This window comes from Streptomyces sp. TLI_146, assembly GCF_002846415.1.
Taxonomy (GTDB): domain Bacteria; phylum Actinomycetota; class Actinomycetes; order Streptomycetales; family Streptomycetaceae; genus Streptomyces.
The window spans coordinates 1085983-1143653 of record NZ_PJMX01000001.1; the positions used below are offsets into that span (position 1 = coordinate 1085983).

53 protein-coding genes (2 of these 53 only partly in view) are annotated in these 57671 nt (G+C 72.2%); 28 read left to right on the forward strand and 25 right to left on the reverse strand.

The genetic code is table 11. The features are described from left to right. Positions 1 to 378, reverse strand: the start of a protein-coding gene (locus tag BX283_RS04965) for a LysR family transcriptional regulator (protein WP_101392136.1). It extends 558 nt beyond the left edge of the window; the window shows 378 of its 936 coding nt (coding positions 1–378); its start codon is at positions 376 to 378; the stop codon falls past the left edge of the window. A gap of 89 nt (positions 379 to 467) precedes the next feature. Between BX283_RS04965 and BX283_RS04970 the strand changes: the two genes are divergently transcribed. The 3 genes from BX283_RS04970 (at position 468) to BX283_RS42400 (ending at position 2819) form a co-directional block, all read left to right on the forward strand. Further along, complete coding sequence (locus BX283_RS04970; RefSeq protein ID WP_101392137.1) at positions 468 to 1388, forward strand: zinc-binding dehydrogenase; 921 nt, start codon at positions 468 to 470, stop codon at positions 1386 to 1388. Next, complete coding sequence (locus BX283_RS04975; RefSeq protein WP_101386439.1) at positions 1385 to 2428, forward strand: S9 family peptidase; 1044 nt, start codon at positions 1385 to 1387, stop codon at positions 2426 to 2428. The genes BX283_RS04970 and BX283_RS04975 overlap by 4 nt, the downstream gene beginning before the upstream one ends. 73 nt (positions 2429 to 2501) lie before the next feature. Then, complete coding sequence (locus BX283_RS42400; protein ID WP_373979539.1) at positions 2502 to 2819, forward strand: DUF3592 domain-containing protein; 318 nt, start codon at positions 2502 to 2504, stop codon at positions 2817 to 2819. Here the strand turns inward: BX283_RS42400 and BX283_RS04980 are convergent. Beyond that, complete coding sequence (locus tag BX283_RS04980) at positions 2776 to 3369, reverse strand: TetR/AcrR family transcriptional regulator (protein WP_101386440.1); 594 nt, start codon at positions 3367 to 3369, stop codon at positions 2776 to 2778. The genes BX283_RS42400 and BX283_RS04980 overlap by 44 nt on opposite strands. A gap of 206 nt (positions 3370 to 3575) precedes the next feature. Between BX283_RS04980 and BX283_RS04985 the strand changes: the two genes are divergently transcribed. The 7 genes from BX283_RS04985 to ccrA all read left to right on the forward strand — a co-directional run bounded on the left by BX283_RS04985 (position 3576) and on the right by ccrA (position 14874). Continuing rightward, complete coding sequence (locus BX283_RS04985; protein ID WP_101386441.1) at positions 3576 to 4613, forward strand: fumarylacetoacetate hydrolase family protein; 1038 nt, start codon at positions 3576 to 3578, stop codon at positions 4611 to 4613. Next, positions 4610 to 5854, forward strand: a complete 1245-nt coding sequence (locus BX283_RS04990) for a thiolase family protein (RefSeq protein ID WP_101386442.1) — start codon at positions 4610 to 4612, stop codon at positions 5852 to 5854. The genes BX283_RS04985 and BX283_RS04990 overlap by 4 nt, the downstream gene beginning before the upstream one ends. Then, complete coding sequence (locus tag BX283_RS04995; protein WP_218976511.1) at positions 5851 to 7428, forward strand: AMP-binding protein; 1578 nt, start codon at positions 5851 to 5853, stop codon at positions 7426 to 7428. The genes BX283_RS04990 and BX283_RS04995 overlap by 4 nt, the downstream gene beginning before the upstream one ends. Positions 7429 to 7434: 6 nt before the next feature. Beyond that, positions 7435 to 8235, forward strand: a complete 801-nt coding sequence (locus BX283_RS05000) for a cyclase family protein (RefSeq protein WP_101386443.1) — start codon at positions 7435 to 7437, stop codon at positions 8233 to 8235. Between the two features lie 282 nt (positions 8236 to 8517). Next, entirely contained in the window at positions 8518 to 9384 is an 867-nt protein-coding gene (locus tag BX283_RS40000; protein ID WP_143676383.1) for a helix-turn-helix transcriptional regulator, read from the forward strand. Positions 9385 to 9571: 187 nt separating this feature from the next. Further along, a complete protein-coding gene (locus BX283_RS05010) occupies positions 9572 to 13588 on the forward strand; it encodes a type I polyketide synthase (RefSeq protein WP_101386445.1) in 4017 nt (1338 codons plus the stop codon). Positions 13589 to 13647: 59 nt separating this feature from the next. Next, positions 13648 to 14874 carry a crotonyl-CoA carboxylase/reductase gene (gene ccrA / locus BX283_RS05015; protein WP_101386446.1) on the forward strand — a complete coding sequence of 409 codons (1227 nt, stop codon included), beginning with the start codon at positions 13648 to 13650 and terminating at the stop codon, positions 14872 to 14874. Between the two features lie 106 nt (positions 14875 to 14980). On the opposite strand, the gene BX283_RS05020 is transcribed toward ccrA, so the two are convergent. Together BX283_RS05020 and BX283_RS05025 are read right to left on the reverse strand one after the other, a co-directional pair. After that, a complete protein-coding gene (locus BX283_RS05020) occupies positions 14981 to 15367 on the reverse strand; it encodes a VOC family protein (RefSeq protein ID WP_101386447.1) in 387 nt (128 codons plus the stop codon). A 154-nt stretch (positions 15368 to 15521) separates the two neighbouring features. Next, positions 15522 to 15764, reverse strand: coding sequence for a chaplin (locus BX283_RS05025; RefSeq protein ID WP_101386448.1), 243 nt, complete (start codon positions 15762 to 15764; stop codon positions 15522 to 15524). Positions 15765 to 15978: 214 nt separating this feature from the next. Between BX283_RS05025 and BX283_RS05030 the strand changes: the two genes are divergently transcribed. Beyond that, entirely contained in the window at positions 15979 to 16596 is a 618-nt protein-coding gene (locus BX283_RS05030) for a GNAT family N-acetyltransferase (RefSeq protein ID WP_101386449.1), read from the forward strand. A gap of 4 nt (positions 16597 to 16600) precedes the next feature. Continuing rightward, positions 16601 to 17038: a GNAT family N-acetyltransferase gene (locus tag BX283_RS05035; RefSeq protein WP_101386450.1), complete on the forward strand. Its 438-nt coding sequence runs from the start codon at positions 16601 to 16603 to the stop codon at positions 17036 to 17038. 141 nt (positions 17039 to 17179) lie between these two features. On the opposite strand, the gene BX283_RS05040 is transcribed toward BX283_RS05035, so the two are convergent. After that, on the reverse strand, positions 17180 to 17782 hold the full coding sequence (locus BX283_RS05040) for a TetR/AcrR family transcriptional regulator (protein ID WP_101392139.1): 603 nt from the start codon (positions 17780 to 17782) through the stop codon (positions 17180 to 17182). Positions 17783 to 17831: 49 nt separating this feature from the next. On the opposite strand from BX283_RS05040, the gene BX283_RS05045 reads away from it, so the two are divergent. Continuing rightward, positions 17832 to 18383 (forward strand): GNAT family N-acetyltransferase, encoded by a 552-nt coding sequence (locus BX283_RS05045; RefSeq protein WP_101386451.1) that lies wholly within the window; start codon positions 17832 to 17834, stop codon positions 18381 to 18383. 7 nt (positions 18384 to 18390) lie between these two features. Here the strand turns inward: BX283_RS05045 and BX283_RS05050 are convergent, their stop codons facing one another. Further along, positions 18391 to 19560 carry a low temperature requirement protein A gene (locus tag BX283_RS05050; RefSeq protein ID WP_101386452.1) on the reverse strand — a complete coding sequence of 390 codons (1170 nt, stop codon included), beginning with the start codon at positions 19558 to 19560 and terminating at the stop codon, positions 18391 to 18393. Between the two features lie 208 nt (positions 19561 to 19768). On the opposite strand from BX283_RS05050, the gene BX283_RS05055 reads away from it, so the two are divergent. The 5 genes from BX283_RS05055 to BX283_RS05075 all read left to right on the forward strand — a co-directional run bounded on the left by BX283_RS05055 (position 19769) and on the right by BX283_RS05075 (position 25028). Further along, the gene (locus tag BX283_RS05055) at positions 19769 to 20323 is read left to right on the forward strand and encodes a hypothetical protein (protein ID WP_101386453.1); all 555 of its coding nucleotides are present in this window, start codon (positions 19769 to 19771) and stop codon (positions 20321 to 20323) included. Between the two features lie 312 nt (positions 20324 to 20635). Next, positions 20636 to 22714, forward strand: coding sequence for a PEP/pyruvate-binding domain-containing protein (locus tag BX283_RS05060; protein ID WP_101386454.1), 2079 nt, complete (start codon positions 20636 to 20638; stop codon positions 22712 to 22714). Next, complete coding sequence (locus tag BX283_RS05065) at positions 22711 to 23601, forward strand: hypothetical protein (RefSeq protein WP_101386455.1); 891 nt, start codon at positions 22711 to 22713, stop codon at positions 23599 to 23601. Before BX283_RS05060 ends, BX283_RS05065 begins: the two co-directional genes overlap by 4 nt. Before the next feature lie 108 nt (positions 23602 to 23709). Beyond that, positions 23710 to 24225, forward strand: a complete 516-nt coding sequence (locus BX283_RS05070) for a DUF2243 domain-containing protein (protein WP_101386456.1) — start codon at positions 23710 to 23712, stop codon at positions 24223 to 24225. Further along, positions 24225 to 25028, forward strand: coding sequence for a cytochrome c oxidase assembly protein (locus BX283_RS05075; protein WP_101386457.1), 804 nt, complete (start codon positions 24225 to 24227; stop codon positions 25026 to 25028). Before BX283_RS05070 ends, BX283_RS05075 begins: the two co-directional genes overlap by 1 nt. A gap of 18 nt (positions 25029 to 25046) precedes the next feature. On the opposite strand, the gene BX283_RS05080 is transcribed toward BX283_RS05075, so the two are convergent. After that, positions 25047 to 26054 carry an ETX/MTX2 family pore-forming toxin gene (locus BX283_RS05080; protein WP_257581981.1) on the reverse strand — a complete coding sequence of 336 codons (1008 nt, stop codon included), beginning with the start codon at positions 26052 to 26054 and terminating at the stop codon, positions 25047 to 25049. 201 nt (positions 26055 to 26255) lie between these two features. Here BX283_RS05080 and BX283_RS05085 point away from each other — a divergent pair, with 201 nt between their 5' ends. Beyond that, on the forward strand, positions 26256 to 26984 hold the full coding sequence (locus tag BX283_RS05085) for a hypothetical protein (protein WP_257581983.1): 729 nt from the start codon (positions 26256 to 26258) through the stop codon (positions 26982 to 26984). A gap of 16 nt (positions 26985 to 27000) precedes the next feature. On the opposite strand, the gene BX283_RS05090 is transcribed toward BX283_RS05085, so the two are convergent. From BX283_RS05090 to BX283_RS05135, 11 genes are all read right to left on the reverse strand, one after another. After that, positions 27001 to 28608 carry a carboxylesterase/lipase family protein gene (locus BX283_RS05090; RefSeq protein WP_101386458.1) on the reverse strand — a complete coding sequence of 536 codons (1608 nt, stop codon included), beginning with the start codon at positions 28606 to 28608 and terminating at the stop codon, positions 27001 to 27003. Positions 28609 to 28733: 125 nt separating this feature from the next. Next, positions 28734 to 30752, reverse strand: a complete 2019-nt coding sequence (locus tag BX283_RS05095) for a GAF domain-containing sensor histidine kinase (RefSeq protein ID WP_101386459.1) — start codon at positions 30750 to 30752, stop codon at positions 28734 to 28736. A gap of 14 nt (positions 30753 to 30766) precedes the next feature. After that, entirely contained in the window at positions 30767 to 31441 is a 675-nt protein-coding gene (locus BX283_RS05100) for a response regulator transcription factor (protein WP_257581987.1), read from the reverse strand. Positions 31442 to 31528: 87 nt separating this feature from the next. Beyond that, a complete protein-coding gene (locus tag BX283_RS05105) occupies positions 31529 to 32452 on the reverse strand; it encodes a VOC family protein (RefSeq protein ID WP_101386460.1) in 924 nt (307 codons plus the stop codon). Between the two features lie 68 nt (positions 32453 to 32520). After that, on the reverse strand, positions 32521 to 34077 hold the full coding sequence (locus BX283_RS05110; RefSeq protein ID WP_101386461.1) for an FAD-dependent oxidoreductase: 1557 nt from the start codon (positions 34075 to 34077) through the stop codon (positions 32521 to 32523). Then, positions 34074 to 34646, reverse strand: a complete 573-nt coding sequence (locus BX283_RS05115; RefSeq protein WP_101386462.1) for a VOC family protein — start codon at positions 34644 to 34646, stop codon at positions 34074 to 34076. The genes BX283_RS05110 and BX283_RS05115 overlap by 4 nt, the downstream gene beginning before the upstream one ends. After that, positions 34643 to 35044: a cupin domain-containing protein gene (locus tag BX283_RS05120; RefSeq protein WP_101386463.1), complete on the reverse strand. Its 402-nt coding sequence runs from the start codon at positions 35042 to 35044 to the stop codon at positions 34643 to 34645. Before BX283_RS05120 ends, BX283_RS05115 begins: the two co-directional genes overlap by 4 nt. Continuing rightward, on the reverse strand, positions 35041 to 35772 hold the full coding sequence (locus tag BX283_RS05125) for a cupin domain-containing protein (RefSeq protein WP_101386464.1): 732 nt from the start codon (positions 35770 to 35772) through the stop codon (positions 35041 to 35043). Before BX283_RS05125 ends, BX283_RS05120 begins: the two co-directional genes overlap by 4 nt. Further along, positions 35765 to 36802, reverse strand: coding sequence for a sedoheptulose 7-phosphate cyclase (locus BX283_RS05130; RefSeq protein ID WP_257581989.1), 1038 nt, complete (start codon positions 36800 to 36802; stop codon positions 35765 to 35767). Before BX283_RS05130 ends, BX283_RS05125 begins: the two co-directional genes overlap by 8 nt. Further along, positions 36697 to 36999, reverse strand: a complete 303-nt coding sequence (locus BX283_RS41405) for a hypothetical protein (protein WP_257581990.1) — start codon at positions 36997 to 36999, stop codon at positions 36697 to 36699. The genes BX283_RS05130 and BX283_RS41405 overlap by 106 nt, the downstream gene beginning before the upstream one ends. A 62-nt stretch (positions 37000 to 37061) precedes the next feature. After that, a complete protein-coding gene (locus BX283_RS05135) occupies positions 37062 to 38219 on the reverse strand; it encodes a hypothetical protein (protein WP_101386465.1) in 1158 nt (385 codons plus the stop codon). A gap of 231 nt (positions 38220 to 38450) precedes the next feature. Between BX283_RS05135 and BX283_RS05140 the strand changes: the two genes are divergently transcribed. Further along, positions 38451 to 39677, forward strand: a complete 1227-nt coding sequence (locus BX283_RS05140) for an MFS transporter (protein ID WP_257581991.1) — start codon at positions 38451 to 38453, stop codon at positions 39675 to 39677. Positions 39678 to 39716: 39 nt separating this feature from the next. Here the strand turns inward: BX283_RS05140 and BX283_RS05145 are convergent, their stop codons facing one another. Next, entirely contained in the window at positions 39717 to 40277 is a 561-nt protein-coding gene (locus BX283_RS05145; RefSeq protein WP_101386466.1) for a DUF6817 domain-containing protein, read from the reverse strand. A 61-nt stretch (positions 40278 to 40338) separates the two neighbouring features. Further along, positions 40339 to 40764 (reverse strand): nuclear transport factor 2 family protein, encoded by a 426-nt coding sequence (locus BX283_RS05150; RefSeq protein ID WP_101392144.1) that lies wholly within the window; start codon positions 40762 to 40764, stop codon positions 40339 to 40341. Between the two features lie 260 nt (positions 40765 to 41024). On the opposite strand from BX283_RS05150, the gene BX283_RS05155 reads away from it, so the two are divergent. Beyond that, positions 41025 to 41624, forward strand: coding sequence for a cupin domain-containing protein (locus BX283_RS05155; protein WP_101386467.1), 600 nt, complete (start codon positions 41025 to 41027; stop codon positions 41622 to 41624). Between the two features lie 183 nt (positions 41625 to 41807). On the opposite strand, the gene BX283_RS05160 is transcribed toward BX283_RS05155, so the two are convergent. From BX283_RS05160 to BX283_RS05180, 5 genes are all read right to left on the reverse strand, one after another. Beyond that, positions 41808 to 43019 (reverse strand): MFS transporter, encoded by a 1212-nt coding sequence (locus tag BX283_RS05160; RefSeq protein WP_101386468.1) that lies wholly within the window; start codon positions 43017 to 43019, stop codon positions 41808 to 41810. 116 nt (positions 43020 to 43135) lie between these two features. Beyond that, entirely contained in the window at positions 43136 to 43735 is a 600-nt protein-coding gene (locus BX283_RS05165) for a TetR/AcrR family transcriptional regulator (RefSeq protein ID WP_101386469.1), read from the reverse strand. A gap of 110 nt (positions 43736 to 43845) precedes the next feature. Continuing rightward, positions 43846 to 45606: an NlpC/P60 family protein gene (locus tag BX283_RS05170; protein WP_101386470.1), complete on the reverse strand. Its 1761-nt coding sequence runs from the start codon at positions 45604 to 45606 to the stop codon at positions 43846 to 43848. Between the two features lie 115 nt (positions 45607 to 45721). Next, positions 45722 to 46669 carry a DUF4232 domain-containing protein gene (locus BX283_RS05175; protein WP_101386471.1) on the reverse strand — a complete coding sequence of 316 codons (948 nt, stop codon included), beginning with the start codon at positions 46667 to 46669 and terminating at the stop codon, positions 45722 to 45724. Between the two features lie 210 nt (positions 46670 to 46879). Beyond that, positions 46880 to 49474 (reverse strand): alpha-L-arabinofuranosidase C-terminal domain-containing protein, encoded by a 2595-nt coding sequence (locus tag BX283_RS05180; RefSeq protein ID WP_101386472.1) that lies wholly within the window; start codon positions 49472 to 49474, stop codon positions 46880 to 46882. A gap of 280 nt (positions 49475 to 49754) precedes the next feature. On the opposite strand from BX283_RS05180, the gene BX283_RS05185 reads away from it, so the two are divergent. The 7 genes from BX283_RS05185 to BX283_RS05215 all read left to right on the forward strand — a co-directional run. Further along, on the forward strand, positions 49755 to 50921 hold the full coding sequence (locus BX283_RS05185; RefSeq protein ID WP_101386473.1) for a mandelate racemase/muconate lactonizing enzyme family protein: 1167 nt from the start codon (positions 49755 to 49757) through the stop codon (positions 50919 to 50921). Positions 50922 to 51034: 113 nt separating this feature from the next. Continuing rightward, entirely contained in the window at positions 51035 to 52087 is a 1053-nt protein-coding gene (locus BX283_RS05190; RefSeq protein ID WP_101392145.1) for a zinc-binding dehydrogenase, read from the forward strand. Positions 52088 to 52196: 109 nt separating this feature from the next. After that, entirely contained in the window at positions 52197 to 53192 is a 996-nt protein-coding gene (locus BX283_RS05195; protein ID WP_101386474.1) for a hypothetical protein, read from the forward strand. Beyond that, positions 53192 to 54304, forward strand: a complete 1113-nt coding sequence (gene chvE, locus BX283_RS05200; RefSeq protein WP_101386475.1) for a multiple monosaccharide ABC transporter substrate-binding protein — start codon at positions 53192 to 53194, stop codon at positions 54302 to 54304. The genes BX283_RS05195 and chvE overlap by 1 nt, the downstream gene beginning before the upstream one ends. Positions 54305 to 54315: 11 nt before the next feature. Further along, positions 54316 to 55872: a multiple monosaccharide ABC transporter ATP-binding protein gene (gene mmsA, locus BX283_RS05205; RefSeq protein WP_101386476.1), complete on the forward strand. Its 1557-nt coding sequence runs from the start codon at positions 54316 to 54318 to the stop codon at positions 55870 to 55872. A 5-nt stretch (positions 55873 to 55877) separates the two neighbouring features. Continuing rightward, positions 55878 to 57113, forward strand: a complete 1236-nt coding sequence (mmsB, locus tag BX283_RS05210) for a multiple monosaccharide ABC transporter permease (protein WP_180357057.1) — start codon at positions 55878 to 55880, stop codon at positions 57111 to 57113. Between the two features lie 32 nt (positions 57114 to 57145). Next, positions 57146 to 57671 carry the start of an aldose epimerase family protein gene (locus BX283_RS05215; protein WP_101386477.1) on the forward strand. It continues 635 nt past the right edge of the window, so only the first 526 of its 1161 coding nucleotides appear in the window; the start codon lies at positions 57146 to 57148; the stop codon falls past the right edge of the window.

A 57671-nucleotide genomic window follows, 5' to 3' on the forward strand; every position in this document is an offset into this window, starting at 1 on the left:
CGACGGCAGATCGCGGCCGTGCCCGAGCACCAACTCCCCGGCCCGTCCGGCGACTTGGGCCAGCGTCCGCATCGGCGCGTAGAGGTGCCCCCAGACATCCACCCGCAGCGGGCGGTCCTTCCCGACCGCCGTCGCCACTGCCGCGTCGGCGGCGGCCAGCGCCTGCCTGGCCGGTGAAAGGAAACGCTGTCCGGCCTCGGTGAGGCGTACGCCGTTGCCGTCGCGCCGGAACAGCTCGGTGCCGAGCAGGGACTCCAGCCGCGCGATCCTCTTGGAGAGCGCCTGCTGCGAGAGGGCGAGCGTCGCGGCCGCCCGTCCGAAGTGCATTTCCTCGGCGGCGCGTACAAAGGCACGTACCTGCGCCATGTCGAGATCCACGGCTCCCACCATAGGTGACAACCAAAGGTTGTCGGTCTTGCCTGTTCGTTGTTGGATCACGGGGTGGCCGCCGAGGTTGCATGCTCGGCATGCAGAGACTGATTCCCACCGGGGAAGCCGCGCGCCCGGTCGCCTTCGCCGAAGTCCCCCAGCCCGTACCGGCGCCCGATGAGGTTCTGATCAAGGTCGAGGCGTTCGCGCCGAACCGGGGCGAGACGTTCCTCCTCGAACACCCCCGGCCGGGGCTGCTGCCCGGCAAGGACGTCGCGGGGCTCGTCGTGCAGGCCGCGGCCGACGGCTCCGGCCCCGGTATCGGCGCCCGGGTGGTCGGGCATCCGGCGCTGGGCGGCTGGGCCGAGTACGCCGCCGTGCCCACCCACTCCCTCGCGGTCCTCCCCGACAGCGTCGACAGCGTACGGGCGGCGGCCCTGCCCCTGGCCGGGATCACCGCCCTGCGGCTGCTGCGCACGGCGGGTTCCCTGGCCGGGCGACGGGTGCTGCTGACCGGCGCCTCGGGCGGCGTCGGCCACTACGTCACCGAACTGGCCGTGGGCGCCGGGGCCGAGCTGACCGCCGTGACGGCCACGCCGGTGCGCGGCGAGCGCCTCGCGGAGCTGGGCGCGCGGGTGGTGCACGAGGTCGCGGCGGCCCAGGGGCCGTTCGACGTCGTGCTGGAGTCGACGGGCGGGCCGGATCTGCCGATCGCCCTGTCGAAGGTGCGCCCGGGCGGCCTGCTCGTCTGGTTCGGGCAGGCGAGCCGGAGCCCGGTGACCCTCGACTTCTTCGAGCTCTTCAAGGGGCCCGAGCGTGTCACCATCCAGCACTTCCACTACGCGGGCGCCCCTTACGGCTCCGACCTCGCGGCCCTGGTGCGCCTGGTGGAACAGGGCCTGCTGCACCCGGAGATCGGCCGGATCGCCGACTGGACGAAGACGGCCGACACCTTGGTCGACCTGCGCGAACGCCGGATACGCGGCAAGGCCGTCCTGGTGACGGGCGGAGCACGATGAGCGCCACGCGCCCCCTCGCCACGCGATCCCCCGCCGCACAATCCCCCACCTCGGAGACCGCCGCCTTCGCCGCCGCCCAGTGGACGCGCGCCACCGGCGCGGGCGTCGACCCCCACGAGTACCGGCGCGTCACCGAGGCCCTCGCCTCCGTCGCCGACTGGGGCCCGTCCTTCGTGCGCACCGCACAGGCCCATCTGGACCGCGCGGAACGCGCGGCATCGTCCGTGTCGGCGGGCGAGTTCCTGCTGACGGCGGCCCGATGGTTCCACCTCGCCACACTGGCGCCGTACGCGGAGGCCGACCGTGCGGCCGCCGAGGCGGACCACGCCTTGGGCCGGGCGCTGACGGTGCTGGAGCCCGGCGCCCGGCGCGTGAGCGGCGAGGGGTTCACCGGCTGGCTGCGCGGCCCGCTCGACGCGCCGGGCACCGTGGTCGTCGTCCCCGGCCTGGACTCGGCCAAGGAGGAGTTCCTCGGTCTGGTGTCGGCGCTGCTGGCCCGGGGGCTGGCCGTGTTCGCGATGGACGGCCCGGGACAGGGCGCGCTCGCGGCCACGACGACCCTCACGCCGGAGTACGAGCAGGTGGTGGGCCGGGTCGTCGACGCCCTGGGCGTCGCCCGCATCGGGCTCGTCGGCATGAGCCTGGGCGGCTACTTCGCGGCCCGGACCGCGGCGCTGGAGCCGCGCGTGGCGGTCGCCGCGACCGTCAGCGGCCCCTTCCGCCTCGACTGGGACCAACTTCCGACGCCCGTACGGGACATCATGGCCCGCCGCACCGGCGGACCCGACGCGGCCCGTGCGTTCGCCCGCCAGGTGGACCTCGCCCCTCTGGCGCCCCGTATCGCGGCCCCGCTCCTGGTCGTGGACGGCGGCCAGGACGTCATCCCCGGGGTGGCGAACGGCGAGTCACTGGCCCGACTGGCGCCACGCGGGAGCTACTTGTCCGTCCCCCACGGCGACCATCTCCTTGGCAATGCCCGGCCCGACTGGCTGCCCCGCCTTGGCGACCACATCGGGCGCGCGCTGACGGAAGCCGGATAGGCCGGCCCGCCGTACCGCTTCACGCCGCGTGCAACGCCACCGTCGGATGCAGGCGCGAGGCGCGGATCGCCGGATAGAGGCCCGCGAGCACGCCGATCAGGAGGGTGGCGGCCAGCGCGTCCGAGGGCCGGGAGACCTTGATGCCCGCCTGGCTGCCGAAGTTGATACTGCGGGCGAGCACCGCCCGTACGTCCTCCACGTGGCGGGGGACGCCGTGCCGGTGCGGTATCTGCCGGAGCGTCCCGACCGGGCGATGGCGGCGGAGGCCACGCCCGGATTGGGTGTCGTCTCCTGCCTCTTCGGCGGGGTGATGGTGATCCTGACGTGCGTCCCGCCACCCACGCGCCTCACCGTTGCCGGATCCCCGCAGCCAACCCGAACAACTGCTTGAGCGCCGTGAACGCCGCCTCCCGGTCCACCAGGCCGTCGAGGTTGTGCAGGGTGTGCAGACCGATGCCGGTGCCGAAGACGATCGACGCCAGGCTCTTCGCGTCGGGGAGGCCGGGGGTGTCCTGGATGATGCGTTCCAGGTAGCCGATCCATACCTGCCGCGTGCGTTCGTACCCCTCGATGTAGGCGTCCCGCAGCGGGCCCTCGTCCCGTAGGACCTCCGGCAGGACGGTCGCGAACACCCGCCCGCAGGGGGCGTCGACCACGGCCAGGTGCGCGTCCACGAGGGCGTCGAACGACAGGGGGCCGGAGTGCGGCAGCCGTCGGCCGTACTCCTCCTCGGCCGTGCGGAAGGCGAGTTCGATCACCTCGACGATCAGGCCGTCCTTCGAGCCGAAGTGCCAGGCGACCGAACCCCGGCTGATTCCCGCCCGGTCGGCGACCGCCTGCACGGACGCGGCCCTCGGGCCGGCCTCGGCCACCAGTTCCGTCGCCGCCCGCAGCAGACGGCGGCGGCTCTCCCGCGCGGACTCCTCCCGACGACCGGTCATGCGGCGGATTGTTCCACAAGGGGCGCGGCCTCCCCAGGCCCTCTGCCCGACGCCCTCGCCGGACACCGATCATGTGAGGAGTCTTGACGGCCTGTGTCGGGCGTTCAACGATTGGACGGCTGTCCAGTATGCGCGGGTGAGCCGCCCCGCCGATCGCGTTCTCGCCGTACTCGTTCCGAACCACCGACCGCACGATGGGAGACGTCATGCGCCTGGTCACGTTCGTGAAGAAGAACCAGAGGAAGAACCAGACGGAACAGCCGCAACCGAAGGAGCAACCGGGCCCGGGGTCCGTCGGGGTGCTGCTGGACGGGGACACGACCGTCCTCGACCTCGCCGCCGCCGCTCCCGGAGAGGCGGCCTTCGCCTCCATGCTCGCCCTGATCGAGTCCGGTGACGAAGGGCTCCGAAGGGCGCGGGAGCTCTGCCAACTCCGTCACGGGCCCGCCGTGTTGGCCATGGAGGACATCGCGCTGCGGGCACCCTTGCCGCGCCCGGCCCGGCTGCGCGACTGCGGCCTTTTCATCGCCCATCTGGAGTCGGGGCTCAGGGAGTTGGCCCGGCGCCAGTCGGCCCGCGCCGAGGACCCCGACGCCGAGTTCCAACGGCTCATGGCCAGTGGCCGGTTCGACCTCAATCCGCTCTTCCGCGAGCGGGTCATGTACTACACCGCCGACCATCTGTCGGTGAGCGGGCCCGAGGACGTGATCACCGCGCCCACCGGGGCGAAAGAGCTCGACTTCGAGCTGGAGTTCGCCGCCGTGGTGGGCCGGACCGGCCGCGAGGTGAAGCCCGGCGCGGCCCACGAGCACATCTTCGGCTACACCGTGTTCAACGACTGGAGCGCCCGCGACCTCCAGATGCAGCTGATGCCGGCGGGCGTGGGCCCCTGCGAGGGCAAGGACTTCGCCGGGTCCAACACGCTCGGGCCCTGCATCGTCACCCGCGACGAGCTCACCGACCCGTACGCGCTCACCATGACCGCCCGGGTCAACGGCCAGGAGTGGTCGCGCGGCGGCACCGACGGCATGCACCACACCTTCGAGGACGCGATCGTCCACCTCAGCCGGGACCGGGCGGTGCACCCCGGCGACGTCATCGGCTCCGGCACGGTCCCCACCGGCACCGGGTTCGACCTGGCGCGGTCGCTCAAGGACGGGGACGTGGTCGAGCTGGAGGTCGAGGGGATCGGCGTCCTGCGCAACACCGTCCATGTGCCCGCGCTCCCCGCGACCGGCTCATGACCGACGCGTACGTCCTCGCCGTGGGCCGCACCCCGTACGGCAGGTTCCCCGAGCTCAGTGTCGGCGCGCTGGCCCGCGAGGCTGTCGCCCTGTGCCTCGCCGACGCCGCGGCCGGATCCTCGGTGGTCGACGGGGTGTTCTTCTCCAATGCCACTCAAGGAGCCTTGGAACAGCAGCATTTGATACGGGGTCAGGTCGCGCTGCGCGGCTCCGCCCTCGAAGGTGTACCGGTCTTCAACATCGAGAACGCCTGCGCCAGTGGAGCCACGGCCTTCCACCTCGCCGCCACCGCCGTACGGGCCGGCGAGATGGACGTCGCCCTCGCGCTCGGCGCCGAGAAGATGTACGGGGCCGACGAGACGCGCACCACCGAGGCCTTCCACGGCGGACTGGACGTCGCCCGCTGGGAGGCCGAGCTCAAGGCGCTGCGGGAGGCCGCCGGGGCCGAGACCGCGCCGCCCGGTCGGCGTTCGGTGTTCATGGACGTCTACGCAGCGCTCGCCGCCCACTACCGGCGCCGCTTCCCCGACTGCACACCCCGTCGGCTCGCCGCCGTCACCGCCAAGAACCGGCGGCACGGCTCACTCAACCGCGACGCCGCCCACCGCACCCCGCTCACCGTCGACGACGTACTGGCCGCACGCGAGATCGCGGCGCCGCTGACACTCCCCATGTGCGCGCCCATCGGCGACGGCGCGGCGGCCGCCCTGGTCTGCTCACCTGCGGCGGCGCGCCGGATCGGCGTCCGGCGTGCCGCGCGGATCCGGGCGAGCGTGGTCGCCTCCGGCTCGGGCCGGGCCCTGGACGACGAGGAACGGCAGATCACCCGCCGCGCCTGCGCCACCGCCTACGAGCGCGCGGGGATCGCTCCCGCCGACGTGTCGCTCGCGGAGGTCCACGACGCGACGGCGATCGGTGAGGTGCTCCAGCTCGAAGCCCTCCGGCTGGTCGGTCCCGGTGAGGGCGCGCTCGCGGCCGAGCGCGGCGAGACGGCGCTCGGCGGGCGCCTCCCGGTCAACACCTCGGGCGGTCTGGAGTGCAACGGCCATCCCGTCGGGGCCACCGGGATCGGGCAGATCGCCGAACTGACCACGCAGTTGCGCGGCGAGGCCGGTGCGCGCCAGGTGCCCGGCGCGCGGATCGGGCTCGCCGAGAACGGCGGCGGGTTCCTGGGCTTCGAGGAGGCGGCCGCGGCGGTCGTCGTCCTGGAAGCGCCGTTACGGGTGGGGAGGCTGCCGTGAACCAGGCCCTGGAACCGACGTCCACTGCCCCGGCGAACATCGCGGATCTGCTGCACCGGGCGGCCGCCGCGACCCCGGACGCGCCCGCGGTGTGCGAGGGCGCGACCGTACTGCGCAACTACCGTCGGCTGGCCGAGCGGGCGCGGGCGATCGGGGCCGCGCTGGTGGGCGACTACGGTCTGCTTCCCGGCGACCGGGTCGCACTGGCGATGCGCAACACTCCGTACTATCCGGAGATCCTGTTCGGTATCTGGTGGGCCGGGCTGGTGGCGACGCCCATGAACGCGCGGCTGCACCCCAAGGAGTTCGCCCAGCAGATCGAGGACTGCGCGGCCCGGCTGTGCGTCGCCACGGACGAGCTGGCCGGTGCGCTGCGCGAACACGGCCTGGGGAGGACGGTGTTGGCCGAGGCCGGTGAGCTGGCGCGTACGGCGCCGCCTGACGGGTCCGGGCCTCCGGCGTCCGTGCGCCCCGACGATCCGGCGTGGCTGTTCTACACGAGCGGCACGACCGGCCAGCCCAAGGGCGCGACGCTCACCCACCGCAATGTGCTGGCGGCGACCGAGAGCGCGCTCGTCGACATCGGCCCGGGCCTGGACGCGGCCCTGCTCCACCTGGCGCCGCTGTCGCACGCGGGCGGTCTCTTCGGTCTGGCCGCCGTCGCCCGCTCCCGTCCGCAGGTGTTCCTGCGGGGCAGTGGGGTGGACGCGCCGGGCCTGGGCGAGTCGCTGCGCGCCTTCGGGCCCGCGGTGTTCTTCGCGGTGCCGACCATCCTGCGCCGGCTGCTGGACCCGGCGCTGCTGCCGGACGAGCTGGTCGGCCAGGTCCACCACATCCTCTACGGCGGCGCCCCGATGTACGCCGAGGACCTTCGGCGGGTCATCGCCCGCTTCGGGCCCGAACGGCTGTGGCAGGGGTACGGCCAGGGCGAGTCCCCCGCCACGATCACCCATCTGCGGCCCGGGGACCACCGGGGCGACGACGCCGAGGCGCTCGGGCGCCGGCTGGCGAGCGTCGGCCGCGCGCGCACCGGCGTCGAGGTACGGGTGGTGGACGCGGCGGGGCGGGAGGTGCCGCCCGGGACCAACGGCGAGGTGGCCGTCCGGGGCGAGACCGTGATGGCGGGCTACTGGAACAACCCCGAGGCCACCGCCCGTACGCTGCGCGGCGGCTGGCTGCACACCGGCGACCTCGGGCGGTTCGACGCGGACGGCTTCCTCACCCTCGTCGACCGGGCCAAGGACCTGATCATCGCCGGGGGTTCCAACATCTATCCGCGCGAGGTGGAGGAGGCACTCCTGCGCCATCCCGCGGTCGCCGAGACGGCCGTGGTGGGGGCGCCGGACCCGGAGTGGGGCGAACTGCCCGTCGCCTTCGTCGTCCTCGCCCCCGGCCGTACGGCGACGGCCGACGAGCTCGACCGCCACTGCCTCGCGCACATCGCGCGGTTCAAGCGGCCGCGCGGTTTCCGCTTCGTGGCCGCCCTGCCCAAGAACTCCTACGGAAAGGTCCTCAAGACCGAACTCAGGGGACTGATCGCCGGATCCCCGGACGCCGAACACGGAAGAGGCTGAGCTGAGATGAGCCGCATCGTCGACCTGACCTCCCCGCTCGACCCCCACGACCTCGATCTCGTCCCCCCCGACATGCCCGATCTGGCGCTGGTGATCGCACCCAAGATCGACTATCACACCCATGACGCCTGGGGCCGTGAGTTCATGGTCGCGTCCTTCGGCTGCGACCCCGACGACCTCCCCGCCCGCGAGGGACCGGCGGGCGAGGTCATGCACGAGATCAGCACGCACTGCGGTACGCACGTGGACGCGCCCCTGCACAGCGGGCGCCTGTGCGAGGGCCGCCCCTCGCGCACCATCAGCGACATCGCGCTCGACGAGCTGTACCGCCCGGGCATGGTGCTCGATGTGCGCCCCTGGGCCAGGCCGGGCGAGGCCATCCCCGTCGAGGCGCTGGAGCAGGCCGTCAAGGCCAACGGGCGGGACATCCAGGACGGCGACGCCATCCTGATCCGCACCGGCCAGGAGCGCTACCGCCTGGGCGAGCCGGAGTACTTCGACTACCCCGGCATGTCGGGCGCCGGCACCCGCTATCTCACCGGCAGGGGAGCGACGATCCTGGGCACGGACGCGATCGGCTGGGACCGTCCGATCCCGAGGATGCGCCAGGCGTTCCAGGAGACCGGTGACGCCGGGCACATCTGGGACGGGCACTACGCGATCCAGGACAAGGAAGCGCTGATCGTCCAGCAGCTGGTGAACCTGGGCGCGCTCCCGCCGACCGGTTTCATGGTCGGCTTCTTCCCGCTCAAACTCACCGGTACCAGCGCCTCGCCCACCCGGGCCGTCGCGTTCCTCCCCGAATAGCGCGACCGCGGCCGTGCGGACCACATCCGCACGGCCGCTTTTCCATACCGGTTGACCCGCCGGATTTTCGGACCACGCAAAAAGCGTCACATCCGAACCCTCTCGCATGACCCCACGAGTGCCCGCCGCTCACCGGCAGCCGGGAATTACCGGGCCCGCGGGGCCGAATGTGGTCCCGGTCACCTGGCCGGATGTCAACTCTCCCGCCCCGGTGACGCGTTGACTGTGTTCCGCTACGAACTGTAGCGTTACTTATCGGTAGGGTAGTGAACGCAGAAAGGCGTGAGTTTCCAGGGCACGAAAGAGTGGGCTCCGCGCATCACTGCCCGGCTTTTCTGTCACACCCTCGACGGTTGCGCGCAGCTGCCTTTCCACAGGAATCAGCAACTCGATGAGGCGTGCATGAGCAATCCCAACTCCCTTTGCGACGAAGTGCTGTCGCAGATTCGGCCGCTGATCGAATCCGCCGTCAGCGACGTCCGGATCCGCGCGCTGGAGGATTCGACTCTCGCCGTCATACGCGACAGAAATGTCGCGGCCACCACACTCGACACCCTGGTGGAACGCGCGGAGTTGTCGGTGAACATGCTCGTGCCGCATTCCCCCGACGCGTTGCCGGTGGCGGACACGGCGTTACGGGGCCTGGCCGCACGGCGCCCGGGCGGGGCCCGGGTGCAGATCCTCGCGGCGCCGGAAGTGGCCGCGGACCAGCGGCTGGCGCGGCTCGGCGGCCTCACCGAGCGCGTCGAGGTCCGGCTGGCCGCCGATGTGCGGCACGCCGCCGTGGTGGTGGACGGGCAGGTGGCGCTGGTGCGCTCGCCCGGTGCGGTCACGGCCGGCGCCGAGGCCTCCGTCGTCCGGGCGCCCGGCGTGGTGAAGGCCCTCGACGACATCATGATGACCGCGTGGCACCGGGCCGCCCCGCTGGTGAAGTACCAACAGCTCCAGGAATACCTCAGCGGGGACTGCGGGGCGCGAATCCTGCACCTGCTCGGCGACGGCTGCACGGACGAGGCGGCGGCCCGCGAACTCGACATGTCCGTACGGACCTATCGCAGAAGAGTCGCCGACATCATGCGACTCCTCGGCGCGCGCTCACGATTCCAGGCCGGGGTCCATGCATCCAGCATGGGGTTGTTACAGCCGTAAGTCACAGACGTATCAGGAAGTGCCTGTGCAGGCAGCAACATGTCAGGCCGAACAGGAAATCGCCGCAGCGAATGGCAATTTGCTGACCTGCCGTTGAACAGAGCCGCCCTTTCTGGCGAGACTCGAAGTCGAGCCCGCGCAGCCGACTGCCGCGCGGCCTTCCCGAATTAAGGAAGTCACGTACACCATGGGTGAAGAAACCCCGGTGCGGCCCGCACCGATCGCGATCGTCGGAATGGCCTGCCGGGTTCCCGGCGCCGACGGGCCGGACGCTTTCTGGCAGCTCCTGATGGACGAGGTCTGCTCGGTCGAGGACGTCCCGCCGACCCGGTTCGGGCGGCCGTACGAGATTCCCGGGGCGCGCGTGCGGTCGGGGCTCCTGGAGGACGTGGACCGCTTCGACGCGGAGCACTTCGGGATCTCCCCGAGGGAGGCGGCGGGCATGGACCCGCAGCAGCGCCTCTTCATGGAGACCGTCTGGGAGGCCCTGGAGGACGCGGGCCAGGACCCCGCGCGGCTCGCGGGGACCCGCACCGGTGTCTACGTGGGCACCACCAACGTCCACTACTGGGACCTCCAGCAGAGCGTCGACTTCCCCGACATCCACGCCTCGCTCGGCGCGGGCTCGCGCTCCACCACGACCGGCCGGGTCTCCTTCGCCCTCGGTATCACCGGGCCCGGGCTCTCCGTGGACACCGCCTGCTCCTCCTCGCTGACCGCCATCGCGCTCGCCTGCCAGAGCCTGCGGGCGGGCGAGTCCACGCTGGCCATCGCGGGCGGTTCGCAGCTGCTGCTCGCCAACACCGAGAACCACGGCTTCGTCGACGCGGGCGTGTTCGGGACCGACTGCCGCTTCGGCGACGCCTCCGCCGACGGCTTCGTCTTCAGCGAGGGCGTCGGCGTGGTCCTGCTCAAGCCGCTCGACCGGGCCGTCGCCGACGGTGACCCGATCCGGGCCGTCATCCGCGGCTGGGGCATGAACAACGACGGCGCGGGCAGCGACACGATGATCAACCCCGCGCTGAGCGGCCAGCGGCAGATGCTCCAGCTCGCCTACGAGCACGCTGGGATCCCCGTGTCCGACGTCGACTACATCGAGACCCACGGCACCGGCACCCGCGCGGGCGACCCGGTCGAACTCGGCGCCATCGCCGCCGTCCTGGGCGGGCGCGACAAGGACCGGCCGCCGCTGCTCGTCGGCTCCGTGAAGAGCAACATCGGCCACACCGGCTCCGCCGCGGGCGTGCTCGGGCTGATCAAGACCGTACTGGCCCTCCAGCACCGCACCGCCCCGCGCAGCCTCCACGTCACCGAGCGCACCCCGGCGATCGACTGGGACGCCACGGGCCTGGACATCCCGCACCGCTCGGCCGTACCGCTCGAAGCGGAGGGGCGGCCGCTCACCGCCGGTGTGAGCGGGTTCGGCGTCTCCGGCACCAACGTGCACCTCGTGGTCACCGAAGCCGATGCCGAAACCTCGTCCCACCGCACCGGGAACCGCCCGCCCGCGTCCCCCGAGAGCGGCACCACGCACATCCTTCCCCTCTCGGCCGCCTCACCCCAGGCCCTGCGCCAGCGGCTCCAGGACATGGTCCACCACCTCTCCCCCGGTGGCGCCGGACGCGGCGCCGCGATCGCGGACATCTGCCACACCGCCGCGACCCGCCGCGCCCACTACGACTGCCGCGTCACCGTCGTCGGCGACAGCCACGACGCCCTGGCCGAGCGGCTGCGGGACGTACTGGCCGAGGACGGCGTCAGGCCCTATGCGGGCCGCCCGCAGGTCGCGTTCGTATTCTCCGGCCACGGCTCGCAGTGGATCGGGATGGCGCGTGAACTGATGGACACCTCAACGGCGTTCAGCGCGGCGCTGATCCGCTGCGACGACGTCGTACGCAACGAGACCGGCTGGTCCGTCATCGACCGGCTCACCGACGGCAGCGACCTGGTGGGCGAGACCGTCGCCGTCGTACATCCGGTGCTCTGGGCGGTCCAGGTCTCCCTCGCCGAGACCTGGCGGGCCTGGGGCGTCGAGCCGGACGTGGTCATCGGGCACAGCATGGGCGAATCGGCGGCCGCCTGCGTGGCAGGCGCCCTGAGCCTGGCCGACGCGGCGGCCGTGGTCTGCCGTCGCGCCCGGCTGATCCGCGACCGCGTCGCCGGTCGCGGCACCATGTCGGTGGCCGCGCTGCCCGCCGCCGACGCGGAAGCGCTCATCGCGGAGCTCGCGGTGAACGTGTCGGTCGCGGCCAGCAACGGCCCGCGCACCACGGTGCTCGCCGGCGAGATCGAGGGCATCGAGAAGATCAAGGCCGAACTGGACGCCCGCGACGTGTTCTGCCGCGTCATGAAGGCCGAAGCCGCTTCTCACTGCGCCCAGATGGACCCGCTGCTCGACGAACTCGGCGCGGAACTACGGGAGATAGCCCCCAGGGCCGGCCGCATACCGATGCGCTCCACCGTCACCGGCGAGCTGGAGGACGGCAGCGGGCTCGACGCCTCGTACTGGACCCGCAACATCCGCGGCCGCGTCCACTTCCACGAGGCCGTGCTCAGCACCGCCCTGGCCGCCGAGACCGTGTTCATCGAGATCAGCCCGCACCCGATCCTGTCGAGCGCCGTACAGGACTCCCTCCAGGACGCGGCCCTTCCCGGCACCGCCGTCGGCTCCCTCATCCGCGACGAGCCGGACCGCCAGACCCTGCTGACACAGCTCGGCAGGGTGTACGAGAGCGGCGCCCGCGTCGACTGGGACGGCCTCTACGGCGGCGGCCGCCTCGTCCCGCTGCCTACCTACCCCTGGCAGCGCGAGAGCTACTGGGTGGAGGACCTCGAAGCCCTCCCCCAGTCCCACACGTTCCCCCTGGCCGCGTCGGACTCACCGTTCCTCGCGGACGCCCCGGCACACGGCCCCGCCCTGCTGCACGGCCCGGCGTTCGCCGAAGCCGCCCGGGTCGCGGCCGCCAGGACCGCCCGGACCGACGCGGTGCTGCTCACCGACGTGACCGTCGAGGACGCCCTCGCGGTGCACCCCGGGTCCGCCCCCGCGCTGCGCGTCACCCTCACCCCCGGGGAGACGGACGGCAGTTGGGGCTTCTCGGTCACCGGGGGGCGGGACGGCCGGGAGAACGAGCACGCCCGCGGCACGGCGACCGTGGCACCCGGCCTCGCCGCCGCCGTGCACGAGCCCCTCGCCCGCACGCTGGAGCGCTGCCCGCAGCGCCTGGACGGCGCGGCCTTCTACGCCCGGATGGCCGGGACCAAGGAGCTCTTCCAGGTCGTGGACGAGCTCTGGCTCGGGCAGGGCGAGGCCGTCGGCCGACTGCGCCGCCCCGCCGGGTTGGCACCGCATCCCGACCACCCGGTGCACCCGGCCCTGCTGGCCGCGGCCGCCCAGCCCGCGCTCGCCCTCCTGCCGGACATGGCGTACCTCACCGAGCACGTCGGCCGCGTCACCGTGCTCGGGCCCCAGACGGACGTGATGTGGAGCAAGTGCTGGATCTCGGAAGTCACCCCCGACGGGTTGCTCTTCCTGGACATGGCCCTCCTGGACGAGGCCGAGAACGTGGTGGTCGAGGCCACCCGGATGCGGATGCGCAGGCAGGGCGGCGGTACGGAAGCCGGCACCGGTGCCGAGGCGAGCGCGGAGGACGAGATCATGAGCACCGAGCCCGAACCCGTCCACGAACGGGGAGCGGTCACCGGTCAGAGCGTGGACGGCGGGATCGAGCTGACCGGCGAGCTGCGGCTGACCGACCCGTCCAGCGGCTTCGTCGTCGAACTCCGCGGCAGCCTGCGGATCTCGCAGGCCGGTGCGGCGAGCCCTTCCCCCGCGGGCACCGCACCCGCTCGTACGACCGCGCCCGTCGCACAGCCCACAACCGCCCCGGCACCCGTCGTCGCGGTGAGCCCCGCGGCCGTGGCGAGGCCCACCGCGGACCGGCCCGCCGAGGACGCCCCGGCCGCCGACCGCCCGGTCGTCGACCGGGTGGCGGCGCACGTCGCCGCGGTGCTCAAGATGCGCGTCGCCCGGCTCGACGTGAACAAGCGCTTCAACCAGCTCGGCATGGACTCGCTCATGGCGACCGAGCTGCGCAAGCGGCTGGAGAAGGAGCTGGGCGTCGACCTGCCCCTGACCCGGCTGGTGCGCGAGACCACGACCGCCTCCCTGGCCCGGGAGCTGGAGGCGGAGATCACCGGCTGACCGGCGCGCGGCCGGACCGGACCACAAGGCACCAGCAGCACCACAAGGTGGAGGAAGAGTTGAGCAAGGACCTGTACGACATCGGCCAGCTGCCCCCGTTGGGCGAGGTACCCGCGCGTATGCACGCGTCGGTCATCCGCCCGGAGCGCTACGGTCCGCCGGAGCAGGGCTTCGCCATGGAGGTCGTGGACGTACCGCGCGTCGGGCGCGGCCAGGTCCTCGTCTACGTCATGGCGGCGGGCATCAACTACAACAACGTCTGGGCCTCGCTCGGCTACCCGTACGACGTCATCGCCGGACGGCAGAAGCGCGGCGAGCCCGAGGACTTCCACATCGGCGGCTCCGAGGGGTCCGGCATCGTCTGGGCGGTGGGCGACGGCGTCACCTCCGTCAAGGTGGGCGACGAGGTGATGCTCTCGGGCTGCACCTGGGACGAGACCGCCCACGACATCCGCCTGGGCGCCGACCCGATGACCTCGGTCACCCAGAACGCCTGGGGCTATGAGACCAACTACGGCTCCTTCGCGCAGTACGCGCTCGTCGACGACTACCAGTGCCACCCCAAGCCGGCCAACCTCTCCTGGGAGGAGGCGGCCTGCTTCCTGCTGACGGGCGCGACCGCCTACCGGCAGCTGTGCGGCTGGGCCCCGCACACGGTGGAGCCCGGGGACCCGGTGCTGATCTGGGGCGGCGCGGGCGGCCTCGGCTCGATGGCGATCCAGATCACCCGCATCCGTGGCGGTATCCCCATCGCCGTGGTCTCGGACGAGGAGCGCGGCAAGCACTGCCTCGACCTCGGTGCGGAGGGGTTCATCAACCGCAACGAGTTCGACCACTGGGGGCGGCTGCCGGACACCACGGACGAGGCGGCCATGGCCAAGTGGGTCAAGGGCGCGCGTGCCTTCGGCACCAAGTTCTGGGACATCCTCGGCGAGCGCCGGGCACCCAAGATCGTACTGGAGCACAGCGGCCAGAACACCATCCCCACCTCGATGTACGTGTGCGACACGGCGGGCATGGTGGTGATCTGCGGCGGCACCAGCGGCTACAACGGCGATGTGGACCTGCGCTTCCTGTGGATGCGTCAGAAGCGGCTCCAGGGCTCGCACTTCGCGAACATCCGCCAGTGCCGCCAGGTCATCGAGCTCGCGGCGAGCAAGAAGCTCGACCCGTGTCTGTCCTGGACCGGTGACTTCGAGGAGACCGGTCTCGCCCACCAGTTGATGTACGAGAACAAGCACCCGTCCGGCAACATGGCCGTCCGCGTCAACGCGGTGAGCGGCTGACCGTACGGCGAACGCGTCGGGCGGACCGCGTGGGCCGACTGTGCGGCGGTGGCGGCTGAAGAAGCCGTCGCCGCCGCACGGCGGTTCACCGGTTCACGGGATGTGCTCAGACCAGCGCGGTGATGCAGAACGGGTGGCCAGCGGGGTCCAGCAGGACCCGCCAGCGGTCGGGTTGCGGCTGGGCCTCGGGCTTGACGGCGCCGAGGGCGAGCAGTTCGGCTTCGGCCGCGTCCAGGTCGTCGACGCCCACTTCTATGTGGGCCTGCTTCTCCTGGGCACCGTCCGGCCAAGTCGGACGGCGGTAGTCGGCCAGCCGGTTGAACCCCAGACCCGCGGCGCCGTCCTGACCGAGCAGGACGAAGTCGTCGGTGGAGTGGACGATGGGCAGGCCGAAGACCTCGCCGTAGAATCGGGCCAGCTCGGCGGGGTCGGGGCAGTCGAAGGTGACGGCGGCGAAGCGGAACGGCCGCGCGGAGGCGTGTGCGGAACTCATGACCCGGACGATAGACGGGAATGAGGACAGATCCGGTCCTACTTCGGAAGTGGATGACCGGTCACCTGCCGGCCCGCGTACCGCCCCCGGCACAGCGAAGTCCGTGGCGCACCAGACGTCGTCGGATGCGCCACGGACTCGTCTCAGCGGCTGGTCACTTGTTGATGCACTTGCTGCCGCCGGCCGGGTTGAGCAGGCCGATGATGTTGATGGAGTTGCCGCAGACGTTCACCGGAATGTGGATGGGCACCTGGATCACGTTGCCCGAGAGGAAGCCCGGAGAATGGCTGGCGTGCCCCTCGGCGTGGGCGTCGGCGACGGCGACGCCGGCGCCCGCGAAGGCTGCCACCACGGCCAGGCTGGTGGCGGCGAAAGCTGTCCGGATACAAATACGCATGTCTCTCCCCAGATCGACTGAGCGTCGTGATGTGCCACAACGGCGAGCCGCAGCACATCACATCGACGGGCATATCCGGACGAAATGGTCGTTCCTTCCGATGAAAGGCCACCCGGTCGGGTCAAGATGTCACTCAGTTGGGTGCGTTGGCTCGCCGGGCGCCCCGCCTCCCGCCCCGCCCCCGCCTCGATGCTCAAGATCATCGAGAGGCAGAATGACCCGTATGTCGATAGCGAACATGCCGCAGGCAGCAACGATCGACGACGCTGCCTTCATCAGCCGCACCATGGCGCGCGCCTTCGAGGACGACCCGATGATGCGCTGGTTCTTCCCCGACGACGCCCGGCGCGAGGCGGGGCTGAGCCGCTACTACACCACGCTCTTCACCCGGCAGTACGTCCACCACGGCGTGTGCGAGCGCACCGGCGCCGCGGCCGCCTTCTGGGTGGCGCCGGAGGCGCAGGCCAAGGCGGTTCCCGACGCGGAGACCATCGGCGAGCTGGAGGACATCCTCGGCGACCGGGCCGGGTTGTTCCGGAAGGCCGTCGAGGCGGTCGCCGGGCACGGGCCCCAGGAACCGCACTGGTACCTGGCGGCGATCGGCGCCGACCCGGCCGGTCGGGGCCAGGGGCACGGGTCCGCTCTGCTGCGCTCGGGCCTGGCGAAGGCCGACGCGGCGGGTCTGCCCGTCCACCTGGAGTCCTCCAAGCCGTCCAACCTGCCCGTCTACGAGCACTTCGGCTTCACCGTCCTCGAAGAGGTACGACTGCCGGGGAACGGGCCGACGCTGTGGACGATGCGGCGCGCACCGCGCAAACACCCCTGCCGGTGACTTCGTGCCGCGCGACTTCGCCGCCCCCCAGGGCCTGTCCGGCGACGGCTTCCGTCTGGAGCCGCTGGGGGCGCGGCACAACGAGGCCGATCACGCCGCCTGGATGTCGAGCATCGAGCACATCCGGTCCACGCCCGGCTTCCTGGGTTCCTGGTCGCCGTCATCCGGCATGAGCCTGGAGGAGAACCTCCGGGACCTGACCCGGCACGCGGACGACTTCGCCGAGCGGAAGGGCTTCACCTACTCCGTCCTCGACGGCGAGGACCAGGTGATCGGCTGCGTGTACATCTACCCGCCGCGCGCGAACCCCGAAGTCACCCAGGTGAGTTCATGGGTGCGGGCCGACCGCGCGGAGCTGGACGGGCCGCTGCGCGACGCGGTGCCCCAGTGGCTCTCCTCGGCGTGGCCCTTCCAACGGATCGACTACCGCTCGGGGACGTAACCGCACCGGGCCTCGGCTCGTACGACGAGAAGGGCCCAACTCCCGTAAGAGTTGGACCCTTCGGTCAACCGCTACTGCCTACGGGCTGCCGACTGCCGCTCAGAACAGGATGCGGTACGTGTTCCAGCCGCCCTTTACGCGTCAACGACTTTCCGGCCATGGGTGGACCAATGCCGCCAGGTAGTCGTCGAGCAGCTCGGCCTGGCGAAGGGGTGGGAACGCCTCGGGAGCGAAGAGGGCCTGTACCACCAGGCCGAGGACGAATGACTGGGCGCCGGCCGCGATGCGCGCCGGGTCGCCGGGCGGCAGTTCGCCGAGGTCCTGGGCCGCGGCGACCAGGTCGCGCAACTTGTCGCGGCTCCGTCCGTACTTGCGGGCGTACTCGCCGCTCAGCTCGGGGTCGGCGAGGGCCGCGTCCCAGGAGGACACCCAGATCCGGTTGGTGGCGGTGGCCTCGGGGGTCAGGGGCAGGACGTCGAGCAGGGCGGCCCGCACGGCGGCCAGGCCCGGGCCGGCGGCGCGCCGGGGGCGGGCGGCGGTGTGCTGGTCGAGCAGTTCGAGGGCGTGCGCCACCAGGTCGCGCTTGGCGGGGAAGTAGTGGGTCAGCAGGCCGGTGGTCGCCCCGAGCTCGGTGGCGACGGCGCGCAGGGTCAGGCCGCCGAAGCCCTGCGCGGCGAGCACCCGCCAGACCGCTTCGGAGACATCGCGACGACGGGCTTCATGGTCGCCCTTGGTACGTGGCATGCTGCTACCGTACATAACCGTAACGCTTGTTATGTGAATGGGGTCATCCATGTTCTCCCTTCCGCTGCGGGACAACGCCCACCTGCGTCCGCTGGAGCTGTGGCACGCCGAGGAGTTCGCCGCCCATATGGACCGGGCCCGCGAGCACATCCGGCCCTGGGTCGGGGCCGGGTTCGTCACCGAGGACGTCGACGGAGCACGCGGCACCCTGCGCCGCTACGCCGAGCGCCAGGCCGCGGACGGCGCCCGCCTCTACGGCATATGGCTCGACGGCACGCTGGTCGGCGGCGTGATGTTCACCGACTTCAGCACCGCGTCGGGCTCCTGCGAGGTCGGCTGCTGGCTGGAGCCGGCCGCCGAGGGCCACGGTGTGGTCACCGAGGCCTGCCAGACGTTGCTGGACTGGGCGTTCGTCACGCGCGGGCTGCACCGGGCGGAGTGGCACTGCCGGGCCGACAACGAGCGGAGCGCGGCCGTGGCCAAGCGGCTCGGTATGACCCTGGAGGGTGTGCGGCGCGAGTACTGGCCCTACGGCGGCACCCGCTACGACAAGCAGATCTGGGCGGTCCTGGCGCCCGAGTGGCACGCACGCCGCCGGTGACGGCCGCTCACCCCGCCTCGGCCCGGCTCCGGGTGTGCCACTTGGACAGTTTGGCCAGCAGGAACACCAAGGCGGCCGCGCAGGCCACCGCGCCCCACGCGGGCAGCAGCAGGGCGGCGGGCAGCAGTATGCCCGGGGTGAGGACCAGACAGGGCACGTACCAGCGCAGCACGTTGCGCAGCCCGTCGCCGTACCGCGTGGAGATGGCCGCGTTCGCGCTGTAGAAGGCGAGGACACCCCCGCACAGGGCCCATCGGGCGCCGGTGGGCAGTACGTGGTGGGGCTCGGCGACCGCGGTGCCGAGCGCGGCCGCGATCACCGTGATGCCGCAGACAAGCACGAACGGCAGATACATCACGGTGTCCCGCATGACCTGCGTGGCCCGGCCCGACTGGGCCCGGCTCAGGCCCCGCTCGGCGTTGCCCGTCCCCCACACGAAGAAGATCATGGCGAGTTCGGCGGCGACCACGAAGGAGAACAGCGCGGTCACACCGGAGGCGGCGGTGAAGTGCTCCTCGAAGGTGGCGACCACCGTGAAGACGCTCTCGCCGAGCACGATCACCACGAACAGGCCGATCCGTTCGACCACGTGCTCCACCGACATCCGCTCGTACGGCGCGGTGCCGAGGCCCGCCCGGATCGCGAGCAGCGCCATCTCCAGGGCGATCGCCACCCCCCACACCACGAACCGCCAGGCTCCCGGCAGCGCGGCCGACACCGCCCACAGGGCCGCGGGCACCAGGCAGTACAGCAGGGGCCGCCACAGCGGCAGCGGGCTGTCCGGGCGGCGGGCGTGCCGGAACCAGATCAGGAACAGCGCCAGCCGCACCCAGGCCGCCCCGAGCGCGTACGCCCAGGCCCGCTCCGCCGTGCCCGCCGGGGACGCCGCCGCCATCAGCCCGAGCGCGGGCATCGCGGCGAGCAGCATCCCCTGGACGCGCGCCGAGGCCGAGCCGAAGAGGTTGACGGTGAGCGTCAGGTTCACCCAGGCCCACCAGGCCGGGAAGAACAGCACCAGGAACTTTCCGAAGTCGGCCGGGCCGGGGTTCCCGTGCAACCCGTGCGCGAGCACGCTGACCGTCACCACGAAGACCAGGTCGAAGAACAGCTCGAACCAGCCCGCGCGGTGTTCCTCGGCCCCGCTGCCCGTGCCGTCGGCCGCCCCGGCGTCTGTCATGTCGCTCACCCGCCCACTGTGGAAGCGACACCCGGCGGCCGGAGCCGGGCGCGCCGGGGCGGGCGGGTGAGCCGCCCGGGCGGGCCAGTGCCCGGCCGTGTCCCCACCCTCGGAAAGACGAGTCCCGGACAAGATCAGGTCCTCGCGGGCCGGGGATATGACACCCCCTTATGGCTCTCACACAGCTCCGTTCGCCATACTTCGCGCCGTGGACCAGCAAACAGATGACCAGCACGCCGCCCTCAACGCCGCCGCGCTCAACCCGGCGCACATCCCCGGGCTGATGCCCGCCCCTGCGCTCGCGCCCGATACGTCGGCGCGGGGGCGGAAGGCAGACGAGCGGAAGGAGGCCGAGCCCGGGCCGGAGGCCGAGGCGGATGACGTGACGGCCGATGAGCCCGAACCCGCCGTCGCGCCGACGGCGGACGCCGAGGACGCGGCCGACGAACCCGTCCTCGAACGCCCCGCGCCCGGCGCGGCCGAGGACGGGCCCACCCTCTCCGCGTCCGACCGGCGGGGATCCATCACCGCCGACCACGCGGGCATCCGGCTGTGCCTCGACGGCGAAGAGGCCGACTTCGGTTGGGACGAGCTCAGCGCCGTCGAGTACGCGACCTCCCGCTGGAACCGGCGGTTCGCGGTCACGGTGCATCTGCCCCGGCCCCGCTGGTTCCGCATGGACGTCCAGGCCGAGGACCGGGCGAGCCTCGCCCAGTGGTCCGAGCAGCTCGAAGAAGTGCTGAACGCCTACTTCGAGGAGTAGGCCCAACCGCCCGACAGACGGACGACGGCGCCCGCACCGCGCCGGGTCACAGCCCCGTGACCTCGGCGCGGACGTCGTCGTACCCCCGTGGCTGGTTCCGCACTGCTCTGCCGTCATCTCCCCCGCAGGGCAAGGCAAACTCAAGCGGAAACTGACATGAACAACACCGATGCGAAGGATCGGTCGAATCCCGGAACCGGGGCCGAGGGGGAGAAACATGCTCGCACTGTCGTGGCTCAGGCCGACGTTCCCACCAGCCTCCCCAGCCACCGTGCGCACGTGCGCGTCGGCGGTCGCTGCGGACGGTGCTCGATGACCACCCTCGATGAACGCGGCCCGGAACAAGGCGAAGAACACAGCGAGGAACACGGCATCCAACCCGACGCGGCCATCGCCCTGGACCGGCCCGCCGCCCAACTGCCGCTGTCCGCGGGCTCCAAAGCCGCCAACCTGGCCCGTGCGGCGGCCGCCGGGCTGCCGGTCCTGCCCGGCTTCGTCATCCCGCACGGCGCCGGTGCCGACGCCCGGGCCCTGCGGCGGGCCTGGCGCGAGCTCTCCCAGGACGGCGCGGTCCCACTGGTCGTACGCTCCTCGTCCCCGCAGGAGGACACCGAGGAGTCCTCCCTGGCAGGGCAGTTCGCCTCCGTGCTCGACGTACGCGACTGGCCCGGCTTCCGCGCGGCGGTGCGCACGGTCCTCGACTCCGCACACCGGCCCGACGGCACCCGCGCCCCGATGGCCGTCCTCGTCCAGCCCATGCTCGCCGCGCGCGTGGGCGGGGTGCTCTTCGGCGCCGACCCCGTCGAAGGCCGGCTGGACCGGATGCTGGTCAGCGCCGTGCGCGGCGGGCCCGACACCCTGGTCAGCGGTGAACAGGACGGCACCAGCTACCACTTGACCCGCTCGGGCCGACGGCTGCGCCCCACCACCCCGTACACCGACGGCGAGCAGCTGCTGACCCGTGCCGAGCTCCACCGCCTCGCCCGGCTGGCCCGGCGGGTGGAGAAGATCTTCGGCGGGCCGCAGGACATGGAGTTCGGCTTCGACGGGACAGGACACCTGTGGCTGTTCCAGGCCCGTCCCATCACGGCCATGACCGCGCGGCCCGCCCGCGGCGCACGGCTGCTCGGCCCCGGCCCGGTCGCGGAAACCCTTCCCGGCACACTGCAACCGCTGGAGGAGGACCTGTGGGTGGCGCCGATGGCCCGGGGTATCTGCTCCGCGCTCGACATCGGCGGCAGCGCCCCGCGCCGTCTGCTGCGCGCCCACCCCGTGGTGACCACGGTCGCCGGACGTGCCGCGGCGGACCTGCGTCTGCTGGGCATCGCACCACCCCGCCACCGACTGCTGGCCAGGCTCAACCCCCTGCCGGGCGCCCGGCGTCTGGCGGCCGCGTGGCGCACCGGTCGGCTGACCCGCGCCCTGCCCGACCTCGCCCTCGACCTCACGGCCGACATCGACCGACGGCTGGCCGAGACCCCGGCACCGGCCGAGCTCTCCCGCGCCGACCTGGCCGATCTGCTGCGCTGGACCCGCTCCGCCCTGGCGGCCCTGCACGCGCAGGAGGCGCTGGCGGGCGCGCTGCTGCGTGAGAGCAGCACCCGTACGGCCGCGAGCGCGGCGCTCGCCGCACTGGCCGAAGGCCGAGGCCAGGGGCGCACCGACACCGAGATAGTGGCGGGCACACCGGTGGTCCTGGCGCTCACCCCGCCGAGTCTCACCGCTGCCCTGCGACTGCCTCCGACCGAAGACGACGGTCACACACCTACGGTCACGTCGACGGATCCACGTCACCTCACCCTGCCGACCCGCGAGTCACTGCGGCTGCGTATCCGCTGGATCCACCAACTCCAGGTACACCTCGTCCACGACGCCGCCCGCCGTATCACCCTCTCGCACCGGGCCGTCGCGCAGTTGCGGTGGCACGAGTTACTGAGCACGGTGGACGGCGCCCCCTTACCGGCCGATGTGGCACAGCGCCTCCCCCGTCCCGACAGCCCACCGCTGCCCGACACCTTCCGGCTGGCGGACGACTCGGTGGTGGTCGCCGAACGCCCGCGCGACGGCGCCGCCCAGGGTGTCTCCGGCGGCCGCGCCACCGGAACCGCCTGGGACGGCCGGGGTGAGCGCCCCCAGGACGCCGTACTGGTCGTGCGCACCCTCGACCCGGCCCTCGCGCCTCTGCTGCCGCAAGTGACCGCTCTGGTCGCCCAGACCGGCAGCCCGCTGTCCCATCTGGCCGTGCTGGCAAGGGAGTTCAAGGTGCCCGCAGTGGTCGGCGCCGCCGATGCCGTACAACGCTTCACTCCGGGGACCCGCCTGGCCGTCGACGGCACGAGCGGCGACGTACGCCTGGAAGACACCCGTACGCGAGAGGCGGCCGACCGGTGAAGCGACTGGCACACCTCTTCGCGGGCGCGGCCGGGCTCGGCGCGGGCTCGTACGTCGTCATCTACCTCTACCGCTGGCAGTGGCAGCGCGCGATCATGTGCGGGGTTCTGCTGCTCGTCGCCGAAGTGCTGCTGCTCGGCCTGATCCTGCTGGGCCGCCTCAGCCGTATCGAGCAGCGCATCAGCGAGGGCGACCGGCGCCACGCCGACGTCCTGGCCCGGCTGGAACAACCCCGCGCGGAGGATCCCGCCACGCGCTTCCGGTGGCTGGACGACATCCGGGTGGAGCGCACCCACGTCTTCGTTCCCGTCCTGATGGCCGCGGGTGCCGTGCTCTCGGGACTCGCGCGGCTCGTCCAGAAGATCGCCCAGAGCACGGTCCGCCCCGCCGCCGAGCGCCGGGTCGCGGGCCGTCTCGCGGTTCTCGCCGCCCCACCGCTCGGCGCCGACCTCGACGCCCTGCCCGCGACCGGCCCGGACCGGCGCCGCAGACGACACCAGATCACCAGTGCCGTCGCCGGAACCACCGCACTGGCCGCACTCGTCCTCGGCCTCGGCGAACTGACCGAAACCCGCCCCGAACAGCGCGCCCCGGACACCGTCGCGACCTCCGTGGTGGTCCGCCTCGCCACCCGGGGCGTATCCGGCCAGGAGTACCAGGCGCTGCTGGCCCACGAGATCTGGAACCGCTGCCGCCACTCCACCGCGGTCCCGCTGTATGACGCCCCGCTCGGCAGCCTCGGCGACGGCCTCTACGCGGGCGTCGTCCACCCCGCCCTCGCCGACCACGACCGGATGCGGCTGCGCGGCTGTCTGGAGGACACCGCGACCGACCGCGCGTACTTCAAGGTCGTCGGCATGGACCAGACCAGGAGGGAGAACCACTGACACAGGGGTGGAAGTGAGCCGCAATACGACGCGAGGCGGTTGGCCCGGGCCGGGAGGGTATCCGCAGGGGGAGGAAGTACGGTCCCACCTCCCGTCAGGAGGCCGCCTGTGGCTACCACTTCGACGCCCCGTCGCTCGCCGCCCCCGGATTACGGGACGGTCCGTCCCCGGCGCTCCGCGTGGTCGGGGGTGCTCATCGGGGTCGGGATCGCCGCGTTCGTCGACGAGACGGTGTTCCACCAGCTCCTGCACTGGCACCACTTCTACGACAAGTCCACTCCGGGCGTGGGACTGGTGTCCGACGGTCTCTTCCACGCCTTCGGCTGGTTCGCCGTGGTCATCGGCCTGGTCCTGGTGGCGGACCTGCGGAGGCGCGCCGCGCTGAGCGGCCGGGGCCTGACCGGCGGAATCCTGCTGGGCGCGGGCTTCTTCCAGCTCTACGACGGAACGATCCAGCACAAGCTCCTGAAGCTGCACCAGATCCGCTACCACGTCGACCTGGTCCCCTACGACTGGACGTGGAACGTGCTGGCGGTGATCTTCCTGATCGTCGGTGCGGTGCTGGTCAGGCGTTCCCTCGCAACGCGCCGGACCGACACGGCGGTGGGCCGGGAGCCGGGCTGATGGCGCCGATGCCCATGCCCACCGGTCAGGCCACCGGCGTCCCGGCGGGGGTGGCCGCCGTACTCGCCCTCAGTGCCGCGGTCGGCTATCTGCTGGCGGCGCGACGGCTGCGGCGCCGCGGGGACGCATGGCCACGGTTGCGGGATGCCTCCTTCACTGCCGGGCAGGTGTGCCTGGCCGTGGTGGCCCTTGCGCCCCTGCCGGGCGGGGAGTTCACCGCCCATATGCTCCAGCACCTGGTCATCGGCATGGCCGCCCCGCTGCTGCTGGTCCTGGGCCGCCCGGTGACGCTGGCCCTGCGCGCCCTCCCTGCCGGACCCGCCCGGCGCGGCCTGCGGGCCACCCTCCGCTCCCGCCCGGTCGGTTGGCTGCTCCTGCCTCCGGTGGCCGCGGTGCTCGACGTGGGCGGTCTGTGGGTGCTCTATCGCACCCGGCTGTTCGCCCACCTCCACGACCAACCCTGGCTGCACGCCGCCGTCTACACCCATGTCCTGGCAGCCGGTCTGCTGTTCGCCTTCGCCCTCTGCCAGCTCGAACCCGTACGCCACCGCTACGGCCTGCCGCTGCGTGCCGCCACCCTGGTCGCCGCCGCCACCGCCCACTCGGTGCTGGCCAAGTCCCTCTACAGCGCCTCCCCGCCCGGCACCGCTTTCACCGGCCACGACCTGGCCCGGGCCGCGGAGGCGATGTACTACGGCGGTGATCTGGTGGAGATCGCCCTTGCCGCCGTCCTGGCCCGGCAGTGGTACACCGTCACGGGCCGCCGCCTCTCCCCCGCCCGGCGCGGCCTCCAGGCAGGGTGAGAGCCTACGCGTCCCGGCTCAGCGGCCCGCGACCACGGAACGCCTGCCGTCCGGTGTCAGCGGCACGGTGAGCGGCTGGGCGCCCACACCGCGTGCGGCGCGGCCGTCCAACGACTTCTGCACGGTGTTGATGCTCAGCGAGACACCCTGGCCGCCGCTGAACGTGCCGGTCGCGAACGCGTTCACCGTCGCGTCGGCCGTCACCTCGTAACCGGTGGTGTCCACGATGCCGTGGGCCCGGCAGTCGCGGAAGACGTCCTCGATGGGGACGAACCACAGCCAGTGCAGGTCCGAGCCGCCGTTGAGGTCGACCTTCTCGTTGAACCAGACGGCCACCATCCCGGACATCGACACCGTGGCCGTCCAGTCGACGACGTACCGCTGTGTCCCCACCACCAACGACGCCTCGACGGCGGACTTCGGCGGGATCCGCAGCGGCAGGTCGACGCTCCAGGTCTGCGTCTCCTTGTGCGCGAACTCCTGGGTCGAGGAGAGGCTCGCTTCGATGGAGGTGGTCTCGCTCACCTTGGCGACGGCCGGGATCTCCGCCGACACCTCCATCGTCACACCGATCTTCAGCGACTCGGTCACCGAGATCCGCAGATCCTGCTCCGTCGTCTTGCTCTGCTTGTACGTGACGGTCTGCTCGACCGACGTGCCGTTGCGGTAGTTCGTGGTGACCGAGCTGACCTGGCCGGGGACCGGCGAGGGCGCGTTCGGGTCGTAGGTGATGCCCGAGTACTTCGTGCGGACCTGATGGCGGTGGTAGTCGGCGAGGAGACTCTGCTTCCCGTAGTCCGTGGAGGCGGTGAACCGGCAGCCCCGGGAGGAGGGATGACGCTCACGGGCCATCCACCCGCCCCAGGCGTCGGTGATCTCCTGAAGGGAGCGACTGGCCCCCTTCTTGGGCGGTGCGGCCTGCGCGGGCGTCGCGGCGGCGAGGGTGACCGGAATCGTGGCGGCGACTCCGGCGGCGGGCGCGAGGGCCAGAAGGCGCCGTCGGGAGACACCGGGTATCTGGGACATGGAGGATCCAAGACCTTTCTGCGGCACGGGCGTACGGGACGGAATTCCTGGTACGCCATGCAAGCCCCGATCCCGGTGGCGGCCCAGGGACTTAAGTCCTTGCCGGTCCGCCCCGGCCAACCTTGGCCGAAAACCTCACAGGAAACATCGGCGGCCCGGCGCCACTACCCGTGTCGCGCCGCAACGGGACAGACTGTGCGCGTGGACCACTACCGCCCGGCGCACCACGAGCGCGCGCCCGAATCGTACGGACGCCTGCGCGTGTGCGGCACCGGTCTCGAAGCCGCCCACTGGCTCACCGAACGCGCCCCAGGACACGGGGAGTTCGGCACCGCGGCGGGCGTCGCCGCGCCCGGATTCGCCGCGTACGCCCGGGTGCTGCATCCGGCGTCCCTGGAGGAACAACCGGTGCGGTGGGCGGCGGTGGCTGCCGCGTACGGACGCGAAGTGGCGCCGAACACCCCCTGGCACGAGCTGATCGGGGCGGACCGAGACTACCAGAACGCCGATGTGTACGGTCTGGCCGGTGTCTGGAACGAGCACCCGGCCGAGGGGCCGACCCCGCCCGGCGTCGCCGAGGCGCTCATCCCGGTACTGGCCCGGCACACCCGGACCGTGGAGCACTGCTGGTTCGGCCTGTGGCACGGCTACGGCCGATGGGACTTCGACCACGTTCCCACCTTCGAAACCCCCCACCGCGAGGAGGTGCTGCTCGCCGGGACCCTGGCCGACGCGGTCTCGCCCGCGTCGCTCGACGAGTTCGCCGAGCTGCCCGATCTGTGGTGGCCCCAGGACCGCGCCTGGTGCCTGGGCGGTGACGTGGACCTGGTCAGTACATACGTCGGCGGGTCGCCCGCGCTGATCGCCGAACTGCTGGCCGCGCCGGAACTGGAGGCACACCCGGTGGCACCGGGCGACGCGGTGAGCTGACCCCCTACTGCATGCCCTAAGCCACCGGCCCCTGCGAGGTCGGCCGTGCGACGGTGGCCCAGAAGGCGCACTGGTGGGCCGTGTCGAAGTCGGTCCGGAGGGTGACCGCGTCCGGGGCCAGGGAGAGCTGGCGGTAGGGGGCCGGGACGGTGGCCGGCCACATCGCGGGGTCCGGGGCGGACGTTGCGGCGAAACGCGACCAGAGCGAGGTCATGGTCTGGGACAGCCGCCTCTGGGCCGGGGTCAGCCGGACGTCCGCCGCCGGGAGGTAGGTGAACAGGTACGGGATCTCGGCGCCGTGGTAGGCGCCCAGCGGGAAACTCGCGGGCGAGTGGTAGAGGTTGGGCGCGGAGCGGTCGGCGAACTCGTAGGCGAAGACACGGCCCGGGGTCGCGGTCGCGAGCTGCCGTGCCGCCTCCCGGGTGGGGCAGGCGACGAGGTAGTCGCCGAACGCGGCCCCGAAGGCCAGGCGGTAGTCGTTGCCGTAGCGCGAGGCCGGGTAGTGCGCGGCGACGCGCGGGCCGTCGAGTTTGAAGAGGCCGGTCAGCACGACGGGGTAGGTCACCGCGTTGAGGCGCGTCCCGCCGGACTCGACGATGAGGGCGCCAATGCTGCCCTCGTCCAGCGTGTTGCCGATCAGCACCGGCACCCTCGCGTGGTTCCCCGCCTCGATGGCCTGCCCGGGCGGTACGGGCAGGACGGGCGTCCCCGACACCGGCCACCACGGGGCCGCGCCGCTCGTCGGCGCCTTCAGCAGCGCGGCGGCCGTCTTACCGCGCAGGCACTCCACGACCACGGCCGGGGCTCTGCCCAGGCACCCCGCGCCCGCGGCGAAGGCCGAACCCGCCGAGGTGGCCTCGGCCAGCGGCCGGGACGCCACACCGCACGGCGCGCTCTGGATGACGGCCCGCGCGAACAGGCCGCGCGAGCCGGGCGCCGCCAGGTGCCCGCACACGCTCAGGCCGCCCGACGACTGCCCGGCCGCCGTGACCTGGGCGGGATCGCCGCCGAAGGCCGCCGCGTTCGCCCGGGTCCAGCGGAGCACGGCCTGCTGGTCCATGAGGCCGTAGTTGCCGGATCCGGAGTCCGGGGCCTCGGCCGTCAGCCCCCGGTGGGCCAGGAACCCGAAGGCGCCGAGCCGGTAGTTGGCCGTGACCACGACCAGGTCCCCCGTACGGGCGAGGGCGGACGGGTCGTAGTGGGCGGCGGTCCCGGAGACGAACGAGCCGCCGTGGAACCACACCAGGACGGGTTTGCCTCCCCCGCCGCCCGGTGGGGTGAAGACGTTGAGGTAGAGGCAGTCCTCGTTGGTGACCTCGGAGGTGCCCAGAACCGGCCGGGCCTGCTGGGCACACGCGTCGGCGAAGTGGGTGGCGTCCCGGACGCCGGACCACGCGGCGACGGGCTGGGGCGGCCGCCACCGGCGCTCCCCCACCGGCGGCGCGGCGAACGGCACGCCGAGGAAGGCACGGCCGCCGTCGGTGACCACACCGCGCACGCTCCCCGCGTCCGTGGCGACCACGGCAGGATCTTCCGGTGCCGCCGCGCCCGCCCGTGCCGGGGCCGCGGCGGCCAGGCAGACGAGAGCGAGGAAGGAGACGAACAGGCTGCGTGTGGTGGCCATGAGGGGTGTCTACCCGTGGGCGGCAAGGGTTTCCTTCGCCCGAAAGGGGCACACCTGAACGAACATGCACCCTGGCCCGTCATCGCATGCACCCCGGCGCCGTCATCACGTCCGCCCGGCCGCCCTCATACCGGAAACGGGCCCGCCACCGGCGGGAACGACGCCCTGACGACCGTGCCGCGGTCCGGGCCCCGGGCGAGGGTGAACTGCCCGCCCAGCTCGGTCGCCCGCTCCCGCATGGACCGGATGCCCACCCCGTCGCCCGAACGGTGTCCGGCGAGCCCGTGCCCGTCGTCGCTGACCTCGATCGTCACCTCGTCCGGCACCACGTGCACGCGCAGCACGGCCCCGGTGGCCCCCGAGTGCCGTACGACGTTGTTCAGCGCCTCGCCGCCGATGAGGTAGACGGCCACCTCCACGGCGGCCGGCAGCCCCGGCAGCGGGTCGGGCGTGAAGCACACGTCCACCAGGAGCCGCTGGCCGAACCGGTCGGCGAGTTGCCGCAGCGCGCCGTCGAGCCCGTTGCGGTCCAGAGCGGCCGGTGCGAGCCCGGCGGAGATCTGGCGGAGCTCGGCGATGGCCTGCCCGATGCCCTCGGAGGCGGTCTCCAGCGGCCGGGCGGCCGCCGAGCCGTCCGGTACAGCGAAGCGTGCGGTGTCGATCTGCAGTCGCGCCCCCGAGAGGGCGGGCCCCAGACTGTCGTGCAGGTCGTGCCGCAGGGCGCGGCGGGCCTCCTCCCGCGTCACCACCATGCGTTCGCGGGCCGCCCGCAGGTCCTCGTAGAGCCGTACGGAGGCGAGCGCGGGGGACGCCTGGTCGGCGAGGGAGCGCAGGACCTCCTGGTCCTGGCGGTCGAGGGCCCGTTGGCCCGCCCTCGGGGCAACGTGCAGATGGCCGACCACATTGCCCTCGTACGTCAGGGGGAAGCCGTAGGAGTCGGGCACCGGCTCCCCGGCGGCGGCCAGGGTACGCGGGCCGCCACGGGTGTCGACCACCACTTCGGCCCCGGGCAGGTTCAGGGTGCTCACGACCGTGTCGCACAGCAGGCGTGGGGCCTGCGCGGGCGCGGCGGCCTGGCTGAGCCGCCGTGAGAGGGCGCGGACGACCTGGTACGGGCGGGCGCGGTCGCCGTAGTAGATGCGGTCCACCACCCGTACGGCCAGACGTGCGCAGGGATAGAGCAGGGCCCCGGAAGCCAGGCCCACCGCGCCCGACACGAGGGCCTGCGTGCTCAGACCGCCGGGCAGGGCGCGCAGGACCAGCAGCGAGACGACGGTGTACACGGCGATCAGGGCGGCCGTGAGCAGGAGGGAGGCCAGGATCTTGCGGGTGGCCCGGTCGAGTTGGCCCGAGCGGTCGCGGCTGATGCCGTAGATCGCGCAGAACGGCCAGAGGAAGGCCACCGCGTACGCGTAGGACCAGAAGGCGCCCGTCGGCGGGGCGATGCGGTTGACGTAGAGGAACGCCAGCCACAGCACGTACGGCAGGACCGGGATGATCTGCCGCCGGTCAGGGGTGCGCCACCAGCGCACGGCCATCACGGTCAGACCGGTGAGCAGGAAGACGGTCGTCACGGGGACGACGGCGACGTGGTCGAGCAGGGCGGCCCGCAGGCGCTGCCAGGCGCCCCGCTCGAACGGGTCGGGCACGGTGTACGGGACCGGGTCGGTGTAGGCGGGCAGCAGACTCCACGCGGCGACGAGGACGAGGTAGGCCCGCCACAGCCGGTGGCGGGGCAGTTCTCCGCTCGGCAGGTACAGCGGCAGCGCGTAGAAGGTGAAGGCGGCCAGGGCGTAGGAGAGCCGGGAGACGAGGGCCATGGTGAGGCCGATGCCGTGGGGGGCGTCGGTGACGTCCACGGCGATCAGGCCCGCGTCCGAGAAGACGTTGGCCGTTCCGGTCGCGACGAGGAGCGGGCCCAGGACGCTGCGGGGCCGATGGGCCGTCATGAAGGCGCCGAGCAGGACGACTCCGGTGGCGGCCACCACGGGCACACCGCGCGGAAGGATGTACGGGGCGAGCCGCGGGTCGTCCAGGTGGGCGAGGGCGAGGACGGCCCAGATCACGGCGGAGGCGAGGGTCAGCCCGTACGCGGCGAAGGTCGGCGCCGACCGCCCGCCCCGTGCGGATGCCGTCTCGTCCACCGGAGCCAGCTCCTTCAGCCGTCGTCCCCCAGGCCCGCGTCCCGCGCCCTGGCCACGGCCTCGGCGCGGGTGGTCACCTGGAGCTTGTCGAAGATGTGCGTGACGTGGTTGCGGACCGTCTTCTCGGAGAGCACCAGTTGCCGGGCGATGCGGTGGTTGTCCAGGCCGCGGGCGATGAGGTCCAGCACCTCGGCCTCGCGCGCCGTGAGCGCCGGGAACAGCTGCCCGGCGTCGTGTCGGCGGCCCTCGCGCAGCAGCGCGGTGAGGCGCTCCGCGGTCTGCGGGCCGAACACCGCGCCGCCGGCGGCCACCGTGCGTACCGCGTGCAGGACCTCTCCCGCACCCGCGCCCTTGACCAGATAGCCGCGGGCACCCGCCTGGAGGGCGGCCAGCAGGCTGCCGTCGTCGTCCGACATGGTCAGCATCAGCACCGGCAGACCGGGGTGGAGTGCGGTGAGCTGCCGGGTGACGTCGATGCCGGAGGCGTCGGGCAGGGCCAGGTCCATGACGACGACGTCGGGGGTCTGCCGCGCCACGGCCTCCAGCGCCTCGGCGGCGGTGGCGGCCTCGGCGACGACGTCGGTGCCGCCGGTGCTCTCCAGCGCGGCCTTCAGACCGCTGCGGAACAACGGGTGGTCGTCGACGATCAGGACTCGGGGCACGGCGGCGTCCTCGTCTTCTTGGCTCACAGGGTGACGTTAACGGCCGCCCCTGGCGATCTCTCGTTTTGTTGCTCGCCCCGGCGCCGTCGGACACGGCGCCGCGCGGGGCGGGCGTCAGGCCGTGTGGGTGCCGGTCATCAGCGCGGCCATGTCCTCCGGCGCGATCCACGAGGGCGGGGGCGGCTGCCCCCAGCTGAAGAAGCTCTCGTTGACGTCGAAGACCTCCGGATCCCACAGCTGGTCGTCGACGATGCAGTCCATGTCGGAGTAGTACTCCGTGAAGTTGCCCGCCGGGTCCTTGAGGTACCAGAAGAAGTTGGAGCCGATGAAGTGGCGGCCGAAGCCCCAGATGTGGCGCTCGGGGTGGTCCTCCAGCATGGCCATGGCGCCGCGCCCGATGTCGTCGACGTCGTCGACCTGCCAGGAGGTGTGGTGCAGGAAGGCCACGGGCGCCTTCAGGACCAGGATGTTGTGGTGGTCGGTGGTGCAGCGCAGGAAGCAGCCCGCGTCGCCCAGCGAGTCGCTCACCTTGAAGCCGAGGCCGTCGCCGAAGAAGGCCGCCGTCGCCCTCGGGTCGGGCGTGCCCAGGACGGCGTGCCCCAGCTTGCTCGGCCGCACCCGGTCGGGGCGCATCACGCCCGGAGCCCGGCCGGCGGTGCGCTCGGTGCGGCCCGGCCCGTTGTACGGGGTGGGGGGCGTCGGGGGCGGGGTGGGGCGCGGTTCCACCTGGAGCACGGCACGGGCGCCGGTGACGGGGTCGGCCGCGGTCAGGCTCGGACCGGCGCCCCGGACGGCGGCGATGCCCATACGGCGCAGCCGGGCGGCGGCCGCGTCGAGGTCGTCGCTGTCGTCGACGCCGACGCGCATCTCGATCAGCCGGCGCGTGGGCGCCGACACGATCCGCAGCTGGCGGCCGCCGTCGCGGGTGGCGAACCAGCCGTCGTCCTGTGCTCGCAGGCCGAGTTCGGTGTAGTACGGGGCGGTCGCCGCGGGGTCGGGAACCCCGATGGTGACGGAGGACAGGCGGTGCAGTGACATGGTGGATTTCCTTCGCGGGATCAGGGGTGTGTGGGGGCAGGGGATTGGCGTGTCGGGCCTTGGGCGGGTCAGGGCAGGATCGCGGCGCTTCTGCCCGCGCGCAGGGCCTGCGCGACGATGGTCAGGGTCGGGTTGACCGCCGCGGAGGAGGGGAAGAAACCGCCGTCGACGACGAACAGGTTGCTCACCTCGTGGCTGCGGCACCAGGGGTCGAGCACCGAGCGGGCGGGGTCGTGACCGGCGAGGGTCGTGCCGCACTGGTGGCCGGTGTGCTCGACGCCCATGCGGTGGGTGAGGACGAGCGGGTAACCGGCCCGGCGCATCATCCGCGCCCCTTCGCGCACCAGACGCCGGTGGGCCCGGGCGTTGACGGGGTGCCAGTCGAGGGTGACTGCGCCCCCGGGCCCGAGCAGCACCCGGTTGTCCGGGCGGGGCAGGTCCTCCGAGATCAGCCACCAGTCGACACTGTGGGCCGCGAGCTCGCCCAGGACGCGGCGGGGCACGCGCGGGTGCGCGGTCGCCATGGCGGCGGGGTGGACCTTGCCCATCAGCTGGAGGTTGCCCAGCGGGTGGGGGGTGTGGGCGCCGGCCCGGTAGAAGTCGTTGACGGCGAGGGTCTTCTGGAAGACCGCCGGGTTGCGGTGCCGCGGGTCGACGGCCATCAGCATGCTGTTGTGGTGCAGCATCAGGTTGCGCCCCACCAGACCGCTGCCGTTGGCCAGCCCCGCCGGGTGGGCGCTGTTCGCCGAACGCAGCAGCAGCGCAGCGGAGTTGACGGCCCCGCAGGAGATGATGACGGTCCCGGCGGTGAGGGTGACCCGGTGCCCGTTCCTGGTGGCCTCGACGGTGGTGACCGTGCGCCCGGCCGGGTCGGTGCGCAGCCGGGAGACATACGTATGGGTGAGCAGCCGGACCGACGGGGTGCGCAGGGCCGGGCGCAGCGCGCGGGTCTCCGCGTCGCTCTTGGCCCCGACGCGGCACGGGAAACCGTCGCAGGTGCCGCAGCGCAGGCACGTCCCGCCGTCGGCCAGGTCGACGCCGAGCTCCAGCGGATGGGGATGGAGCCCCTGGGCGCGCAGCCGCTGCTCCAGCTCCGCGATGCGGGGCGCGTGGGCGACCGGCGGGTGGGGGTACGGGCCGGAGCGCGCCGGTTCCGTGGGGTCGTGGCCGTCCTGGCCGTGCACCCGGTACAGGCGCTCGGCCTCGGCGTAGAACGGCTCCAGCTCGGCGTACTCGAAGGGCCAGGCCGGGGAGGTGCCGTCCAGGTGCTCCACCGCGTCGAAGTCGCTCTCGCGCAGGCGGGGCAGGCTCGCCCCGTACACCTTGGTGGTGCCGCCGACGTAGTAGTGGGCGGCGGGGGTGAACGCCTTGCCGCCGGTGGTGTGCCAGGTCTCGGCGTTGCGGTAGCGGCCGTCGCCGAAGACGGCCTGCGGCGACCAGTTGGCCTCTTCGCGGGGCAGGAAGCCGCCGCGTTCGACGACGAGGACGCGGGCGCCGGTCCCGGCGAGGGCCCAGGCCACGGTCGCTCCCCCGGCACCCGAACCGATCACGATGACGTCGGCGTCGTACCGGGTGGCGTCGTGCCGGACCACCGGCGGGCTGCCCGGTCCCCAGATGCCGGTCATGTCCCTCTCCCTTCGTGCGGCGCCCCGGGTTGGTAGAGGCGTACGGCGGTGTGGTCCTGGTAGGGCTGGTGGTCCGGGGCGTGGACGAGTTCGAGGTGCAGGCCCCACGGGGTGGTGAGGTACACCCACCGCGTGCCGCGGATGGGGCCTTCACCCACTTCTTCCGGCTCGCCGAGCATCCGTACGCCCGGTGTGGCGGTGAGGTGCCGTACGGAGGCGTCGAAGTCGTCCGTCCACAGGGCCAGGTGGTGACCGCCCACATCGCTGTTGCGGGGCATCTGCCGGCGTCGGCCCGGCCCGGTGTACTCGAAGAGTTCGAGGTTGAGCGTGGGCCCGAGGCGCAGCATGGCGATGTGGACGGTGGCCCGGGGGTCGACGCCCAGCTGCCGGTGCATCCAGTCGTCGTCGGCGGCGATCGGCCCGGTGCGGTAGGCCTCCTCGGCGCCCAGCACCTCGGTGAAGAAGGCGACCGCCTCGTCGAGGCCGGGGACGGTGAAGGCGATGTGGTGGACGGCCCGCAGGCCTGGGGTGAGCGAAGTGGTCGCTGTGGCCGGGGTGTTGGTGGTCATGTCCGGTCCTTGGTCAGGTCGGGGGTACGGGGCGGGAGGCGGTGGGTGACGGCCGCGGGTGTGACCGTCAGGCACAGGAGTTCGGCGCCCTCCGGTCCGGCCCGCAGGGTGACGTCGTCCGCCGCGCGGGCCAGGAGCAGATCGTCCTCGTCGAGCTCCGTGCCGGTGGGCGGCCCGCTGGTCCAGCGGGCGGTGAGCGGGCCGCGCAGGACGTACCAGGCCACTTCGGCGTCGGCCCGGCCCACGAGGTCGTAGTGCGCGTGGGGCGCCAGGCTCACCCGGTCGACGGCCTCGCACTCGCTGTGCAGCATGCCGCGCCGGGCCAGACAGCGGATGCGGATGGTTTCCCGGCCGCCGGTGTGGACGGCGGCCGACCGGTGGCTCGCGTTGATGATCACTGGTGCTCCTCTCCGGCGGGGACGTCCAGGACGGCGTGGAAGTACTCCAGGCCGTCGGCGCCCGCCAGGACGCGGGCCCCGGTGCCCAGGGGCAGGGTCACCGAGACGCCGGGGGCGAGGGCCACGGTCGTGGTTCCCGCCTCCACGGTGCCGACGCCGTCGGTGACGTACACGGTGTGTTCGACGTCCCGCGCGGCCAGCTCGGCCGTCCCCTGCGGGAGCAGCCGGGTCACGCGCACGGTGCGCAGGGGGCCCGTGAGGACGGTGGCCGCGTCGACGGGCCCGCTCCTGCGCAGGTCGGCGACGACGGCGTGGCTGACGTGAGGTGAGTCGTACATGGTGGTGCCCTTCGTGAAGGTATGGCTTCCCGCGTCGGCGGGGATCTCGATGACGAGCCAGGACAGCGGCCGTCGGCCGGTGTTGCGCAGGCCGTGGCGACGGCCGAGGCCGGTCAGGACGGTCGTGCCCGGGCGGACGGGGTACGGTCGGCCGTCGAGCGTGATCTCGCCCCGCCCGTCGAGCACGAAGTACAACTCCTCGGTGCGCGAGTGCCGGTGTTCCCCGCTGACGCCACCCGGCGGCAGCCAGGCCCACTCGACCGCTTCCCAACGGCCGTGCAGCCCGGTGCGCCGGGCCAGACACGTCCAGCGCGAGTGGCCCTCGGCGGCGTGCACACCGTGCACGTCGGCCGGGTCGTGGACATCGGCGACGACGACCGCCTCACTCATGGCCGGCCTCCCCGAACGTATGGCCCGCCTCCCCGACCGCCGCGTGATACACCCTCAGGCGCTGCGCCGCGCGGGCCAGTTCGCCGGGTGTCACGTCGTCGACGAAGACGGCGTCGCCGATGCCGACGGGCAGCGGCAGCCGCTGGCTGCCGTCGCGGTGGCGGACCGTGTCGGCCAGCGCCTCGCCCAGCACGCCCGGCTCGCACAGCCGGTGCCAGACAGGCAGGGCGAGCCCGCGCATCACGTCCAGGATCCTTCGGCGCTCCACCGGCCGGACCAGGCCGCGCCGTTCGGCGATCAGCGTGGTCAGCGCCATGTCGAGGCAGACCGCCTCGCCGTGCAGCAGCTCGGGCAGGGCGCGCATCTCCAGCGTGGGGCTGAAGGAGTGGCCGTAGTCGACGACGCGCTCCAGCTCGCTCTCCCACAGGTTGCCCTGCAGCTCCTCCAGCATGCCGTGCACGGCCCGGCCGAGGACCTGCCGTACGACAGGGCCGAGACTGCGCCCGCCCTGGAAGCTCTCGCCGACCAGTCGGTTCCCATGGGCCTCCAGCAGAGCGAACAACTCACGGTCCTTGATCAGGGCGATCTTCAGGATCTCGGCCATGCCGTTGCTGAGGTGCCGCCGGTCGAGGGTGGCCAGGAACCGCGGGTCCAGGAGGGTCTGGGCGGCGGGGTGGTAGGTGCCGAGCCGGTTCTTGTGCGGCCCGAAGTTCACCCCGGTCTTCGCCCCGACGCCCGCGTCGACCAGCCCGATGAGGGTCGTGGGCACGCGTACGTACGGGGTGCTGCGGCGGTAGAGGCTGCACGCCAGGCCGACGACGTCCATCAGCACACCGCCGCCGAGGGCGACGACCGGCTCGCTGCGCCGGGCGATGCCGAACCGGTCCATCGCCCGCGCCACCGAGAACACGGCGTCCATCGTCTTCAGCTGCTCGTGGGCGGTGAGCACATGGATCTGGAAGTCCAGGCCGCGGGCGGCACCGTAGGCGCGGAGGCGGTCGCCGTACAGCTCGTCGACCGTGGTCTCCACGACGAGGAGCCGTCGGGGCGGGGCGGGGCCGTCGCCGGGGACCCCCGCCCCGCGAGCGCGGGGTTGCGCGGGTCCAGGACGTCCGGGGTGAAGCCGACCTCGTAGCGGACGGGCTTGGCGGTGCTCACGGTCCAGGAGCGGACGGGCTCGCCCGAGGTGAACAGGCCGTGGGCGGAACGGGGGGCCAGGGTGGTCACGAGGGGTCTCCTCACAGGAGATGGGGGGGAGGTGGTGTGTCGAGGCCGGAACGGAACCTCCTTCACCACGCTGCGGGTCCCGGCGCCCCGGGCACATGAGACGTGGGTCCCGACCGTGTCCCGGCCGGATCCCGGTCGCCGGGGCGCGACACCAGGGCGTCCGGCGCCACCGCGACCGCCTCCAGGCCGGCCCGCAGGGAGTCCCGGCCGACCGCGGCGACGGTGTGGCCACCGAACACATGGGGCTGTCCCAGGGTGTCGAGGAGCACCATGCCGACGGTGCTGTCCGGGCCGCCCACGAGCTCCTGGGCTCCGCTGGCGGTCGTCAGGACCTCCAGCACGTCCTGCGTGGTGACGGGGGCGGGAAGGACGTCGGGAGCGCCCCAGCGCGCGAGCAGCTCCCGGTGTGCGGCCTCCCCCTCCGCGTCGAGCAGTCCCAGGCTGCGGGCGCACCGGGCGGCCACCAGCAGGCCCAAGGCGACGGCATCGCCGTAGCGCAGGGCGCCGACACCGAGGACGCGCAGCGCGTCGGCCACCGCGTGCCCGTACCGGAACGCCCCGGCCGGGCCGTCCTCCAACGGGTCGTAGCAGGTGAGCGCGGCCCGGGCGTCGGCGCACAGGGCGATGAAGGAGGCCAGCGCGGTCCTGTCGTACCTGCCGTCCGGGCGCAGCCGGGCGCAGACCTGGTCGTACGAGGCGGGGCACACCGACAGCACGTTCCTGACCAGGGCGTACAACCCCGGCCTGACGGCACCGGGTGCCAGTGTGTCGAGGAACTCCAGCTGCGCCCGGACCAGCACCGGCAGCCGGCGCGGCCCGCCGGGGCCGACCAGCGACAGCGCCGTGTCGAGCATGGCGGGCAGCGTGGTCGGCAGCAGGAGCGGGCCCCGGCGGGTGTGCGCGGCCCGCTCGGCGACGGCGTCGAGCACGCTCGTACCGCCGAGGCCGACGATCACGGCCCCGGGAGGGACGTCATCCGTGCCGGACGCCCGCACCAGGTCGGCGGGAGCGGCCGCGCCGAGGTGGCGCAGCACGCGGTGGGCGTGGGCCGCCGGGACGCCGGGGTCGGAGACGACCACGAACCGGTCGGCGGCCAGCCGCCGGGCGATGCCGGTCAGCTCGTCCCAGGAGGCGGCTCCGGCCCGTATCTGCAAGGGAAACCGGGCGAGGCCGGAGCCGATGCTCCGGTCGAGGGCTACGGGTGAACGGGAGGAGAGCATGAGTGACTCACAGACCGGGCGCTGCCCGAGATCGGTAGATGCCCTCATACCGTCGGCGCCCCCGGGCCCCGGACACATGAGGCTGCGGCCCTGTCGTGGCCCCGACGTCCGGTCCCAGGGACTCCCGGGCGCGGCGGCAGGTGTCCTGGCCTTCGCCCAGCCGGTGGGTCCTCACCGCCGGAGCGCGGGGCGCGCCGCCCTGACCGGGGTGTTTCCTGATAGGCAGTCGCGGTGAGCAACCCCGTATCCGCGCGCGAAGCGGACGACGCCGGCCCCGGCACGGACGGGCGGGGCTGGCCCTTCGCCGTGGCCGCCTACGCGTTCGTCGTCGCGATGTGCGGCACGACGCTTCCCACCCCTCTGTACCGCATGTACCAGCGGGAGTTGGGGTTCTCCTCGTTCCTGGTGACGGTGATCTTCGCGGTGTACGCGGTCGGGGTCATCGTGGCGCTTCTCCTGCTGGGGCAGTTGTCGGACTCCGTGGGCCGACGGCCGGTTCTGCTGGCGGGGCTGGTGTTGTCGGCGCTGAGCGCGGTGTCGTTCCTCTTCGAGCGCGGGCTGCCGGAGCTCTTCGCGGGCCGGGTGCTGTCGGGGCTGTCCGCGGGCCTGTTCACGGGAACCGCGACCGCTGCCGTGGTGGAGCTCGCCCCTCGGCGGTGGGCCGGGTCCGCCACGCTGATCGCGACCGCGGCCAACATGGGCGGTCTGGGCAGCGGACCGCTGCTGGCGGGCCTGATCGCGCAGTACGCGTCGGATCCGCTCCACCAGGTGTTCATCGTGGACCTGACCCTCGTGGCGGCGGCCGTCGTCGGCGTCCTGCTGATCCCGGAGACGGTACGGGTCCGCGGCGGCGTATCGCGCCGCCCCCGAAGGTTGCACGTGCCGCCGTCGGTGCGCCCGGCCTTCGTCCCGGCGGCCATGGCGGGCTTCGCCGGGTTCGCCACCCTGGGCCTGTTCACCTCGGTGGCACCGAGCTTCCTCAGCGAGGTGGTGGGAGTGAGCGAACCCGCGGTCTCCGGCACGGTGGTCTTCACGGTCTTCGCCGCCTCGACGGCCGGTCAGCTGCTGATGGGACGTGTCGGTGTGCGCCGGGCGCTGCCGTGGGGCTGCGTGATCCTCGTCGCGGGCATGGCGCTGATCGCCTCCGCGCTGCTGACGGCCTCCCTGCCGCTGCTGGTGGTGGGGGCGCTCACCGCGGGCGCGGGCCAGGGCCTGTCGTTCCGGGCCGGGGTCACCGACGTGAGCATGCACAGCCCGCCGGAACGCCGCGCGGAGATCACCTCCGCGCTGTTCGTGGTGCTGTACGTGGCGATCTCGATCCCCGTGGTCGGCGTGGGAATCATGGCCGTCACGCTGGGCCTGCGGCAGTCGGGCCTGATCTTCAGCGGCTGCGTCGCGCTGCTGGCGGCCACCACGGCGGTGCTGTTGTGGGCGCGGCCGGTGGGGCGGGACGCCTGAGCGCCGGGCATCGGGGCGAAGACCGGCTCTCGGGACTCGCTACGGCCCCAGCTGTCGCCCGCAGGCCTCCCGGGCCGCGCGGGAGAGCAGGCCGCCCGAGCGGGTGAACAGCCGGTGGAGCTGGGCGCCATGGCGCTCGGCGAGTTCGGCGTTGTGGGCCATCACATCGAGCTCGTTGGCGGCGGTGATCTCCAGGAACGCGCGCAAGTCGGTCTCGTCCGGCGTGTGTTCCGCGCCGGTGAAGCGATCCCGGAAGACCACCGGCTCGCCGCCGCCGAGCCGCGGGTACACCGCCCCGCGGTCGCAACTGGCGTACAGGTAGACGAGCGCCTCGGCCCTCTCACCGATCAGCTCGGCGAGCACGGCTCGTTCGGTGACCGGCAGCAGCGGCTCGTCGAAGCCGTCGGTTCCGTACGTCGCGTGGCACAGCCCCGCCGCCTGGATCCGGGAATCGGCTCCCCACTCGGCCAACAGGCCGCGTACCCGGGCGAGGTGCTCCAGGAGCGTGCCGCCCGGGTGGGGGATCCGCGCCGCGCCCCGGCCGCGCAGGAAGGCTTCTGCTCGTGACCACGAGGATGCGGTTCCAGGGCCGTCGGTCATGGTCACGAGTCTGGCACGTCGGTACCGGGATGCGGGCGTGCCCGGCACCCCGGTGACCCGCTCAACTCACCATCCCCGGCGTGAAGTAGTCGCGCAGATGAGCGATCTTCCCGTCGCGGACGCGGTAGATCTGGACCAGGGAGACGGTCTCGTCCGCCCCGTCCCCGTCCCCGTCCCCATCCCCGTCGAAGACCGTGTCGATCTCGGCGATGAACACCTCGGGATCGTCGGTGATGTGCAGCACGTACCGGGACTTCTCGATGTTCGGCACTCCCCCGTCACTCGACTGCCGCTCGTAGTACGCCGCCATCGTCCTGCGGATCTCCTGCCGCCCCTCCGTCCGCCTCGGGAAAGCCGCGTCCACGGGCACGAGCGGTGCCTCCAGGACTCCGTCCTCGGTAAACAGTTCGGCAAAGGCGTCGGCGTTACGCGTCAGCGCACCGGCGTACACGCACTTCTGGAAGATTTCCTGTGGAGAAGCGGACACAGCAGGCTCCCGGGAGAGTAGAACGGACAGCAAGTCCACCTCATCACAGGGGTGTTCAGCAGAGAGCGATTTCTGTCAGTGTTCGCCCGTGCGACCCCCGTGGAACCCCAGGAGGTGACGGGAGGCTCAGCCGGTGGTGTGGCCGCCCCGGGGCGGGAGGCGTCCGCGTTCGACTGCGGACGGGTGCCCGCAGACGAACAGGCCCGGTGTGGGGTAGATCAGAACTCAAGCCATTATCAAGCGGAAAGAGAAGCCCTCTTATGACGCACATCGTCCTCCCCGGCCAGCGCCCCGAAGGCCGCCGCGGATTCGAGATCGTCCTCTCCAGCAAGATGACCGGCCAAGCGGCCTCCTGGGTGGAAACCCGCCAGGGCCCGGCCTGGTCGGGCCCTCCGCTGCACACCCACGCCGAGTCGACGGAGACCTACTACGTCGTGTCCGGCACCCTCTTGGTCCAGGTCGACGACGAGGTCGTGGAGCTGCGCCCGCGCGCCCTCGCCCACATCACCAGTGGCACGCGCCACACCTGGGCCACCCCGCCCGGTGAGGGCTGCCACTTCCTCACCCTTCACATGCCCGGCGGTTACGAGGACTACCACCCGACCGCCCTCCAGGCCGAGAAGGACAACGGCGGGCCCCTCACCCAGGAAGACCTTTTCAAGATCGCCGCCCGCTTCGACTGGCGCCCGGCGGGCGACACGCCGATGCGTCTCACCCCCGACGGCCGTCTCGTCCCCGCCTCCCAGGCCGACGACGAGGCCTCCCGTCTGCGCGCGGAATGGCTGGCCGCGCAGGGCGAGAAGGCCGAGATCACCCCCATCCACGACCCGGGCTTCTACGTCACCAACCAGCCCGCGTAACCCGCGGCGCACCGCAGACGCCAGGGGCCTTCCCCGCTGGGCGCCGCTGCCGGGCGGGTGCGACGGTGCTGGAGACCGTCGCCCTCTGCCCAGCAGCCACAGCCCGGCTTGCTCGATCGTCCCCCGCGTCGCGGGGTGTCCGCAGCACGCGCCGTCCCGGCTCGGCTTCTCTCCCGGGCGGCGCTAGCCGCGCGGCGCCGCCAGTGAGCTCTCTCGCCGTGCGGCGGAGGTTGCGGGTGCCGTACCCCGCCGATCGCCACGCCGCATCCGTACGACATCCGGTATCAGCGTGACGAGCGCGAGCACCGCCGTCCCCGCTCCCAGCCACAGCGGCGCCCGGAGGCCCTGGACCGCGATCGCCGCTCCGCCGAGCCCGGAGCCGAGCACCACGCCCAGCGTGATGAAGGACGAGTGGACGGTGTTGACGAGGGGGCGCGCGTTCGCCGTGCGCTGCACTCGGCTGATCATCGCCGGGTTGAGGGTGACGCCCACGAGCCCGATGCCCGTCATGGCGAGGACCGCGGGGACCTTGTGCTCCGCGAGCAGGGCGAAGGCGGTCAGGAACACGATGTTCAGGGCGAGCCCTGTCACCAGCACCGCGATGGTGCGGGAGTCGGCGAGTCGGGCGACGACCGCGTTGCCGGCCACCGTGGCGGCGCCGTACACGAGCAGGAGCAGCGGGACCGCGCCGTGCGAGAAGCCGGTGAGGTCGGTGAGGATCGGCGTGAAGTAGGAGAAGGCGGAGAAGGTCGCGCCGATGATGAGCGTCGAGGTCGACAGGACCAGCCAGAGCCTCGCGTTGCGGAAGACCGCGAGCTCCTCGCGGAACTCGCCCGCCCCGTCGGCGTGTTCGAGGGAGGGCACGGCGAGCGCCGTGGCCACGGCGGCGGCGACGGTGACCACGCCGACGCCGACGAACCCGGCACGCCAGCCCCACTGCTGGCCGACGAGCGTGGAGAGGGGCAGCCCGAGGAGGGTGCCGACCATGAGGCCCTGCATGGCGACGCCGATGGCACGGCCGCGTACGTCCGGCGAGGTGATCTGGGCGACGACGGAGAGCGCGACGCCGAAGAAGGCGGCGGAGGCCGTGCCCGTGATGAGGCGGGCGGCGAGCATCACGCCGTAGCTCCTGGCGGTCGCGGCCAGGACGTTTCCGGCGAGGAAGACGGCGAACAGCGCCATGAGCGCCGTTTTGGGCCGCAGCCTGAGCACGGCGACGGTGGCGAAGGGCCCGCCGATGGCCATGGCGAGGGCGAAAGCCGTGATCAGATAGCCGACTTGGGCGATGCTGACGTGCAGGTCATCGGCGATCTGCGGCATGAGGCCGCCGACCAGGAACTCGCTGGTGACCATGGCGAAGATGCCGAACGCCATGAGGTGGACGGACTTGGGCATGGAAAACAGCCCCCCTGTTCTGTATTGATCAGTCCAAAATTCGGGCATGGTGAAGGGCATGGCACATACCGACCGCGTACGAGGAGTGCGCCCCCGGCGGGAACGGCAGTGGGCGGTCAGCGGGCGAGCGCGTCGGCCCCGGCCACCATGATCTGCTCCAGCGCGGTGCGGTCGGCACCCGCCTGGGAGGCGATCCGCATTCCGGCGATCACCGAGGTGAGATACCAGGCGAGCCCGGCCGGGTCGCGCGAGGAGCCGATGGACCCGTCCCGCTGCCCCTCCTCGATCACGGCACGGAAGGCGCCCAACCGCCGCTCCAGGTCCTTGGCGAGGAGCCGGGCGACCTCGGGATCGGTCTCCGAGACCGGCTCGGTGTAGGTGTTGACCGTGAAGCAGCCGACGGCCCGTCCGAGTTCGCGGTTCTCCATCTCCCCTTCGAGGAGCATCGCGAACAGGGCCCGGATCCGCTCCAGGCCACTGCTCCCCGCCTCGTCGAGGACGGCGACCTGACGGTCCGTCATGGTGTCGATGTAGTGGGTCAGCGCGCGCCGGAAGAGGTGGTCCTTCGAGGTGAAGGTGTTGTAGATGCTGCTCCGGCCCAGGCCGGTGGCCTCGCACAGGTCCTGTGTGGAAGTGGCTTCGTAGCCCTTCGCCCAGAAGGCCTGGCAGGCCGCAGCCACCGCCTGCCGCTCGTCGAACTGCCGTGGTCGCCCCATGAACAGGACACTAACACGTTTTGGAACGAGCAGATCAAAACAGGGGACGCCAATCGTCCGCCCCGGGCCGTGCTCGGTACTGCCCGGGGCGGACGGCTCGGGTCCTGCCGTCAGATGCGGTGGACCGTGTGCAGCTTCTTGGCGTACGTGCCCGTGCCGTCCAGCAGCGAGGCGCCGCCGAGGTCCGACATGGTGGGGCCGTTGCCCGTCTTGCGGCTGGACAGGAAGCGGCGCTTGCCGTCCGCGTCCGCGCCCAGGTAGATGCCGACGTGGTCCACCGTCACGGTCGGGTTGTCGTCGCCCGAGTCGGCGTTGAACAGCACCAGGTCACCGGGCTGGAGCAGCGTCGCCGCGGGCGGGTTGGTCCCGTCGGTCTGGTCGATGCGCACACCGGGCGCGTAGTCGACCATGTGCCGGGACTTGCGCGGGATGCGCGTACGGGAGGTGTCCTCGCCCGCCGCCATCGGTACGCCCATGTGGTAGCCGTACACCATGCGCGTATAGCCGGAGCAGTCGAGGTTGCCGACCTGCTTGCTGGACGGGCCGGTGTAGGTGCCGTCGGGGAAGGTCCAGCCGGTGTTCATGTACTCGTGGAAGTCGGCGCCCTCGTAGCGGTAGCCCTGCGGGTCGAGGTAGCCGTACCCGGCCTGGCCCAGGACCTGCTTGTCCTTGGTGGGGGCGGAACCGCTGACCACGGCGGGTGCGTCGGCGAGGAACATCGCCGCGTACGCGAGGACGTCCGGGGCCGTCGAGCCCGCCCAGGCGCGGATGGTCTTCTCCAGCTCCGGCGTCCAGTTCCCGTCGAAGGGCTCGGGCAGCACCCGCACCCAGTCGCCGTGGGTGACGCTCGGCGGCGCGGCCCAGGTGGACTGGTCCACCTGGAAGCGGCTGACGACGAGCTTGACCGGCAGGTTGGTGCAGCCGTCGTTGGCCAGCGCGCGCAGGCCGACCCGGCCCTTGCCGAAGGTGGAGTCGCTGACGTCGACGGTCCAGGCGGCCGGTTCCGTGGAGCTGGTGCGCCAGGCCTTGACCTGGATGCGGGTGCCCTCGCGGCGCACCCGGATCGTCCAGTCGGTGCCCGCGGTCACGCCCGTGGCCAGGGTGACGGCGGACGTGCCCGGCAGCAGGTCGACCTTGTCGGCGACCTCCTTCTCGACGCGCAGTTCGACCGCGCCGGTCGTCAGGAAGGACAGCCGGGCCCGGTAGTTGTTGCTGGTGTCCTGGTAGCCGAAGGACAGCGCGTAGGAGCACGCCTGGCCGGTGGGCACCTTGTCGAAGTGCGCCACCGACCGCACGTCGAAGTCCGTGATCTCACCGTCGCGCAGGGTGGCGTGACGGCTGGCGAAGTCGGTGGTGAGGCTGATGACACCGGCGCCGGGCACGACCGAGTAGTCGGTGTCGGCGGGCCCGAGCGTCGACCAGCTGCCGCCGCCCGGGGAGGTGCCCCAGTACGAGCGCTCGGCCACGGGCAGCGACAGGTCCGGCAGGGTGCGGCCGAAGTCGTCCACGAAGGGCTTCTTGTTCTCCGTGAACGTGCGCTGCGGGCCGGGCAGCACGACGGTACGGGCGCCGGTGGTCAGCAGGGCGACGCGCTTGCCGCCGGAGGTGACCTCGGTACGGGACGGGGTGCCCGACAGCACCGCGGTGGTGAGCGGGGTGTTCAGCGTCAGCTGGCTGAAGTACGAGGCGTTCAGCGGCGGCAGCGTGACGGAGGAGCGCGGCGAGGTCAGACCGGCGGGCGCCGCGAGGGACCCGGAGGAACCGGCGGAGACGGCGGCACGCGCCGGGGCGGCGGCCAGGCCGCTGAGCGGGACGGTGGCAGCCGAGGCCGCGAAGACGGCGAGCAGGCTGCGCCTGGAGGTGTGGGACATGCGGGTCATCATGAGGCAGCGCACGGTGACAGCTGACACCGGGCCCCACCGGCGTCCGATGTGACCGGCTCGTGGGTTTGTGTGCACCCTGTGGAGGTCGAGGGCGGGGCCGCGGCTACTCCCCCGTCGAAGGCGACGGGCGGCCGGGCCTGCCCCCGCCGAGGCTGTCGGTCGGCGTCGGGCGGGCGGCCTGGTCCTTCGTCCAGGGGCCGACACCCAGCCTTCCCGTGGTGCCGAGGTCGAGCTCCGGGGTCACGATGGCGGTCGGGGAGCCGGGTTTCACCGTCACCCTTACGTACGGGATGTTCACGGGTGTGCCGGATTCGGTGGTGTTGCGCCACATCAGCGAGGCGGACGCCGTTTCGCCCGGCCGCAGGGTCACCGGCCGCGGCGGTGTCTCGGGGCCACCGGCAGGGGAGATCGCCCCGGTGCCGTCGAGGATCCGTACGCCGGTCACCGGGCGCCGCCCCTCGTCGAGGAGCTGGAGGCGCGGGTAGCCGTCGGTTCGGACGACTCCCGTCCCGCAGTTGGTCAGGTGCATTCCCACGACGCGGAGGCCCATCGCGGCATCGCCCTCGTCCGTCGTGACGCGCATCCCCGAAGGCGGGCACTTCGCCGAGGTCTCGGAGGCCTCGTCCGCCGGGATCGCCCGCACCTTGCCGATGCGCACGCGCGCACCGGCGTCGGGGACATCTCCCAGCGGGACGGTGTCCTGGACGGTCCGGCCCGGTGGCACGGACGCGACCGTCCGGCGCGGGTTGGAGACGACTTCCCCGGCACCGTTCAGAACCTGGAAGGAGACCGTGTACGAGAACGGCTCGGTCTCCGCGTTGGTGATCTGGAACTTCGTCCGCGCACCGGCGGACGGCCCGCAGTCCTGGCCGAGGATCGTCACACCGTCCCGCTTCAGCTCGGCGGGTTCACCGACGGGCGGACGGGAGGCACACGTCGGCGAACCGGACGCGGCGCGGGAGCCGGAGGCGGCGTCCTGCGATCCGCATCCGGCGACCAGGACAGTGCTCGCGGCGAGGGCGCAGACGGCGAGGAGAGTGGCGGGACGCATGCGCTCACTCCATCAGGGAGCCGATCACCCGGCAATGAGGAAGGCCACATGCTTGGTCACACTCCTGATACAGCGTCACCCCGCCGCGGCGAGGTGGCCGCGCACATCGTCAGTGGCCGGTGACCACCTTCACCATCACCACGCCCAGGCCGATGGCCGCTTCCGCCACTCCCGCGATCGCGCGGCAGGGGCCACGACACCCCGCACCGCTCAGGCCGTCCGCACCTCCAGGACCGTGACCGAGTACGGCGCGAAGGTCGCCGTGAAGGCGGGTGCGATGCCGCTGACGGACCCGCTGCGCGGAACCACCGCCTCAGGGTTCGCGAGCGTGTTGGTGGCCTTCCGGTCCGCTGCCGCCAGGACCGTGACGGTGCCGGTCGAGGCCGTGCGGGCCACCCCCTGGAGGGAGACGGCCGTCTTGCGGGCCGTGCCGGTCGTGTTGACCACCGCGAGGTAGATGCGGTGGCCGGCCGGGTCGTGGGTGGTGACGACGTTGAGGCCGGGCAGCGCCCGCACCCCGGTGGGCAGCACCACCGTGCCCCGGCGGGTGCGCAGCATCTGCTGTGCGTAGTAGCTGGGCGAGTTGTAGCTGGTCAGCCCAGAGTACGCGATGAGGTTGGTGGCCCAGGTGTTGTCGTTGACATGGCTGAACAGCGGGGCGTACGACTCCATGAGGACCTGGTCGGAGTTGCGGATGAGCCCGGTCACCCAGGAGGCGTCGCCGAGCGCCGCGTCCAGGTTGGGCGTGGGGCGGCCCTCCTGCGCGGCCCACTCCCCGACGAACACCTTGGGGCTGCGCCGGTCCCGGCCGTCGTATTTGTGCGAGCCCGCCTGGAAGGCGGACGGCGACTGGTAGTAGTGCTCGTCGATCAGGTCGTACGGGCGGGACGCGACCGGCGTCGTGGCGATCAGCTTCAGGGCCGGATAGCGGGCCTTGATGGCGTCGTGGAAGGCGGCATAACGCTCCTCGTACGAGCCGGACTTGTCGAACCAGTCCTCGTTGCCGATCTCCACGTAGGTGAGGGGGTAGGGCGCCGGGTGCCCGTCGGCCGCGCGGCGGGCGCCCCAGGTGGAGGTGGTGGGCCCGGTGATGTACTCGATCTGGTCGAGGGCGTCCCGCACGAAGGGTGTGAGGGCGTCGCCGGTGACGTGGGCGCCCTGCAGGGAGTATCCGGCGTACACGCACAGCAGCGGGGCGCACCCCAGGTCCTCGGTCATCTGGAGGTATTCGGGCAGTCCCAGGCCGTCGGTGGACCAGTATCCCCAGGCGGAGTTGCGGTGTCCGGGCCGCTGTTCGACCGGGCCGATGGTCTTCTTCCAGTCGAAGCGGTCGGCGATGACGTTGCCTTCGAGGTAGTTGCCGCCGGGGAAGCGCAGGAACGCGGGCCGCAGGGCGGCGAGCTTCTCCATCAGGTCCACGCGCAGACCGTTGCGCCGGCCCTTGTACGTCGGTGGGAAGAGCGAGACCTGGCTCAGCCAGAGGGTGCCGGGAGCCGGGGCGGTGACGACCAGGCGGGCGTTGAGGGTGGTGGGGGCGCCGGGGCCGGTGCGCAGGGTCAGCTCGTGCTTGCGCCACGAGCCGGTGAGCGCCTCCGTGGTCGCGGTGGCGTGGACCGTGCCGTCCGTACCGACGATCGAGACCGTCAACTTGCCGGTGATGGAGGGTGACTTGACGTGGAGGGACGCGCGGTAGGTGGTGGAGGGGCGGACCGGGATGCCCCAGAAACCCTCGTTCGCGACGCCGTCTCCGGCGGCGGTGACCGTGACGCGCAGCGACTGGGTCAGGGCCTGGTTGAGCGGTTGGCCGGTGTCCACGGCGAAGGCGGCGCGGCCCACGGTGGACCAGTGCAGCGGTGTGGCCGCGGCCATGAAGCTGCGGTTGTTGACGAGTTCGGCGTACAGGCCGCCCTCGCCGCTGTGGTTGATGTCCTCGAAGAAGATACCGCCGAGTTCCGGGCTGACCACCGGGCCCGGCCGGGTGGCGTCGACGGTCAGCAGCGGCCTGGTGGAGTCCACCGGCACGCCCGCGAGGGCGGCGGCCTGCTCGGCGGTGAGGGCGGCGTCGAAGACCTGGACGTCGTCGATGAGGCCGTGCGCCTGGTCGACCTCGCCGCCCCCGAAGAGGCCGCGCCCGACGGCGGTGGCGCCGGTGGCGCGCCACCCGGCGGTGTAAGGTACCTCGCCCTCCAGGACGCCGTTGACGTAGAGCCGGACGACTCCGGCCGCCGTGTCGTCGACCCCGAGGAGGTGGTACCAGACGCCGGTCACGGGGGCGAAGGAGGCACCGGCGAGGGCCGCGGAGGCGTTCGCCGAGGTGGCGTCGGACGGCAGCCGGGTGAACGCGAACGCGCCGGTGTCGTCGCGCAGTTGCAGGAAGAAGCCGCTGACCTGGGCGCCGTCCACGGAGACGAAGGTCTGGTAGCCGGTGGTGGCCGAGAGTCGCACCCAGGCGGAGACGCTGAAGCTCTTCGTGGTGTCCACGACGGGCCCGCGGGCGGTGGCGTTGCCGCCCGCCGAGACATCGAGACTGGAGGCCCCGGACTTCGCCGCGCCCCAGCGCGCACCCGCGTTGAGGGTGAGGGTGCGGCCGCCCGCGCTGTCGGCGGCGGCGGTTCCGGCCGCCTCGTCGAAGGCCCAGTGCGCCACGGGCGCGGGGAGCGCGTCGGCCGCCCGCGCCGGGGCGGCCGCCAACGCCGGGCCGATCGCTCCGGCCAGCGGCAAGGCGCCGAGCGCCGTGACGATCGCCCTGCGACTGGGCCCGGAGTCGGGTTGCTCGGTCGGTCCGGTGGGGGTGCGTGAGGTCATGCTGAACTCCTCAGCTCTCGGTGCGGGTTCGAGATTTCGGACGACGTTCTGCATTTCGTCGCTACTGCGCCGCCGGGAGCATTCCGCTTCTCCCGCCACCACGTCAACACCCGAGGCGGTGCCGGGACGTTGCGGACGGCGGTGGCCGCCGCCGGATCCGGAACGGTTCCCGCGCGACCCATTGACACCCGCGACCGCACGTCATTACCGTCACGCCAGCATTTCGAACGTGTGACGAAATATCGAACGGCATGGGCCGCAGCCTCGGGGAGCAACTGCCTTGCGAATCACGGGAATCAGCACACACGTCGTCGGGACCCCCTGGCGCAACCTCACCTACGTCCAGGTCCACACCGACGAGGGCCTCACCGGAGTTGGCGAGACCCGGATGCTCGGCCACACCGACGCGCTCCTCGGCTATCTGCGCGAGGCCGAGGCCAACCACATCGCCGGTTCCGACCCGTTCGCGATCGAGGACCTGGTGCGCCGGATGAAGTACGGCGACTACGGGCGGGCCGGTGAGATCGTGATGTCCGGCATCGCGGTCGTCGAGATGGCGTGCTGGGACATCAAGGGCAAGGCGCTCGGCGTCCCGGTCTGGCAGCTGCTCGGCGGGAAGGTGACCGACCGGGTCAAGGCATACGCCAACGGCTGGTACACCACCGAGCGCACCCCGGAGGCGTATCACAAGGCGGCCCGGGCGGTCGTCGAACGCGGCTACCGGGCACTGAAGATCGACCCGTTCGGCACCGGCCACTTCGAGCTCGACCACCAGCAGACCCGGTACGCGGTGTCGCTGATCGAGGCGGTGCGGGACGCGATCGGCCCCGAAGCGGAGCTGATGCTGGAGATGCACGGGCGGTTCTCGCCGTCCACGGCCGTGCGCCTGGCCCGCGATCTCGCACCGTTCGCCCCCGCCTGGCTGGAGGAGCCGGTGCCGCCGGAGAACCTCAAGGCCCTGGAGAAGGTCGCCGCCAAGGTGGACATCCCGGTCGCGACCGGCGAACGCATCCACGACCGCATCGAGTTCAGGGAGCTCTTCGAGTCGCAGGCCGCCGACATCATCCAGCCCGACGTGGGCCACATCGGCGGCATCCTGGAGACCCGCAAGCTCGCCGCGACCGCCGAAGCGCACTACGTGCTGGTCGCGCCGCACAACGTGGGCGGCCCGGTGCTCACCGCGGCCAGCCTCCAAGTGGCGGGCTGCACCCCGAACTTCAAGATCCTTGAGCACTTCAACGACTTCGCGGACGCGGAGATCAAGAAGGTCGTCAAGGGCGCCCCCCAGGTGGTCGACGGCTACTTCGAACTGCCGCAGGCCCCGGGCCTCGGCGTCGAGCTCGACGTGGACGCGGCGGCCGAGTTCCCCCAGCAGCAGGCCCGGTTCGACCTGTGGGCGGAGGGCTGGGAGAAGCGCGCCCCGAAGGCCTCGGGGGCGGCGGGATGAGCGGGGGCGCGAGCGAGGACCCCGGGGGCGGGACGGCGACCGGCCGCGTACGTGAGGCCTCCGGGGGCGGGATGGCGATCGCCCGCGAGAGTGAGGACTTCGAGGTCGGACCCATGGGCGGCGACACGGCCGACCGCCCCGGCGACGCCCCGGCGACCAGCCGCGCGATCGTCGTCGACGCGCCCGGCACCCACCGCCTGGTCACCCGGCCGCGCCCGAAGCCCGGCCCCGGCGAGGTGCTCGTCGAGGTCGCCGCCGCGGGGATCTGTCTGAGCGACCGGGAGGTGTACGACGGCAACCGCGCCCCCGGCTATGTGCGCTACCCCATCACCCCCGGCCACGAGTGGTCGGGAACCGTCGTGGCGGCCGGGCCCGGTGTCGATCCCGCGCTGGTGGGGCGCAAGACGGTCGCCGAGGGGTTCCGCTCCTGCGGGACCTGCGAGCGGTGCCGGGCCGGGGACACCTCCCTGTGCTCCGCCGCGTACGCGGAGACCGGCTTCACCCATCCCGGCGCCTTCGCCGACCACCTGGTGGTGCCCGCCCGGCTGCTGCACCCGCTGCCGGACGACGCGGACCTGCGCGGCGCGGCTCTGCTGGAGCCCGCCGCCGTGGTGGCCGCCGCCGTACGGGCCGCCGCGCCGGAGCCGGGCGAACGGGTCGCGGTGGTGGGCGCGGGAACGCTCGGGCTGCTCGCGGTCCAGTTCCTGGCCGCCGTCTCCCCCGGCGAGCTGGCCGTCGTCGACCCCCGGCACGAACGGGCCGAACTGGCCTGCCGCATGGGCGCGACGCATGCCCGCGCCCCCGCCCAGTCCCCCGAGGTGCACGGCCGCTACGACCTCGTCGTGGAGACGGCCGGCGCCCGTACCACCGCCGCGGCCGCCTGCCTGCTCGCCCGGCGCGGCGGCCGGGTCGTCCTCACCGGGATGTTCGCCGAAGGCGCGGTGGGCATCGACCCGGTGCACCTCTCGGTGAGCCAGCTCACCGTGCGGAGCGTGTTCGGCGCCCCGTCCGCCGCCTGGTCGTACGCCGTACGGGCCTACAGCTCGGGCCTCATCGACCCGGCGTCACTGATCACCGACGAGTTCCCCCTGGAGCGGTACGCCGACGCCCTCGCGCTGGTCGGAGGCGGTGACCCGAAGACCGGAAAGGTGCTGCTGCGCCCCTGACGTCCCGTCTCCCGCCCCCAGCCGTACATCCGCACACCCAACGATCCGAACCTCGTTCGACATATCGAACGTCCTGGTATCCGGACTCTCTCGCACAAGGAATCCGCCTGTGACCGACGCACCAGCCACACCTCCCGTCCCGGGCCCCGACAGCCCCCGCCGCCCCGGGGAACCGGCCCTGGAGACACTGGGTCTGGCCGCCCCGAGCGACAACCCCGCCGACTCCTCCCCGCACGCGTTCCCCGACGGAGGCGCCTGGCGCACCGAGATTCCCTCCGTCGAGGGTCCGGAGGCACTCTCGGTCGTACTGAAGGAGGCGTCCCGCCTCGACGTGCCCGTCCACCGCGTCAGCCAGGGCAGCGGCGTCTGGATGCTCTCCGACGCCGAGATCACCGAGATGGTGGAGGGGTGCGCCGAGCGCGACATCGAGCTGTGCCTGTTCACCGGGCCGCGCGGCACCTGGGACACCGGGGCCTCCGCGCGCAGCGACTCGGGCGGCGCGGGACTGCGCGCCCGTGGCCATGACGCGCTCGCCGGATGCGTCGAAGACGCCCTGCGGGCGGCCGAGTTGGGGGTGCGCTGTCTGCTCGTCGCGGACGAGGGCGTGCTGTGGAGCCTGCACCGGATGCGCGAGCGGGGCCTGCTGCCCGCCGACACCACCCTCAAGGTCTCCGCGCTGATCGGCCCGGTCAACCCGGCTTCGGTGGCCGTGTACGAGCAGCTGGGGGCCGACTCCGTCAACGTGCCCTCCGATCTGACGCCCGCCCACTTCACCGAGATCCGGCGGGTGTCGGGGGTCCCGCTCGACCTCTACATCGAGGCGCCCGACGACCTCGGCGGCTATGTACGCATGTACGAGGCGCCCGACCTGATCCGCCGCGCCGCCCCGCTCTACCTCAAGTTCGGCCTCTCCCGGGCGCCCGGCATCTACCCCTACGGCGCCCATCTGCGCGACACCGCCCTGGACACCGCCCGCGAGCGGGTGCGCCGGGGCCGGCTCGTCCTCGATCTGCTCGCCCGCCTCGGCGCCGACGGCGGCATGTCCCCGCTCGGCTCCCGCCTCCCCGGCCCCCTGCACCGCTTCCCCGCGAACCCCAAGGACTGATGACCATGCGCCGCATCCGACCAGCCGCACTCGTGCTCACCCTCGCCACCGCCCTCGCCCTGACCGCCTGCGGGCAGGACAGTGAGGGAGGCGGCAAGGCGACGCCCAAGGGCGGCAAGGGATCCACGATCGGCATAGCGATGCCGACCAAGTCGTCCGAGCGCTGGATCGCCGACGGGAACAACATGGCCCAGCAGTTCCGGGCGCTCGGCTACAAGACCGACCTCCAGTACGGCGAGGACAGCGTCGACCAGCAGGTCGCCCAGATCGAGAACATGATCACTAAAGGCGTGGACGCCCTGGTGATCGCGGCGATCGACGGACGGGCGCTCGGCGACGTCCTCAAGCAGGCCGCCGACCAGCACATCAAGGTGATCTCCTACGACCGTCTGATCCTCGGCTCCCCGAACGTCGACTACTACGCGTCGTTCGACAACGAGAAGGTCGGCGTGCTCCAGGCCACCTACCTCGTCGACAAGCTCGGCCTCAAGAACGGCGGCAAGCAGGGCCCCTTCAACATCGAGCTGTTCGCCGGATCGCCCGACGACAACAACACCCGGTACTTCTTCCAGGGCGCACTCAAGACGCTCCAGCCCTACATCGACAAGAAGCAGCTGGTGGTGCGCAGCGGCCAGACCCGCCTCAACCAGGTGACCACGCTGCGCTGGGACGGCGCCACCGCGCAGAAGCGCATGGACGACCTGCTGACGAAGGCGTACTCCACCGACCGCGTCGACGCCGTCCTCTCCCCGTACGACGGGATCTCGATCGGCATCCTGTCCGCCCTGCGCTCCGGCGGCTATGGAACGGCCGCCAAGCCGTATCCGCTCGTCACCGGGCAGGACGCCGAGGTGGCGTCCGTGAAGTCGATCATCGCGGGCGTCCAGGCCCAGACCGTCTACAAGGACACCCGCGCCCTGGCCAAGCAGGCCGTGCAGATGGCCGACGCGGTGCTCACCGGGAAGACGCCCCAGGTCAACGACACCAAGACGTACGACAACGAGAAGAAGGTGGTGCCCGCCTTCCTGCTCAACCCGGTCAGCGTCGACAAGTCCAACTACCGGGCGACGCTGGTCGATTCGGGCTACATCAAGGCGAGTGACCTGAAGTGAGCACCCCGGACATGGGGGCGCCCCTTCTTGAGATGCGCTCCATCGTCAAGACGTTCCCCGGCGTCCGGGCGCTCTCCGACGTGTCCCTCTCCGTCGCCCCCGGCGAGGTGCACGCGGTATGCGGCGAGAACGGTGCGGGCAAGTCCACCCTGATGAAGGTCCTCAGCGGCGTCCACCCGCACGGGAGCTACGAGGGCGACATCCTCTTCCAGGGCGAGCCCTGCGCGTTCAAGGACATGCGGGCCAGCGAGGCGCGCGGCATCGTCATCATCCACCAGGAGCTGGCGCTCGTCCCCTACCTCTCCATCGCCGAGAACATCTTCCTCGGCAACGAGCACGCCAGGCGCGGGATCGTGAGCTGGGGCGAGACGCTCAAGCACGCGGCGCGGCTGATGAAGAGGGTGGGCCTGCGCGAGCATCCGCAGACCAGGGTCGCGGACATCGGGGTCGGCAAACAGCAGCTCGTGGAGATCGCCAAGGCCCTCTCCAAGGAGGTGCGGCTGCTCATCCTGGACGAGCCGACCGCGGCGCTCAACGACGAGGACAGCGCCCACCTCCTCGGCCTCATCCTGGAGCTGAAGGCCCAGGGCATCGCCTCGATCATCATCTCGCACAAGCTCAACGAGATCGCGGCGGTCGCCGACTCGGTCACCGTCCTGAGGGACGGCAGGACCATCGAGACCCTGGACGTGAAGTCCCCGGACACCTCCGAGGAGCGCATCATCCGGGCCATGGTCGGCCGCGACCTCGACCACCGCTTTCCCGAACGCACCCCCTACGCGGGCGATCCGGGTGCCCACCCCGCTCTGGAGGTGCGGGACTGGACCGTGCACCACCCCATCGACCAGCAGCGCAAGGTCGTCGACGACGTCAGCCTGCACGTCCGGCGCGGCGAGATCGTGGGCGTCGCCGGGCTGATGGGGGCGGGCCGCACCGAGCTGGCCATGAGCGTCTTCGGCCGCTCCTACGGCCGGGGCATCAGCGGCACGGTGTGGAAGGACGGCCAGCGCATCCGTACAAGGACCGTCCCCGAGGCGGTGGGCCACGGCATCGCCTACGTCACCGAGGACCGCAAGCACTACGGCCTCAACCTCATCGACACCATCAGCCGCAACATCACCCTGGGCGCCCTGGACAAGGTGTCCCGGCGCGGAATCGTCGACGAGCACGAGGAGCGGCGCGTCGCCGAGTCGTACCGCACCTCCATGGGCATCAAGGCGCCGACCGTCTTCGAGCCGGTCGGACGGCTGTCCGGCGGCAACCAGCAGAAGGTCGTCCTCAGCAAGTGGATCTTCGCGGGTCCCGATGTGCTGATCCTCGACGAGCCCACGCGCGGTATCGACGTGGGCGCCAAGTACGAGATCTACACCGTGATCGACCGGCTCGCGGCCCAGGGCAAGGCCGTCGTCTTCATCTCCTCCGAACTGCCCGAACTCCTCGGCATGTGCGACCGCATCTACACCATGGCGGCCGGCCGCCTCACCGGCGAGACCGCCCGGGCGGACGCCACCCAGGAAGTGCTGATGCGCCTCATGACCACGCACGACATGACCACGAACAAGAGGTAGCCGCTATGGGTCCGGTCACCACCGACGCCGCACCGAGCACCCCGAGGACGCCCGAGCCCCCGCGCTCCCCGGCCGGGGCGCTGCTCCTGGACGCGGCTCGCCGCAACATGCGCCAGTACGGGATGCTGGTCGCGCTCGGACTGATCGTCGTGCTGTTCCAGATATGGACCGACGGCGTCCTGCTCAAACCGAACAACGTCACCAACCTGGTCCTCCAGAACAGCTACATCCTGGTCCTCGCCATCGGCATGGTGATCGTCATCATCGCCGGTCACATCGACCTGTCCGTGGGCTCGCTGGCGGCCTTCGTCTCGGCCGCGTGCGCCGTGATGATGGTGGAGCACCATGTGCCCTGGGTGCTCGCACTGGTCGTGGCGCTCGCCATCGGCGCGGTCGCGGGCGCCTGGCAGGGCTTCTGGATCGCCTACGTCGGCATCCCGTCCTTCATCGTCACACTAGCCGGGATGCTGCTCTTCCGGGGCGGCACCCAGATCCTGCTCGGCTCCCGCTCACTCGGCCCGTTCCCCGAGGGCTTCCAGAAGATCTCCACCGGATACCTCCCCGAGTTCGGCCCCGACACCAACTACCACAACCTCACCCTCCTGTTGGGGCTGGCCCTGATCGCCGTCGTCCTGATCCAGGAGGTGCGCTCCCGGCGGCGCGAGCAGGCGTACGAACTCGATGTACTCCCCCGCGGCCTGTTCCTCACCAAGTGCGCGGCGATGGCCGCCGCCGTCCTCGCCTTCACCCTCACCCTGGCCAGCTACCGGGGCGTGCCGGTGGTGCTGCTCCTGCTCGCCGCCCTGCTCATCGGGCTCGGCTTCGTGATGCGCAACGCGGTGGTGGGACGGCATGTGTACGCGCTCGGCGGCAACCAGGCGGCGGCGAAGCTCTCCGGCGTCAAGGACAAGCGGGTCACCTTCCTGGTCTTCGTGAACATGGGGGTGCTCGCCGCCCTCGCCGGTGTCGTCTTCGCGGCCCGCCTCAACGCGGGCACGCCCAACGCGGGCGTCAACTTCGAGCTGGAGGCCATCGCGGCCGCCTTCATCGGCGGCGCCTCGATGAGCGGCGGCGTGGGAACGGTCCTCGGCGCGATCATCGGCGGCCTGGTGCTCGGCGTACTCAACAACGGTATGTCGCTGGTCGGCGTCGGCACCGACTACCAGCAGGTCATCAAGGGGCTCGTCCTGCTGGCCGCGGTGGGCTTCGACGTCTGGAACAAACGCAAGGTCGGCTCATGACACACCATCACCTACCCATAGGAGCAGTGGACATGAACACCAGCAGACGTACGGTGATGGCGGCGGGCCTCGCCACCGGCCTGACCACCGGTCTGGCCGCGGCGGGCCCGGGCACAGCGCATGCCACGCCGGGCCGTACCCCCACCAGAACCCTGTTCGGCACCCTGGACGACGGCACCCCCGTACACCTGTGGACCGTCGCCAACGGCGGCATCCGGCTGGGGGTCCTCTCGTACGGCGGGATCGTGCACCGCCTCGACGTGCCCGACCGGCACGGCCGTCGGGCGAACATCGCGCTCGGCTTCGACAACCTCGCCGACTACGTCGCCAAGTCCCCGTACTTCGGCGGTCTGATCGGCCGCTTCGGCAACCGCATCGCGGCGGGCAGGTTCACCCTCGACGGCCACACCTACCAACTGCCGCTCAACGACAGCGCGAACAGCCTGCACGGCGGCACCAAGGGCTTCGACAAGCAGATGTGGCACGTGGAGCCCTTCACCCGCCGCTCCGGCACCGGTCTCGTGCTCTCCCGGGTCTCACCGGACGGCGAGATGGGCT

Coding starts and splice junctions, on each gene's coding strand:
- BX283_RS05025 (WP_101386448.1), bottom strand. CDS start 15,764: ATGCGTATTTGTATCCGGACAGCTTTCGCCGCCACCAGCCTGGCCGTG.
- BX283_RS05125 (WP_101386464.1), bottom strand. CDS start 35,772: ATGAGTGAGGCGGTCGTCGTCGCCGATGTCCACGACCCGGCCGACGTG.
- BX283_RS05160 (WP_101386468.1), bottom strand. CDS start 43,019: ATGCCCAAGTCCGTCCACCTCATGGCGTTCGGCATCTTCGCCATGGTC.
- BX283_RS05010 (WP_101386445.1), top strand. CDS start 9,572: ATGGGTGAAGAAACCCCGGTGCGGCCCGCACCGATCGCGATCGTCGGA.
- BX283_RS05040 (WP_101392139.1), bottom strand. CDS start 17,782: ATGCCACGTACCAAGGGCGACCATGAAGCCCGTCGTCGCGATGTCTCC.
- chvE (WP_101386475.1), top strand. CDS start 53,192: ATGACCATGCGCCGCATCCGACCAGCCGCACTCGTGCTCACCCTCGCC.
- BX283_RS04970 (WP_101392137.1), top strand. CDS start 468: ATGCAGAGACTGATTCCCACCGGGGAAGCCGCGCGCCCGGTCGCCTTC.
- mmsA (WP_101386476.1), top strand. CDS start 54,316: ATGGGGGCGCCCCTTCTTGAGATGCGCTCCATCGTCAAGACGTTCCCC.
- BX283_RS05080 (WP_257581981.1), bottom strand. CDS start 26,054: ATGTCCCAGATACCCGGTGTCTCCCGACGGCGCCTTCTGGCCCTCGCG.
- BX283_RS04990 (WP_101386442.1), top strand. CDS start 4,610: ATGACCGACGCGTACGTCCTCGCCGTGGGCCGCACCCCGTACGGCAGG.
- BX283_RS05175 (WP_101386471.1), bottom strand. CDS start 46,669: ATGCGTCCCGCCACTCTCCTCGCCGTCTGCGCCCTCGCCGCGAGCACT.
- BX283_RS05115 (WP_101386462.1), bottom strand. CDS start 34,646: ATGACCACCAACACCCCGGCCACAGCGACCACTTCGCTCACCCCAGGC.
- BX283_RS05045 (WP_101386451.1), top strand. CDS start 17,832: ATGTTCTCCCTTCCGCTGCGGGACAACGCCCACCTGCGTCCGCTGGAG.
- BX283_RS05030 (WP_101386449.1), top strand. CDS start 15,979: ATGACCCGTATGTCGATAGCGAACATGCCGCAGGCAGCAACGATCGAC.
- mmsB (WP_180357057.1), top strand. CDS start 55,878: ATGGGTCCGGTCACCACCGACGCCGCACCGAGCACCCCGAGGACGCCC.
- BX283_RS05145 (WP_101386466.1), bottom strand. CDS start 40,277: ATGACCGACGGCCCTGGAACCGCATCCTCGTGGTCACGAGCAGAAGCC.
- BX283_RS05105 (WP_101386460.1), bottom strand. CDS start 32,452: ATGTCACTGCACCGCCTGTCCTCCGTCACCATCGGGGTTCCCGACCCC.
- BX283_RS04975 (WP_101386439.1), top strand. CDS start 1,385: ATGAGCGCCACGCGCCCCCTCGCCACGCGATCCCCCGCCGCACAATCC.
- BX283_RS05050 (WP_101386452.1), bottom strand. CDS start 19,560: ATGACAGACGCCGGGGCGGCCGACGGCACGGGCAGCGGGGCCGAGGAA.
- BX283_RS05155 (WP_101386467.1), top strand. CDS start 41,025: ATGACGCACATCGTCCTCCCCGGCCAGCGCCCCGAAGGCCGCCGCGGA.
- BX283_RS05020 (WP_101386447.1), bottom strand. CDS start 15,367: ATGAGTTCCGCACACGCCTCCGCGCGGCCGTTCCGCTTCGCCGCCGTC.
- BX283_RS05110 (WP_101386461.1), bottom strand. CDS start 34,077: ATGACCGGCATCTGGGGACCGGGCAGCCCGCCGGTGGTCCGGCACGAC.
- BX283_RS04985 (WP_101386441.1), top strand. CDS start 3,576: ATGCGCCTGGTCACGTTCGTGAAGAAGAACCAGAGGAAGAACCAGACG.
- BX283_RS05190 (WP_101392145.1), top strand. CDS start 51,035: ATGGGCGGCGACACGGCCGACCGCCCCGGCGACGCCCCGGCGACCAGC.
- BX283_RS05090 (WP_101386458.1), bottom strand. CDS start 28,608: ATGGCCACCACACGCAGCCTGTTCGTCTCCTTCCTCGCTCTCGTCTGC.
- BX283_RS05170 (WP_101386470.1), bottom strand. CDS start 45,606: ATGTCCCACACCTCCAGGCGCAGCCTGCTCGCCGTCTTCGCGGCCTCG.
- BX283_RS05165 (WP_101386469.1), bottom strand. CDS start 43,735: ATGGGGCGACCACGGCAGTTCGACGAGCGGCAGGCGGTGGCTGCGGCC.
- BX283_RS05075 (WP_101386457.1), top strand. CDS start 24,225: ATGGCGCCGATGCCCATGCCCACCGGTCAGGCCACCGGCGTCCCGGCG.
- BX283_RS05135 (WP_101386465.1), bottom strand. CDS start 38,219: ATGCTCTCCTCCCGTTCACCCGTAGCCCTCGACCGGAGCATCGGCTCC.
- BX283_RS05060 (WP_101386454.1), top strand. CDS start 20,636: ATGACCACCCTCGATGAACGCGGCCCGGAACAAGGCGAAGAACACAGC.
- BX283_RS05180 (WP_101386472.1), bottom strand. CDS start 49,474: ATGACCTCACGCACCCCCACCGGACCGACCGAGCAACCCGACTCCGGG.
- BX283_RS04980 (WP_101386440.1), bottom strand. CDS start 3,369: ATGACCGGTCGTCGGGAGGAGTCCGCGCGGGAGAGCCGCCGCCGTCTG.
- BX283_RS05000 (WP_101386443.1), top strand. CDS start 7,435: ATGAGCCGCATCGTCGACCTGACCTCCCCGCTCGACCCCCACGACCTC.